Source organism: Pseudomonas sp. KH_050 (assembly GCF_057838875.1).
The window spans coordinates 3,590,186-3,647,856 of the sequence record NZ_CM174478.1; the positions used below are offsets into that span (position 1 = coordinate 3,590,186).

Here is a 57,671-nt window from a genome sequence, read left to right on the forward strand (position 1 = left end):
GAAGCAAGATCAAAAGATCGCAGCCTGCGATTTGTTGGCGGTTCCGAAGAGCGCCCGAAGCAAGATCAAAAGATCGCAGCCTGCGGCAGCTCCTACACGGGATTGCGGACACCCGCGATATTGCAGGGGCACACGGACGGCGTAGGAGCTGGCGCAGCCTGCGATCTTTTGGCGGTTCCGAAGAGTGCCCGAAGCAAGATCAAAAGATCGCAGCCTGCGCCAGCTCCTACGGGCCGTACCCGGTTACAATTCGTCCCCTCTTCGACTTCCCCCAAGGAACCCCTATGTCCGGGCTTGAACTGTTTGCCGCTACCCTCGGCGTCATCGCCGTCTGGCTGACAGTCAAACAGAACCCTTGGTGCTGGCCGATCGGCCTGGTCATGGTGTCGCTCTACAGCTGGATCTTCTATGAGGTGAAGCTGTATTCGGACATGCTCCTGCAAGTGATCTATGCCGTTTTGCAGCTTTATGGCTGGTGGCAGTGGACTCGTGCAGGCGAGGCGCATCATGGACGGCAAGTCAGTCAATTGGACACTCAATCGATACTGCTCGGCCTGGCCGTCGGCGCCGTTGGCAGCCTGCTGCTGGGGGCCGCCATGGCCCATTGGACCGATGCCGCACAACCCTGGCTGGACGCGGCACTGACCGGGTTCAGCCTGGTCGCGCAGCTATGGATGGCCCAGAAGCGCGTGCAATGCTGGCCGCTGTGGATTGCGCTCGATGTGATTTTCGTCGGGTTGTTCATCTATAAAGGCATGTACCTGACCGCCACGCTCTACGGCCTGTTTACCCTGTTGGCGATACAGGGCTGGCGAGAATGGCGCGCGGCCCCGGTGTTGCGCACATGAAAGTCCTGGTCTTGACCGGCCCGGAATCCAGCGGCAAAAGCTGGCTTTCGAGCGAGATTCACACCAATTTTGGCGGCCTATTGGTCGGTGAGTACGTTCGGCATTTCATCGAAAGTGAAGCCCGCGAAACCCGTTACGATGACATTACATCCATCGCACATGGCCAGCTGGTTTGGGAAGATGAAGCACGCGCCAAACAACCGTCACTGCTGATTCTCGATACGCACCTCTTAAGCAATATCCTTTGGAGTCGCACGTTGTTTGGCGCTTGCCCGACGTGGATCGAGCAAGCATTGCTGGCACGGCACTACGACCTGCATTTGCTGCTGAGCCCTGAAACCGTCGACTGGCATGACGACGGGCAGCGTTGCCAACCGCAACTGGCAGAACGCCAGGCATTTTTCCAGGCCAGCCGTCAATGGCTTGACCTGCACCGCCAGCCTTGCCAGGTACTGCAAGGTGATTGGAAACAACGCAAGGACGCGGCATTCGAGGCTGTGACGCGCTTGCTCAAGGCCTGACAGGGGTACCCTGCCCCGCCCTGCCGCTGTCCATTCCTGAAACACCCACCTCTGCGCAAACCCGCGAGCTAACGCGGCCCGAGCACTCCAGCAAGAAAATGTTAAGCCACTGATACAACCTGCCTTCAGCGCCCTTAGCGAGCAATGCCGCCAGCATTGGCGGCGCTTTTGCGTGGGTCTGTCTCAGTGGCGTTACACAATTTTTTTGACCCCCTCGAAATTTAAGCCAACCAACTGTTTTTAAAAGAAAAACAAAACCCGGCACAGCTTCTGCTCTCTTCCTCGCAACGCTGATAAGGGCCAGCGTTCCACTTACAGAAGGAATTGCCGCCGTGGGGAAATTTGATACAAGCATCTATATCCTCCTCCTGCTGATCGGATGCGCACTGGGCTCAAGTTTCAGCCTGCCTGTACAGGCTGACAACGGCGTCATTCTTATCAAACGTGATGTCCAACCGCGCAACGCAACGATTCCGCCGTTGATTCCCGACCCTGACCCCACGACCGTCAATGCCAACCCGTCCAAACATGTCCTCAGGCAAACGAACGAGTTGAGCGATGGCGACTTTGCCAGCGTCGCCAGTGGTGCAGGCATCTCCCGCCTGGTCACTCAAAACACCAACAACCTGGGCGGCAATATCACCAACCAGACCCAGCTTTCCAACCCCTCCGCTGGACGTTCGGGAAATTCGGGCAACGGTATTGCCAACATGGTCAATTCAAACATCCAGCAAGGCCTGGGTGCTTTGAAAATCATAACGGGAGACCGTTAAGATGAATCGTACGCTGCTGATTATCGCGATGTTTTGCAGTGCATCGACCTTTGCCCAATCTCCCGTCATCAATAACGCCGAAATCGACGGTTCGGGCATGCAGTACCAGGGCAACCTCGCGGTCAACCAGGCGGCGGGTGATCTGCAGCAACAGGCCAACGCCCGGGCCTTCGCCAATGGCAACAATGCCAGTGCGACCACCCAGATTCGCCAACGGCTGCATACGCTGGTCGACCCCAGGATCGATGCTCGATCCAGCATTCAAGGCGACTCCTTCAGCCATGGCAACGGCGCATTGGGCGTCAACCAGAGCTCGGGTGCCAGTAACCAGCAAGCCAATGCACTGCGTATCAGCATCAGTGCTCAGCCGCAAAGTATCGACGACAGCGTCCTCAGGCAACAGAACGTGGCGCTGATCAACAACTCCGATCCAACTGACTCTGCACCAGGCTATCGCCAGGTCGCTACCAGCGATCAGGCCTTCACCGGTAGCCGTGGGGTGATTCAGTTGAATCAGAGCGCCGGGGTGGGAAACCGAACGGCCAACACCCTGAGCGTACGGGTCACGGATTGACCCAAATAGGTAGGAACAACACTTAACCTAAAATAAGTACGGAGAATCACCATGAAACCCTCGATGGCAATCAAGCCTCTGGTTTTCGCAATTGCTGCGGTCATGGCTGTTGCTGTACAAGCTGGGCAGAACGATCGGCGTGACAATGGCCACCACAATGGCCATCATAACAACGGTCACCACAAACCTCCTCCTCCAAAAAAAATCAATGTCTACGCGACTGCCGAGGCATGGGATTATCAGAGCAGTACCGACAACTTCATCAAAAATGAAGGGACTGAGAACGAAGCCGAGATGAGCAGCTCTGCCGAAGGCACCAGCGGCAACGTCGGCGTCAACGTGGCTGCAGGCAACGGCAACCAACAAGACAACGCGGCCGCCATCGCAAACGCTGGCACCACCTCCGATCTTGATAACAGCTTCGTGTTCGGCCATTCCGATGCCAACGCTTACGTCAATCAATACAGCGACAATAACAAGGTCATCAACTACTCCACCCAAAACTCTGCCACGATGAGCGGATCGGCCAATAGCGGCAGCGGCAATATGGGTATCAACATTGCTGCAGGAGACCTTAACCAACAGAAAAACACCATGGCAATTGCCAACGCCAATGCCCCGCTCGGTAACGCAACAGCCACCGCCTCTGCCAATCAAGAGAGTCCTGGCCTGGTAGTGATTAACAACGCCGATCGGACGTACCGCGTGGATACGCTGACATTTACCAAAACGGCCAGCGGTAGTTTCTCTAAAGATAAGTCATCCGAGTTGCACATTGATAAGAGCAAATCTTCGAGCTTTGAGGTCAGCGGTTCCAAGAGCTTTGATGTGAGCGGCTCTAAGAGCTTTGATGTGAGCGGTTCTAATCACTTTGATGCGACCGCTACCAAGAGTGCTTCTTTGAGCATTGATGTGGAAGCTGATCTGGATGCTTCCAAGACCGTTACTTGGGATCATGGCCGTTACGAGCGCAGCCGCAGTGTGAGTGTCGACGCATCGCTTGACGCATCGCTCGACGCATCGATCGAAAAAACGCGCTCCAAATCGTACGACTCCTCGTTCGAAAAATCGTTCGATAAATCGTTCGAAAAATCGTTCGACAAATCGTTCGAAAAATCGGGCAGTAAATCGTCCGAATCTTCGTTCGACAAATCGAAAAGCTACAGTGAGAGCAGCTCTTTTGATTTGAGCAACACTTATTCCTATCAAGTGCTGACTCCAACTGGCTGGGCAAACCCTGTGACCAACACTGCGACCCTTAGCGGTTCGGTTAATGGTGGCAGTGGCAACCTGGGCGTCAACGTGGCTGCCGGTGTGGGTAACCAACAAAGCAACTCGCTGTCCATCGCCAACCAATCGTTCTAATTGCTGTCTCTGGAGGCCCCCTTATGGGGGCCTTTTTCAACACAACCAGAAGGCGTCCCACCATGCGCATTATCGCCTTGGCATTTTTGCTTTGCGTGGCCAGTGTGAGCGAGGCTGCGCAAATGCCGCTTTCCGTCCTGCCGGGCGGCGCGGTGGTGTATAAGCCGATCCAGAGCATACGCGAGCGAAAATTTGCCAACCTGGTGCAACAGAAAACCGACTTCAGTTGCGGCGCAGCTGCGCTGGCGACCATATTGCGCCAGGCCTATTGGCTGGACGTGAACGAAGAACAAATCATCGAAGGCATGCTGTCACACTCCGATCAGGATCTTGTCCGCGTCCAGGGCTTCTCCATGCTCGACATGAAGCGTTACGTGGAAAGTATCGGCATGCGCGCCCGTGGCTACCGGGTAGCGACGCAAACGTTGAGCGAAATCAGAATTCCGGTTGTGGTACTCCTGGATATCCGTGGCTACAAACATTTTGTGGTCATGCAAAGAGTCCATAACGGCTGGGTATATATCGGAGATCCGGTACTCGGTCATAAACGTTACACAGTCGACGACTTTGTCAAAGGCTGGAACGGCATCGTCTTTGCCGTCATCGGCCAGGGCTACGACAAAACCAATGCGTTGCTCGACCCACCCATGCCACTGACCGCCAAGAACCGCATCAACACCTTCACCCCGGTGCAAGACGCAGAGTTGATGGATTTCGGATTCATCCAAAGCGACTTCTTCTAATGACAAGGGGCACGACGCTCCGGGAGCATTCAATGAAGACTCCAATCTGGCTAGCCGTGATTTGCCTGGCCGCCAGCCTGCCGACCCAGGCACAGACGTTCAAACCCATTGAACTGAAGGATCAGGAATTGGCGACCCTGCGAGGCCGCTATGTCATGCCGGGACGGATCATCAGTTTCGGCATTGTCATGACCAGCGCTTGGCAAAATGCCAACGGTGAAGTGATCGGGGCAACTTCCTCGATGCAAATTCAACAATCGACCATCCAGCCACAGTTCTATGTGTCGATGATCGACGAAAAAGGTAATGGCACAGCGCCTTCGCAAGGCACCGGTACCGTCACTGGCGGCAGCGGCCTCAACAGCACCGAAGGCGTCACTCAAGTCGTGCGTGCCGCCGGCGACAATAACACTGCCTACAACAACGTTGATATCAACGTCACAAAGGCTAGCCAAGCGCCAGCAACGCAACAGCAGGGCCAGGTATTGACCCCAGGCTCGACGTTGGTCGGCGCCAATGGCGCGGGCTCGCTGAGCGTTTCCTCGACCGGTACGGGTGTGCAACTCAACATCGTGGCCAACAACAACCAGGGCAGTAGCGTACAACGCCTGGCCCAGGGTGGGCTGATGCAGAACACGACTTTGCTCGGCGGTGGCAACCAGGTCAGAAACCTCACGTCCTTCAATGTCGTGCTGCGTGACAACGTGCCGACAGCCGGGTCGCTGAACGGCAACCTGGACCAGCTCAAAGGTCTTCGCACTCTCGGATTCTGATCTACGCTCAGTCTCATCAGATGTGTCAGAAGGGACGGCTAACCCATGCACCGATCGTTAACGTTCAGCGCTATCGTTTGTTTGAGTAGCCTGGCCCCGGCCACACTGCTATACGCAGCTCCGGACCCCCAGGTCGAAGCATTAAAACAAGAACTCATGGAGTTGAAAAAGCGTTACGAAGCACAACAGAACGCGCTGATGGTACTCGAGCAACGCGTTCGCCAAGTCGAAGAAACACCTGCGACACCTGCGCCCAAACGCCTGACCAAATCCCCCGCCGAAACGGCCAAGGGTGGCCAGACGGTGACCGCAGGTGCGCCGGGAACCACAGGCAGTTCATACGGCCAATCGCTCAAGGACGATTCGGCGCCTGCGCAAAGCGTTTCCAACCTGTATGACGAAGCCAGCGGCTTCTTCGGTGGCGGCAAGTTCAGCGTCGAAACCGGCCTGACCTACACGCACTACGATACCCGTGCATTGGTACTCAACGGCTTCCTGGCACTGGACTCGATTTTCCTCGGCAACATCAACCTCGACCGTATCAAGGCGGATAACTGGACCCTGGACCTGACCGCCCGCTACAACACGGGACAACGCTGGCAGTTCGACATTAACGTCCCCGTGGTTTATCGCGAATCGACGTATTCCTCCGGTGGCGCCGGTGGCGCAGGCCCGGTGACGTCGGACGCAACCGTTACCCGCGACCCGACCATCGGCGATGTGAACTTTGGCGTTGCTTACAAGTTTCTGGATGAGTCGGCCAAACTGCCCGACGCGGTCTTTACACTGCGCGTCAAGGCACCGACCGGTGATGACCCTTACGGCATCAAGCTGGTCAATGACCCGAACAACGATAACCTCTCGGTACCCGAGGACTTGCCTACCGGCAATGGTGTCTGGTCGATCACCCCGGGTATCTCGCTGGTCAAGACCTTCGACCCGGCCGTGCTGTTCGGCAGCCTGGCCTACACCTACAACATGCAAGACTCTTTCAGCGACATCAGCCCTCAGATCAACTCCAAGGTGCCCGGGGACGTGAAACTGGGCGATTCCTGGCAGATCGGCGCCGGCATTGCATTCGCCTTGAACGAGAAGATGAGTATGTCGTTCTCGTTCACCGATCAGTTCGCCCGCAAGAGCAAGATCAAGCCAGATGGTGGCGATTGGCAATCGATTTCCAACAGCGATTACAACTCGGCCAACTTCAACATCGGCATGACCCTGGCAGCAACCGATAACCTGACGATCGTTCCCAACCTGGCCATCGGCCTGACCGACGACTCGCCAGACTTTTCCTTCAGCCTGAAATTCCCGTACTACTTCTAATCCACAAAGTTGTAGATCAAAAGATCGCAGCCTGCGGCAGCTCCTACATTGGAATGCGTTCCCCTGCAGGAACTGCCGCAGGCTGCGATCTTTTGATCTTGTGTTCAACGTATCTGATGCTTGTGCAACAAACGGTAGAAGGTAGGCCTGGATATCCCCAGCACCTTGGCGGCGATGCTCAAATTATCGCTGTGGCGGTTAAGTACATCGCACAAGGCCTGGCGCTCTGCCCGGTGCTTGTAGTCCTCCAGCGTGCCCATCGGCGCGGCAATGGCCTGCTGGCTGATCAGCCCCAGGTCCCGCGCCTCAATTTGCCGCCCTTCGGCCAGTACCAGCCCGCGGCGAACCCGATTGGCCAATTCGCGCACATTGCCCGGCCAATCATGTTTGCCCATGGCCACCAACGCGTCCTCACTGAAACTGCGCGGACGCCGCCCGGTTTCCTGGCTGTAGAAATGGGAAAAGTGGTTGGCCAGCGTCGACAGGTCACCATGACGCTCACGCAGCGGCGCAGTGACGACTTGTAAAACGTTCAACCGATAATACAAATCCTCGCGGAAGCGCTTTTTCTCGATGGCGGCTTCAAGATCGACGTGGGTCGCCGCCAACACCCGTACATCGACTGGAATCAGCTGGCTGCCGCCGACCCGTTCGATGTGCTTTTCCTGGAGAAACCGCAGCAGATTGGCTTGCAATTCCAACGGCAGGTCGCCGATTTCATCGAGGAACAGCGTGCCACCGTGTGCCGCTTCGATACGGCCGATCTTGCGTTGGTGAGCGCCAGTGAACGCGCCCTTTTCATGGCCGAAAAGTTCGGACTGAATCAGGTGTTCGGGGATTGCACCGCAGTTGATCGCCACGAACGGCCTGCTGTGGCGTTGCGATTGCCGGTGCAGGGTTCTTGCGACCAGCTCCTTGCCAGTGCCGCTCTCGCCGCGAATCAACACCGGCGACTCGGTAGGCGCCAGTTTGCTCAAGAGCTTGCGCAGCTCGCGAACCGGCCGACTGTCGCCGAGCAACTCATGCTCCGGCTGGTCGACGTGAATCGAGCCTTGCCCGCGCAACCGCGCCATGCCGAATGCCCGCCCCAGAGTCACCTGGACCCGGGAGACATCGAACGGCAAGGTATGAAAATCAAAAAACCATTCGCAAACAAAATCGCCCACATTCTGTAATCGCAGAACGTCCTGGCTGAGCACAGCGATCCACTCCGTGCCGCTATGACTGATCAACTCCTTGACCGCCTCCGGTCGCTCAAGGTGACATGTCTGCAGGCGCAGCAGGCCGACATCGCAAGGATGGTCGGCGGCGGCCTCCAGGGTACAGCTGTCGACGTCCCAACCGACCGTGCGTAAACCGGGCAGCAAGCGGTGACAATCGTCACAGGGATCGACCACTAGCAGTCTTCGTAAGGCAGGCGCTTCGATCATGACTGTTCCTTGGCGCCAAATTTAAGAAATGTTATTAGAAACAGTCATTTGGCAGACCTGGATGTAACATTAGCAAGAACTTGACGCTACCTTGTACCGTTTGATTATAGGACTAATGCCTAATGGTCCTGTATTTGTTATAAGAACTGGCTTGGTTAGTGGCCTAACGAATTAAAACCTTTCATTCTTCTTTCGAAATGCTTGTTTTAGAGCAGCAAACGAAAGAACATTAAAAAATTCTGTTTTTGTATGTGACCTGTGTGACCGGAGTGTCATCAATACAAGTAACCAGCCGGACGGTAGGAAGCCCACGGACGGCATATCATTTGTTTGGGCTTTTCGAGAGATAATGACCATGGACGCCCCGCTCCGTATCAACGAAGCTCTTTTGATTGCCGGCCACGCCTTTGAACCCTTTCAATGCGTCGCCTGGGCCCCACAAGACGGTAATGGTGAACTCAGCCTGACGGTCATCGACCGGACCTGCACGCCCATTATTGGTCACAAGCGGATTCCTAGCAGTGCCTATACCGATCCGGCGCAACTGAAACACGTGCTGGAACAAGCCCGCGCCGAACTGAGCGAGGAAGGCTACGAACTGCAATCCTGGGCAATGCCAAAATAGCTGAAGGTTGCGGATCGCATAGCGCGATCCGCAAATCGCCTTGATGAAGGGCAATGCAGGAGTGTCTTACGCCGATACTTGCGATAAGTACTCCAACCGCCTGAAATAAATAACCCAATCAGCCAATACGTGCGCCTCTATCTTGCGGAAGGTGCCGCCATCGGCTTTTCTGGGCTGCACCCCGGCAACCATTCTGATGATTTTATTATTACGGTAAGCCACCGCAAGATCCCCCACCAACGAATAGTCTTTTGCCGGATACATTCCAAGTAACCGCTCTATCCAGCCGTTCGACAAAACAAGATGATCTTTGCCATACAGCGTCATCGTCGTATACCGCGCTTGCCTTACCACTATGCAGAAAATAGTTTCACTGCCCGGGAGCCTGGCCAGCAGAGCATTGGTTGCCCCTGAACTGCTGGGACCTTCCAGGCTTTGATGAACGAATCCCAGCTCCGTCAGTTTCTCTTGAACAACTGTACTTGCCCGGGTGTTTTTACCGTGTGTGTTCAGCCCCTTCCACTCTGCCCCGGTAAACCTCGCCGCTCTCCCTGCATCCAGTTTGAAATCAACGCCCTCAAGTTCTCCGAAGGGAATTGGCTTGAGCTGTCTGATTGACATGTGTTCCGCCGTGACGGTAATGGCATCGAGGTTTTCCAGAAGGTTGAGCGGTGTTACCTCGATCGCCGAAACCCGGTTCCAGTTCCTTTGCGCCTGCCAGTAATTCGCCAGCTTGTTTCCGGTGATTGCGCCACTTGACGGGTCCTGACGGGCGATCAGCCAGGCCTCGATGGCTTTGCTGGTGCCTTCTGTCAGCGTCGGGACAGCTCTGTGGATCACGCTATGAAGATGCTTGCCCTGCTCCAGCAAAGGATCGAGCGGAAACCATTTTTTCCCCGGGCTGGAAAAATACGCCGGCAGTGGCTGCTCGGACACCGGGCCGTCGATCCAACGGTGTAAATCGAGAATATCCCATGCTGATAATGTTCCCGGGGATTTCACAAAAACCAGTGAAGGATCAGAGGTCAGAAGCACCTCATAATGAAACGGGCCTATTTTAATCGCCTGGAACTGACGATACCGGGCTACAACCGTGTAAGTCTCAATGAGGCCAGGGTTACGGGTGAGCTGCTCGAACTCCTTGAGTCTCCACTCTGCCGGAAGAGGCTCAACACGCAATTGCTGTTCAAAAATAGCATCGACCAAGGACTGATCAAGTGGTTTTGACACTGGACTCCCACCTTCGGTCGTCCTGACAAAAGCCCCCTGAGAGGCAGGCTTGTTTCCTCGACTCGGCCCTGGCTGCGGCGAACCCGGGCGTTTGCGCGGCTGGCCTCTGCCACCGCCTCCGGCCAGACCATGAGCGGCCTGAAACTGCCACTCTCCGAACTCATCCAGCCTTACCGCTCGCTCAACCTGACGCTTGGCGGTTTTCTTCAGAACCAGAACGCCCGCACCTCTGTAAACCTCGTGAGTACGGCCGTTCCTGGGAATCAGCTGCACGCCATTCTTCATATAGCTACCTTGGTCGACAGGACCGCTGAGAGCCACAGCGCCGTCCAGGGAAATCGCGGATTCATAGCCATCAAAGGAGGTCATGACATAGTTCTTCTTACCGCCGGCTGCCTGACGCAATGCGGCTCGACCATTGGCCTTGAGAAGTTGTTGTCGCTTGAGGCTGCTCAACGAGGTCTTTAATGCGCCGCCTTTGGCTACCCCCCATGAAACCGGTATGAGACTGATCAGGACCTCCAGAGATGACAGCACCACGACTTCGACATTTTCAAGGATTTGCTTTGGGCTGCCGCCTTGATATAGACGACCGATCGCTTGAAACAGCTCATAGAAACTCACGCCAATCTGCACTACCGGTACCAGTGAAAGCCCCATCCGGATGTAGCCCCAGTTCCGGGCGGAGTCTTCCTGCTTGCGGAGGGTGTCGAGATCAGCCTTGGAACGACCGAGCAAACTCGCTCTGTCCACCAGGCGATAAGCATAAAAATGGGCCAGTATCAGGGCCAGTTCATACAGTTCAAGCCTGACGGAGGTCAGCCACCCTCCTGGATGGTAATTTACTGTGACGTCGATGACCTTTTGCAGCGCATTGAAGTCGATGTCGGGATCAATTTTTTTCGCCCAGGGTTCGAATCTGACGGGATCCCTGATCAAGCTCATCAGATAGTCTTCGGCAGTTTGCAGACTGTCGTGTTCGATCAAGCATTGGCCGTTGTCGAACGTGCTGATATAGAGCAAGGTCTTGCCGGTTGCCTTGTCATGAATCAGCACAATAGCGTTCAAATAAGTTTGATGAATCCAGGCTCCGACGTGCGCCAGTACCGGGGCTCGAAACTCAATATCAACGTTGTTCTTTTGCAGGTCGCGGGCGTTTCGGGCAGCAAGGGCCGTCTCGAACAGACCAATCGCTGCAGGCGACAGCCCCTTCAAGCGCGCCAGCATCAGCTCCAGCTCGGCCCTCTGCCGGTAAGGTCGGGTCATGAGCTGCGCCGCGAGCGACTCTGTCTGAGTAATGGCTGGACCAGACTTGCCGTAGCAGGTCTGGAAAATCAATTGCTGGTACTGCCCGAGAATGTCCAGTGCACTGATGGTTGTCACCAGGTAAAGTCCGTTCAGCCGCGCTTCCCAACGCTTGTCGAGCACCTGCACCTGACCAATGCGCAACGAGTTGAGCGACTGGCGATCGATGTTCTCCAGGGCCAGTTGCAGCAGGCTGTAGTCCTGCCGTGTTTTGCTGACGAGGATGTCTTCGCGCAGCCCGAGGTATAACAGGATCTTGTCGGTGAACCTGCCGGAGATCAGCGTGGCTGCGGCGTGGTCGGGGATATCGAGCAGCGGCGCCTCAATGTCCAGATCCGCAAGGCCATCTTTTTCCAGCTGCTCCTTGAGCCTGTCTCGGGCGAAATCCAGCAATGCCGGCAAGGTATGCAGTTTCGCCGCGAGGATGTTGCTGCTCCGAGCGTAGTGCGCCAACAAGGCGACATAGTCCTCGCGCTCCCTGGGCGTCACTTTCAACAGCCACTCATGCTCCTTTTCAATCACCGACAGGCTCAGGCGCGCCATGGCGATATTGTCGAACGCCTGATCCCTGGCAGCATGCTCAGGCACCCGCAGACTGAGTTCCAACGCTTGACCGAGTTCTGCAAGAGCGAATGGATCACCTGCCACCTCGAGCAGACTCCGCCGGTAACTGGCCAACTGGCGGCGAACGCTGTGCTCCATTGCCGGCCCCTTGATTGCCGTTAACGACAAGGGGGCCGGCGTGGAAACCGGCAGGACTTTCAGCAGATCGTTGACGGCCTGCTGATCGCCAACACTGATATAACTCCAGAGGTACGCGCCGTACCGACTCCGCAGAGCACGCCCCAGGCGAAGCTTCAACGCCGCCAATGAGTGGAATTTCTCCAGGCCTCCATTCGCTCCCGGCAGGTAGAGCAAGGACGAATGGGCCGCATCGGGATTGCGCATGGCGCTCCATGTGGTCACCACCAGCGCTCCGGCCAACTCGTACCCAGGATCATCCGGGCCGATCGAGATACTCAGCACCTGGGTTTCACTCTCCTGCGGATCAAGCTCGACACTGGCTTGCAGCACCGTATCCAGCCGCGCCACATCGACTTCGTCCAGTTGGCCTTCCAATAGCTGGAAATCCGCCTCCTCATATAATGCGTCTGTTCGCCACCAAGCTATTTCCTCCTGGCGCTCGCGACCTGTCTGCTCCAGCCGCTGCGTCCAGAATGCCGGGCTGCTCAGGTTTTCCCCGAGCCCCTGCAGAACCTGCTGCGCATTCAGGCGGTCGGCTTGCAACGCTGCCTGGCGTTTGAGGCATTGGCTGAATGGCGAAGTGTCCTTTTCCGAGTCGTGCTCTTCAAGCAGGACCAGTACGTTACGTTCGTGTCGCTCGATTTTTTTCCTGCGCAGGGCCACGGCCAGTTCGGGCGCCAGGCTACCGAAAGACAGATCGTCGTCAGCTCGTTCGACACCGAGGGCGATCTGTTGGCCAATGGCAAAGGAGATGCTCCGCGATACGGATGCAGTCGCAATACCCGAACGGAAGCTCTCCAGGCGCTCAGTAATCTGCAGGACACCCTGTTTATCGAGTGCCGGCTCGGAGTCCATGAACAACAGGGGTAGATTGCCCTCCCGCGCGCTCTTGAACTCATTACGAGCTTGCGTACGGATACTTTGGGTTGCGCTGTGATTGAGGGAATGGCTGGTCACTGGCCGGTAATCCAGCACAAACGGCAGTAGCCGTTGTTCTCCGGAAAAGCCGGAAAGCAACTGCTGTCGCGGTTCCAGGGGCAACATCTGCCAGATCAGATGGCGTTGCGAGGAGCTCAACAAGGCCCTGACCCTGTCCTCAAGTGCGCTGCGGTTCAAAGTATCGACAAAGGGTTGTTCCAGACCCGGCATGAACAGCACTTGTCGCGCCGGTTGACTGATCAACAAACATCCGCTGAACGGCACAGGTAATTGATCCTGCCCCTTGAGACACAGTTCGAACACTTCAAGGCGCGCCAGTTCCGCACCGGCATCGCTGCGCATGGCGGGTGTCGGCGCATCGATTACCGCCTGCACCATGCTCAGCCCTTCAGCCGACAACTCGCCAATGCCATGTGCAAGATCTGCCTGAGCCCTGAACAGTCCAGCACGCAATTGGCCTGCCTGCGCCTCACGGGATAACGCTGAACCGTCTGCCAGCCCTTTCCAATAAACGCTCAAGGCCTTTTTCAGGGCCTCGGAAACGTCGAGTGCGGCCACCTCAGCCAACAGTGCCTGTGCCGTGAGTCTGAATGCCTGGTTGATCTCGGGTCCCGTCACCCGTGTTTCAAACCCGCTGGTGACCAGCCCCGCGCGCAGGGAGTTCGCCGTTACTTGGGTCAACGTATAGACCACAGGTCTGGCGTCTGGAGGCTCTCTGAAGGTCAGCAATAGCTGATCCGGATCAACCCCAAAGGCCTCGGCCAGTTGCCCATGGATGACCGAGCGCAGCCCAGGCATTCGGGTAAAGAGTGCGCGCAAGGTGTTACTGGTCAGTCTTGCACTATTGATCGCCGCTTCCAGGCGGTTCAACGCTAGATCGGGCTGACTGCTGGCTTCAAGAAAAACCGCCAGCCCGGCTGCTGTCCGGGAAGCCTGTGTCGGCTCCATGACAGAGGCCGGTTGGCTGGTGGAGAGATCGAGTTGACCTGCCACAGGCGGGTCACTGGGGAGTAAAACGTTATTGTCCATCACATACTGCCTTTCATCCCTGGAAAGAACACAGCTAACGGCAGTTGGTGTTCAAGCGGGCACTACATAGTTACTTCCAGAGCCAATGCCGGATCAAAAGATCGCAGCCTGCGGCAGCTCCTACGGGGGTTTGTGTGCACCCGGCCCATTGCGGGTGTACCCGATCGGCGCGTAGGAGCTGCCGCCAGGCTGCGATTTTTTCGGCGGCACCGCAAAGGCCGGATCAAAAGATCGCAGCCTGCGGCAGCTCCTACGGGGGTTTGTGTACACCCGGCCCATTGCGGGTGTACCCGATCGGCGCGTAGGAGCTGCCGGCAGGCTGCGATCTTTTCGGCGGCACCGCAAAGGCCGGATCAAAAGATCGCAGCCTGCGGCAGCTCCTACGGAGGTTTGGTTGCACTCACATAAAAACCGAGACTGCAGCAACGCACCTTGATATTCCCTTTCGCTTCCGGCAACTTGCGCGCCTCTCAACACAAGGAGTTGCCGATGTCCGGTTCAATGGCCCAGGCTTTCGCGCACAATTTTCTCGGGCATTCACCACGCTGGTACAAGGCAAGCATTGTCGCGTTCCTGATTCTCAACCCGCTGGTGCTCTGGACAGTCGGTCCGGTGGCGGCCGGTTGGCTGCTGGTGGTGGAGTTCATTTTCACTCTGGCCATGGCGCTCAAGTGCTACCCGCTGCTGCCCGGCGGGCTGCTGCTGGTCGAAGCCCTGCTGCTGCGCATGACCACGCCCCAGGCGCTGTATGAAGAACTGCTGCACAACTTCCCGGTGATCCTGTTGCTGATGTTTATGGTCGCGGGCATCTACTTCATGAAGGACCTGCTGCTGTTCCTGTTCTCGCGGCTGTTGCTGGGGGTGCGCTCCAAGGCACTGCTGGCGTTGATGTTCTGTTTCCTTTCGGCGTTTCTCTCGGCGTTTCTCGATGCCTTGACGGTAACGGCGGTGATCATCAGCGCCGCGGTGGGCTTTTACTCGGTCTATCACCGTGTGGCCTCGGGCAATGATCCGCGTCAGGACAGCGAGTTCAGCGATGACCAACTCCTGCCGAAGCTGCATCACCAGGACCTCGAACAATTTCGCGCCTTTCTGCGCAGCCTGTTGATGCACGGCGCGGTGGGTACGGCGCTGGGCGGTGTCTGCACCTTGGTGGGTGAACCGCAGAACCTGTTGATCGGCCATGAGATGGGCTGGCACTTCGCCGAATTCTTCCTGAAGATCGCCCCGGTCTCGTTGCCGGTGCTGGTGGCGGGCCTGGTGACTTGCGTGCTGTTGGAGAAGTTGCGCTGGTTCGGTTACGGCACCGTGCTTCCGGATAACGTGCGTGCGGTACTGGCCAACTATGCCGCTGAAGACAACGCCGAACGCACCCAACGCCAACGAGCTGCACTGCTGATCCAGGGCCTGGCGGCATTGATCCTGATTGGCGGGCTGGCGTTTCACATTGCCGAGGTCGGGCTGATCGGCTTGATGGTGATCGTGTTGATCACTTCGTTCACCGGCATCACCGAGGAGCACCGCATCGGCAACGCCTTCAGGGATGCAATGCCGTTCACCGCGTTGCTGGTGGTGTTTTTCGCGGTGGTGGCGGTGATCCACGATCAACAGCTGTTCACCCCTTTGATTCAGTGGGTGCTGGCCCTGCCGCCGGAACAGCAGCCAGGCATGCTGTTTATCGCCAACGGCCTGTTATCGGCCATCAGCGATAACGTGTTCGTCGCGACGATTTACATCACTGAGGTCAAGCAGGCGTTCCTTTCCGGCCATATGAGCCGCGAACACTTCGAGACCCTGGCTATCGCCATCAACACCGGTACCAACCTGCCAAGCGTGGCGACCCCGAATGGGCAAGCGGCGTTCCTGTTTCTGCTGACTTCGGCGATTGCGCCGCTGGTTCGCCTGTCGTACGGACGGATGGTCTGGATGGCGCTGCCATACACCGTGGTGATGGGGGTGTTGGGGTGGTATGCGGTGAGCTATTGGTTGTAAGCCCGTAGCGATACTCAGCGCGGCAGGATAAACCGCTCGATGGCCTCTGCCGCGCCATCTTCGACATTGCTGCCGGTGACCACATCGGCCTGCCGTTTCACCTCCTCTGGCGCCTGCCCCATGGCAATCGAAAGCCCCGCGCGATCAAACATCGGCGGGTCGTTGCCGCCATCACCAATGGCCGCGGTCTGCTCCAGCGTCACGCCGAGGAATTCGGCCAGGGTGGCCAATGCATGCCCCTTGGTCGCCTGCATCGCGGTCACGTCCAGATAGATCGGTTGCGAACGCGAAACCTGGGCCTGCCCCTCGACTTCGGGTTGCAGCCGCGCTTCCAGCTCAATCAACAATGGCCCATTGGCACTGGCGGCGACGATTTTATCGATGCGTTCCAGATAGGGTTCGAAATCCTCGACCGTCACGGGCGGATACCCCAGGCTGTGCTGTTCCCGGGCAACCATCGGGCCGTTCTCACGCAGCAGCCAGGCGCCGTCGGCGAAAACCCAGACCTCCACCTCCGGCTGTGTGGAAAACAGCGCCAGGCTGGTGATTGCCGCGTCACGCGGCAGGTAATGGGCAACCAGAAAGCTGCCATCCGGGTGAACGATGGTACCGCCATTGAACGCAGCCGTTGGCAGATCGACGCCCAGGGCTTCGATCTGCTGCAGCATGGCCCTGGGCGGTCGGCCGGTCGCCAGGCTGAAGAACACCCCGGCCTCACGCAGCGCCCGAACCGCCGAGAGGGTGCGCTGACTGAGGCTGTGGTCAGGGAGCAGCAAGGTGCCGTCCATGTCGCTGAGCAAAAAGCGGATGGGCTGTGGGATGGCCTCACTCATCCGAGGCTATGCCAGACGCGACCGTCACGAATCAGCAACTCCTCTGCCGCGGTCGGACCGTCTTCACCTGCCGGGTAGGTCTGAACATTGGAGTCTTCTTTCCAGGCGTCGAGGAACGGTTGCACGGCGCGCCAGCCATTCTCGATGTTGTCGGCACGCTGGAACAGCGTCTGGTCACCTGTCAGGCAGTCATAGATCAGCGTCTCGTAACCGGTGGATGGCTGCATCTCGAAGAAGTCCTTGTAGGCGAATCCCAGCTCGATATTGGCCATGTCCAGCGCCGGCCCCGGACGTTTTGCGAGCAGGTCGAACCACATGCCTTCGTTGGGCTGGATCTGGATCCTCAGATAGGTCGGCTGCAACTCATCGACTTCGGTATCGCGGAACGGTGCATAGGGCGCAGGCTTGAAGCAGATGCAGATTTCCGTGTCGCGCACACTCATGCGCTTGCCGGTGCGCAGGTAGAACGGCACCCCGACCCAACGCCAATTGTCGATCATCACCTTGAGTGCAACATAGGTTTCGACACTGCTGTCGGGCGCCACTTTCGGCTCTTCGCGGTAACCAGCCACTGGCTCGCCGCCGAGTTCGCCCGCCGCGTACTGGCCGCGCACCGAATTGGCTCGCGCATCGAGGGTGGACCAGGGGCGGATAGCGCCAACAACCTTGGCCTTTTCCCCACGCAGCGCATCGGCGCCAAAAGCCGCCGGCGGTTCCATCGCGACCATCGCCAGCAACTGGAACAGGTGATTGGGCACCATGTCCCGCAACGCGCCGGTGGTTTCGTAGAAACTGCCGCGGGTCTCGACCCCGACGGTTTCTGCCGCGGTAATCTGCACGTGGTCGATGTAATGGTTATTCCAGAAGGCCTCGAACAGGCTGTTGGAGAACCGGCTGACGAGAATGTTCTGGACGGTTTCCTTACCCAGGTAATGATCGATCCGGAAGATCTGTTTCTCGGTCATGACCTTGAGCAGGCAGGCGTTCAGTGCTTCTGCAGTTTGCAGATCGGAGCCGAAGGGTTTTTCCACGACCACCCGGCGAAAGGCTTCCGGGGTTTCTTCAAGCAGGCCGCAAGCCCCCAGGCGACGCACCACTTCGCTGAAAAAGCGTGGCGCGGTCGCCAGGTAGAACACCGCGTTGCCGGTGCCACTGGCGGCAATTTTCGCCGCCAGTGCCTGATAGGTGCTGTCATCGAGGAAGTCGCCCTGCACATAGCTGATGTTCTGCGCCAGCTTGGCCCACAACGCGGGGTCCAGAGTCTCCTCGCCTTTGCCGACCTTGTTGGCCACCTCGGTGCGGATAAAGTCTTCGAGCTTCTTGGCGAAGTCCGCATCGCTGATAGCGTTGTGGTCGACGCCAACGATGCGCAGTCCATCGCTGAGCAAACCGTCACGACTGAGGTTGTACAGCGCCGGCATCAACAGGCGCTTGACCAGGTCACCGTGGGCGCCGAACAGGAACAGCGTGGTCGGCGGTGCGGGCTGGGCCTTGTTCTTTTTTCGCCGCGCGGTCATTTTTTCGGGGTCTCGACATGGCCGCCAAAGCCGAAGCGCATAGCCGACAGCAGTTTGTCACCGTAGGTGCTTTGTTGCCGCGAACGGAAGCGCGCGAACAGCGAGTTGGACAGTACCGGGACCGGCACCGATTGCTCCATGGCGGCCTCGATGGTCCAGCGGCCCTCGCCACTGTCGGCTACCGCACCGGAGTAACCGTCGAGTTTCGGATCGCTGGCCAGGGCGTCAGCGGTCAGGTCCAGCAGCCAGGACGAAACCACGCTGCCGCGACGCCAGACTTCGGCGATGTCCGCGACATTCAGGTCGAAACGTTGATCTTCCGGCAGGTTTTCCGAAGACTTGGTCTTGAGGATGTCGAAACCTTCGGCGAAGGCCTGCATCATGCCGTACTCGATGCCGTTGTGGATCATCTTCACGAAGTGCCCGGAACCCGCTGGCCCGGCGTGGATGTAACCGCGTTCGGCGCGATCATCCTCGGCGACCCGGTCCCTGGTTCGCGGAATGTCGCCCAGGCCCGGCGCCAGGCTGTCGAACAGGGGGTCAAGGCGTTTGACCACGTCGCTATCACCGCCGATCATCATGCAGTAACCGCGTTCCAGGCCCCAGACGCCTCCGGAGGTGCCGACGTCGATGTAACGAATGCCTTTCGCCGATAACGCCTTGGCGCGACGGATGTCATCCTTATAGAAGGTGTTGCCACCGTCGATGATCACATCGTCGGCGTCGAGCAATTGGCTCAGGGTATCGATGGTCTCTTCGGTCGGTGCGCCGGCCGGCAGCATTACCCAGACCGCGCGCGGTTTTTCCAGGCCGGCGACCAGTGCCGGCAAGTCGACAACGCCGGTGGCGCCCTCTTCGCTCAAGGCGCTGACGAACGCCGGATTACGGTCATAGACCACGGTGGTGTGCCCATTGAGCATCAAGCGTCGCGCAATATTGCCACCCATGCGGCCTAGTCCAATGATCCCCAGTTGCATGTGTCGATGCTCCTAACTACAAATAAATACGTGAAAAAGGTTATAGCTCAAGGAGGCTAATGAGGGTTAGTCCAGAGCGTCTGGACATAGTTTCCCATCAAATGGACTCAGTGCGCCGGATAACGTCGAAAATCACGCCGAAGACACAGCGACAATAAAAAATAAAAAAGTTCCATTTATATGAAAAAGAAATCAGAATCAGCGCCGATGGTGGTCCGACCCTCAGACTCGAGCGGCGGAACCACAGTTGTGACACACCATTTGCGAGGTGAGCAATGGGTACCGTACTTTCCGCACGTCCTGCACAAACCCTTTACGTCACCATTCGCCGTGACGAACTGCGCCAGATCAAAGAAGAGCGCGAGCAATTGATCTATCAGGTCGCGCAACTGCGCCAGCAATTGCAGGCACTGGGTTTCGAAAATCTGACGCCGCGCACGCTCGTCCGCTCACAGGATTGATCTGCGGCTACTGGCCCCTTCGAGCCAGTCCCGCAGCGACCATTAATTGCCGGTCTTGAAAAAGTACTGATCGGCGAATTTCTGGCTGATGTCCCCGGACTTGACAGCCCGGACCTGCTCACCGTTGCGCGCCTCGCTCAACTGGTCCTGGTAGGTCTTGAACCTCAAGGCCTTTAGCTTCAAGTGCCCTTTGTTGATGAAACGGGTACTTTTGGCCGGGCAGTGAAAATGCGCATACCACAACAGCTCTTTGTGCCCATTTGCGCTGATGTTTTTCTCGTCGAGTATCGCGTATTCCAGCAGAAAATCCGCATCCCTGGCGGTGCTTTTGTCTGTCCACATCGGCTCCGCAACGCTGATTTCACCCTGCTCCAATAGATACTGGAAACGCCCGGCACTGGGAGGCAGGTCCCTGGAAGTCTTGATACGCAGTAACCTGGCCTCCTCTATCAATCTTGCGCTTTGCTGGCCTAACCGGGTCTGCACCTCGACAGTCGCCGGTTTGCGTTCCTGCTCGCCGAGTGCCGCCAGGCCTTGACTGATCTCACTGGCGGTTTTCTCCAGCTCTTTGGCTCGGTTCTCCAGCATTTCTTGCAGACTGACAGGCTCGGGTGCGCTGCGGGTCGGCTTTTTCACCCACTCGATAAAGGCATCCACTCCCTCCAGCAGTCGTTTTCCCTTTGCCGTCAAACTGTTCAACCACCCAAGGTCCTGTTTCACGGACGGGGCCGGCGGTTTGATTCGCACTTGCCAATCCTCCTGACCTTCAGCCTTGTAATAGCTGATCGGCTGGCCACCCAGCGGGTCGCTCATGCTCACTTCTTGTGGCTCACCTGCTTGCTGCACAGAAAAATCGCCGACCAGCATTTCCTGGTTATTGCTTTTGAATACCTTTTTGGTCGGTTTTTTTGCCGGCCTGACCGCTGGCTTCCTGTGCGGCGCTGGCAACATTTCAGGTAATGCCTGCGCCTGGGGCAGATCCTCATCAAGAATCTGCCTACTCAACGCCTCTTGAGCGCTCGTCTTTAACGCGGCCAGCCGGTTCTGAAAACGTTGCAGGAAATCCTGAGGAACCGGAGGGTTCTGCGCACTTTCAAGAAGCCTGCCCATCGATGCGGCGAGGTCATATTGGTTCAACGCACTTTCCAGCACCATGATTCGCTCGAAGGCCCCATAGCCGTCGTGTTGCAGCACTTCCCATTGCGCATTGGCCGCGCCGCTGACGTTCGTTTGTTGCAACACGTCCCTGGCGATACTTTGAACGGCTGTATCGCCGGGTGCCGAACGCCCGCTGAGTGCCCGCTTCAGGCATTCCAGCTCTCTGAGCCTCCACCCTTTGGATGTCGTATTCTCGGTCGTGAATTGTTGACGCACCCGTTTACCGTTTGAAGCCGAAAATTCTTCCAGCTCATCGAATGTCGACTCCACTTCCTCGAAGGCCTCAATAAGGCGAACCAGAGAATCCAGTGCTCGTCGCTGCACCGTCACAAAGGCGTCGTAGGGCATTTCGATGGGGCCTGGCTCCAGACCGGGCGAGGGAAATAGCACCTCGGTTGAAAGGCCCGGATCAGGATGTTCCACATGCAAGGCCCGAAACTTCTGGCCAACCTCTTCATATTGGACCCGCGCGATCTCCGACAAGTTGACCACGATATCCTTGCTGTAAAGCGCAGCGTCTTGTTTGTTGAGCTCCACGACTTCGCGCATGACCGCAACCTTCTCTCGCTGAAGCCTCACAACGTTCAATGCGGCCTGCTCAACAGCCATATCCGCAGCGAACAGACGAGGTTGCTGAACTGTTTTCAACAGTTTGATCAACTGTGGCCGCTGCTCAGCAGTGGCATTCTCGATTTGGATATTGAGTTGCTTAATTGCGTCAGAAACCTTTTTGCGACTCTCGGCGACTGCGTTCAGAGAGGACTGCGCCGCTGGCAATTTGCTCTTCGCCGCCTTCAGTCTGGCGTCACACTCAAGCATTTGCCCATCCCTTGCTTTTGCACGGGCTTCTTTATCTTTCAGCTTTTCTGCCAGACTCACCCTGGACCTGGAGTCCTTTTTCGGCCCACCACCACGCACCCGGAACTCCGGGGCGACTTCCCAGAGACCGCCGCCATTGTGTTTTAGCTGTAGCCAGGGAACCGGTTTGCCCTGGCTGTCCAGAAGAAACACATACTCGCCCCCTGCTGGAACAACCTCAGCCCACCCCTGCCCACGAAGACGAGCAGGAACACGCGCAAACCAACGCCCGTCCACCACTTGAATGCCTTTCAACGGCGCCGCTTGAACAGGCTCCTGGTCTTGCAGGGTATTTTTCACAAGACGCTCCAGCAACGCCTGCGCATCACCGGATATCGAGGTGGAGAAGTCCACGACCGTTTCGGTTTTTTCCAGGAGTTGAGTGCCATCCACTGCATCCGCGAGCCGAATACTCGCTTCACCGGCTCCACGAGCACCGGGGCGAGCTCTGGGCACGTTTTCAGGGATCCCGGGCAACTCATTGGTCCGACTGATCAGCCTCGAGCCCAATGAGTTCAGCCCATGGGTCAGCAATACCGCCCCCAGGTTGATCAATAGCTGAACCAACAGCGACTGTGCCGGGGCATGGTCGCCGCGCTTTTCGGCTTCGAGGATGTCTCTCACGCTTTGCGCCAGAATGATCAACCCGCCGACCACCGCAAAAGGCCCCTGCACCAGTGGTAAAACAGCATTGGCAATTGCGAAGCGTGTCACGTTGAACCGCTCCCAGCGAAATTCGTCCCCCGAGACGGTTTTTTCATCCGCCGTGCGCAGTACGATTTTCGCATCGGCTTCATAGAGATGAACGAGCGGATCACCATCAAACTCGCTCTCCGAGAGTAATGGATGGCCAGTCTTGCGATGCCACAGAGCCGTTCCTTTCAAAAAGAACAGGAAGTCGATCTCGTAGCGAGCGGCCGGATTATTGAAACCATTACTGACGTAGGTCGCTCGCGCATCGGGCTCCAGCCAGTCCAGGACACTTTCACGCAAGGATAATTGTTTCTGGCTGCCGTCGGGCTGTGTGACCGGCTTGCCTCGCGGAGTGTTACTGCGCAGCTCGTCCATAAAGGCTTCCCGGGAGGGGAACTCGATCAGGGACTCTTCATAGAAGGGACGGTAGAGCACAATCGGCGCGCTCTGGATTCCCGGCCTTGGACCGATCAAAAACATATTGCGCACTTCACCCGAGGGTTTCCAGAAAGCGTGTTCGACCTCCGAGTGCGCCTGCTCAGCCTCAGGTTCGAAAGAAAGTGGGCCTAGCACGATTTCTTGTCCATCGACATGTCGCCCCGCTGGCTCGGGATGCATAAGGGCCGCGACATAACGATAGCCTTGTTGTGAAAATCCAGACTCCCCCTTGATCTTCAGTTTTAGCGCCTGCGTCGGCAATGTAACCCTCAGCAGCTGTGCATAGCGTCTCTCACGCATGGCGCGTTGCGACGGGTCATCGAGCAGGTCGCGCTTGACCCGCTCAGGGTAGACCTTGCCAATATCCACCTCACCGATCAACCTTCCCAGGTATTCAGGCGTCATCCAGGACGGCACCGCAGCATCGTCCTGGTACTTGACTGTGGTCAGGATGAAGGGCAGTCCAAGGATATTTTTCAGGGCTCGCTGCGTGAGGCTCGATGTCTCGATAGTGTAATCCCGGGTATGAATATCCCCATCGATCACATCGAAGGGGGTCCTGTTGCTTCGGTACTGCGAGACGATGATCTTGTCGGGATCAAGGCTCCCCGCCTCATCCGGTTTCCCCTGCCTGGCAGCCTCTGCGATCAACGCTTGATGCAGAACCTGGCCGGCGAAAGATTCCACCGAGGGAATATCGTGGTTGTAGGCTTTGCCGCCGTTCTGCAGCTGGTACATGGCCAGGTCGAATACATAACGGCTGTACTGCTCGACATCTTCACCGCTCGCACTCTTCAACCAACTCTCGAGGGTGTCCCGAACCTCCAGGAACCGGGTTTGTCGATCTCCCCCAGGGGTTCGATCGATGATCAATGCGGCCAGGTCAGTCACCTGTTCATAGCATTTGCCCAATGCCACCAGATCCCAATCTGCCAAAGGTTCCAGGGCTTTCAGGCTCTCAAGCTGGTTATTCAGGATCGCCTGAGCCTGGCTGACGAAGACATTGCCCTTTATTGCATAAGGCTGCATATCGACCGCATCGATCAGCAATCGGTTGCCCAGCCTGGAACCTTCCTGATCCGCAAAATCCTTCAGCGACGCAAACGTCTTGAAGGTCCCCGACGGGCCGAACAGCAGAACGATTTCACGGTCATTGACCTCGCGCGTCACCAGCATTTGCGCGGACAAAGATGCAACGTGGGTATCGGCGATTTGAAGTTTGTAGTCCACGAGAAACGCCTGTGCGCATTGCTGGCCATACATCGCGCTGCGTTCATCTTTGATGGGGCAGTTGATTATCTGCATCAACGTATCGGTTTGATCGACGTCCAGGCCGGCCGACATCCCACTCTCGGTGACCCGGGTCAACAAGGCGTACTTGATCACATTGCCGAGCCAGCGTCCGCGAGTATCGCCATACGGGAGCGCCTCGCTCCAGTACTTCGCCAGCGCCTGTTGCAGTGCCGGGATAATGGTTTCCGGCAATACTTGGAGTAATTCCTCAATCCGGCGTAGATCGACGGGTAACCGGTGATTGATACGGATACTCAGGTAATACTCTTCGGGACTCTCCCAGCGAGGCATGCCAGTGATACTTTGGGTCACGACATCCAGCAGGGGTTTACGATGGTAGCCATCAATACGCCGACCTTCATGGTCGGTTATCCAGTTCGGGGTGTTCAGGCTAACGTGGGAAAGATCGACATCCAGCGCTGGATACTCGCTCTTCAGCGCCTCGCTGAACAGATCCCGGGCCACCGAAACCAGGGTCGGCCGACTCTGAAACCTGACGAGTACCGCTTGCGCCAGCGCATCGAAGGACATGGGGTTATCGGGTAGTGCTTGATCGTTGGGCATTTTCAACTTCCTGTTGATTGAGTCTTCCATCGCAACTAAAGTTGCTGGTGTTTGCAGGTCAACCCTCATGCATGAGGGTTGCCAGCCATTCGTTACGCTCTGGGGGGGTGAGGATCGAAGAAGTATCTCTTCGAAAACTCCGTTTTCATCGTGCCCGGATAAATAACTTTTCCCGGACCAATAGCGGGGTTAGTCAACTGATCCTTGACGGTCATGAATCTCAAGCTTTTCAGTTTCAGGTGGGCCTCCATCATGCTACCGATCGTTTTGGTCGAGCAATGAAAGTGTGCATACCACAAAACACTTTCAACGTTTCCAGACCTGCTGTCGAGCACCTCGTATTCAAGCAGGAAATCCGTTTTGTTCGGTGTAGATTTATCGACCCAGGACGATTTTCCAACACGCACTTCACCTTGGCTTAGCAGATATTCGAAGCTTCCTGCATTAGGTGGCAATGTCCTGGTTACATCAATACGCAGCCGTTTCCCTTCTTTGACCAGATTTTCACTTGCACTCTTCAGACCTTGATACACTTTGACCGCAGCCCCTCGATCAGGACCTGTAACATCTTTCATCTTTTGCTGGATATCCGCAGCCATTTCATCCAGTTTTTTTGCCTGAGCCAGGAACCTGTCTTCCAGACTGGCTGGCTCACGGTACAAATACGCGTCTTGTCTATAAGTGCCTATAAGTTTAACGACGCCATTGACCAGTTTCTCGCCCTTTTCTATCAGCGTGCGCAATCCCGGAACGGTTCTCGGCAATTGCGGCGTTGCGGGTTGCTCGACTATTCGCTGCTGGTAAAAGTCTTCAGCCTCATGCTTGTAGTAAATAATGTCTTCTCCGGTTTCGACATTCTTTACCGCAACCGCTTCGTCAGGCTCACTCGCCGTTATTTCCCGAGCGTCGCCCATTCGGTAACCTTCCGACGTTTTGATCAGGCGCTCATTGGGGCGCTTGATCCTCTTTCTGGTTTTTTTCGACGGTTCCCTTGCACTGGGTCCGGGCTCTACCGGGGCAGATTCATCCTGCACATCCTCACTGATAGACTCGGATAACTCTTTTTCCGCTATAGCCCGCAAGTGCTTCAAGGCGTCAAGAAATTTCTGGAGAAAGACCTGCGGCACATAACTTTGTCGGTCGTCGACTTTTTTAAGGTTGCCTGCCATCAATTCCGCGTCATTGTAAACATTGACAGCCTCCTGAAGCAGGCCGATACGTTGGCTTGGTTCAAAGCCCTGCGTCGAGTCCAACTTCAATACATTAGTTGTCACTTCTGCCAACTTCGCTTTACCCAGCCCTTCCAGACCCGCCACTTCGACGAGGCTGGGTTCAAGCGCTGGATCTCCCGCCAGCACACCGCGTAAACCAACCAATTCATTAACCGTTAACCACTCGGTTGTCTTGATGCGTTTCTCAAGCGCGTTTTTTAGCAACTGAGTGAGTTCGGACAAATAGCCGGTTCTTTGTAAAAGGCCCTTTTTCGTACTCTCATCCAGGGCCTCAAGCTCTGTCATTGTCTGCTCGAGTCTGGCACTGACTCTGATCCGTTCGGGATATCCGTTGAGTACTCGCTTCCTGATTTCCAGTAATGCGCTGTAAGGCACATCAGTGGTGGCTGTCCTGAGTTTAAAGGCCAGCGGAAACACCTCTTTTTCAGAAACCCCTAACTCCGGCCATATCCCCGACAACCTGATCAGTTCCTCATCGACAACACCATAACTGGTGACAATCTTCTGCAGATTTTCAAGTATCTCATCACAATTATAATGTTTATCCTTTCCAAGTAGCGTTGCAACCTCCTCAAGTAGACCGATCCGATTCAAATGACCATCAAGGAATAACCTGGCTTTTTTCTTGTAATCTATATCCGCATTGCGCAGCGCCCTCTTGAGCGCTTCCAGTTTCGTCTCGAGCCGACTACGCTCAGGGCCGACAGGCATCTCAGTTGGTACAGCGTTGCGCTTGACATCCGTTGCTACAAGGCCCGCATTCTCAAAGGCGTCCTGCGTATTTTTTTTTGCTTGTTCTATGCCAGCGCGCAACTCGGATATACGTTCATTCAGCTTCCTGACTTTTATCGCACATTCGCCACGTCGAGCTCGCAGGTCCGGATCAGCGAATACATCAGCCAAATACCGGCTCATTCCCGGCCCGCCCCCACGCACGCGAAACTCCGGTGCTATATCCCAAAGATCCTGACCATTGTTTTTCAACTCCAGCCAATTTATCGGCGCCCCAAGGTTATCGAGAACCCGCACATTCTCACCCTGAGCAGGAGAAACACGTGCCCAACCGTGACCACCGATACGACCCGGAACTTTTGCATACCAACGTCCATCGACCGCCTCTATCCCTTTTGGCACCGGCGCGGTAATGACTGGCCCGACGGCCTCCTGGCGGGTACTGATAAATCGCTCAAGCAATAGACGTGAGTTCCCGGAAATCGGCATGGAGAAATCCAGCACGGTGTCGGTAAGGGCACTGGCCGCACCTGGCCCGATAGGCGGTTTCAGCTGCGCCGTGACCACAACAGCACCCGGCCTGGATATGACAGGATTAGGCTCGAAGGGTTTGACCGGCGCGCCGAAACCGGGAGCAAGACGATGGACCAACAAGGCCATCGCCAGATTGATCAACACGTTGAAGGACAAATCCTGTAGCGGTTCGCTGTCGCCATCAGCCAGTGACTGCAACGTCTGTAAAACAGTAGTCTCCAGGACAAACAACCAGCCAACGGTTGCTGCGGGCCCGCTGACAAATGGCAATACCAGGTTAAGCACAAAATTGAAGCTGAGCAGTCCCATTTCTTTAAGCGTATTCCAACGGTACTCGGCATTTGACAGCGTTTGTTCATCGGCCAGGTCAGCCAGCACTTTGGCGTTTGCTTCGTACAAATGAGTCAGCACATCGCCACTCAGTACTTGTTTGTCGAGCTCGGCGGGTGTCGACGGGAGAAGATCCACATCGAGTATGACGCCGACCGGATGAGGCTCGCGAAATCCTCCGTTGTCGTAGATTTTCCGGTCATCGGGCGCTAACCAGTCCAGGACAGTTTTTTGCAGGGACGGATCAGGCCGTCTACCCTTGGGAACCTCAGCCATTGGCCGAGGGTTATTGCTCACGATCTCCTCCATCAAGGCATCGAGCGAAGCAAACTCAATCAGTTGTTCAATATAAAGAGGCCTGTACAGAATGTGCGGGCCGACTGTTACGTCTGCGGGCCCGAATACAAACATATTGGAAACCACCTGTACCTGATTCGACGCATTGGTTTTAAACGCCAAGGGCCTGATCACGATTTCTTTCCCGGTGACGCGTCTGGCTTGCGGCTCGCGCTCCATGATTGCCGTCACACAACGATAGCCGGCGTCGGTAAACCCCGAGCGTTCGCTGATCGTGTTCTCGAGTGCCAACATCGGCAGTTGAATGCGCAAATCATCGGCGAAGAGTTTTTCGCGCCTGGCCTTCTGTACCGGATCATCGAGCAGCAGTCTTTTGATTTGTGCCGGATAGTTTTTACCGATGTCCGCGTTGCTGATCAGATCCCTGAGCGTATCCAGAGTCATCCAGGACGGCACAGGCAAGCCGTCTTTATGCTTGAATTCAGATGCCAGGAAGGGCAATCCGGCGAGGTTATTCAATGCTCGATGAGTCAGGCTTTGGGTGTCAGCGGTCAACCGCCCGAGTCCGGGGCCCAGGATCACCAGCACGCCTTCTTCGTTACGGTATTGGGTGACCTCGATCAGGTCCGGATTTACCACTTCACCATAGGCAGACATCCCATCTTCCAGGGCTTTTCTGGCGAACTCTTCGGGAGTGCTTAACCCATCCTTATAGGCCTGGCCTTTGGTCGCTTTCTGAAGAGCCGCCAGCCGAAACATGTAACGACTGTATTCCTGGGTTTGGGCAGCGTTCGCAAGCGTCGTCCACTCGGGCAACCGGGTGCTGACTTCGCCGTAAATCCTTTGTTCATAAGGACCGGGGTTGAGCTTTAGCAGATAGGGAGCCAGGTCCGTCAAGCGAGCATAGCGGTCTTCCAGCTCTTTCAGATCCTGTCCTGCCAATGGTCCGATAAGCCTTAGAAACTCAAGCTGATTATTGAGTAGTGCCTGGGCCTGAGTCACAAAGACATCGCCGATAGACTCATAGGGCTGCAGCTCCAATGCAGTGAACTCCAGAGTGCGCGACCATTTGTCCGCCTTTGCGTCCACGAAGGCTTGCACCGAGTCATAGGCCTGGATAGCACCGCCAGGTTCAAAGCTGACAACGAGGTCCCGACCATTGACCTGACGCGTTACCAATACCTCATAGAACAGGACCGAACGGGAGTCGCGCCCACTTCGGGCCTGGTAATCAATGAGAAAGGCTTGGGCGCAGTCTTGCCCATAATCTGTGATGCGCTCCGGTTTGGCAGGGCAATAGATGACTTGCAAGAGTGTGTCGATCTGCTCTTGATCCAGAAAGGAGCCGCTGCCCGCGGGCCCTATGCTGACCAGCAGTGCAGTTCTGAGTACATCGCTGAGCCATTGCCAGCGGCTGGTGCCTTCGACTGCCGGCTCATTCCAGTAATCGGTCAAGGCTTGCTGCAGTGCCGCAACCATGACCATGGGCAATCGGCGCAAAAGATCTTCGACTTCGCGCATCTCTACCTCTATGCGCTGGTTCTGTGCATCGCTCAGGAAGTGCTCGGGGGTGAAATACAACTGTGCCTTGGCGGTAATGCTGTGGATCATCACCTCCAGCAGCGGGGTTGTTGTGTAGCGGGCGATTCGGGTGCCCTGCTCGTCACTGACCCAATCGGGGGCATTGACGGTGGTCGTGAGAACGTTGATTTGCAGTGTCGGATATCTATTGTTCAGCGCCGCGCTGAATTGTTTCAACGCCGCCGATATCACTATCGGTCGGTCCTTGAACTCCTGAGAGACCGCCTGTGCCAACGTGTCGGAGGCTGTTTGCGTTGTGTCCGTTGTGTCTGTCATTTAAACATCCTGTTGTTATGTATTGAGCCGCAGGCCCCCCTGGCCTGCTTGAACAGGATGTAATGCGATTCCGTTGGTCACCGTGCTGTAACTAAATACCCCGCCAGCTGTCACATTCGGTCGACTCACGCTTTTTTCACATTTATTTGTCGATACTCCTGAACACTATGGCTGCCCGATTTTCGGGCGTTTTTTTGTCGCTGGCGCGTAGAAATCTCCAGCGGTTGAAGTAATTAATCGGCTGGAGCCCTGAATGGCGATGTTTAAACGCAGCAGTACGTCTGCGAAAGGTTTTGATTGGGCGGGCTTGGGCTGGCTGTTCCTGTTCTTCTGGTATTTTTCCGGCATTACCCAACTGCTGATCCTGCTGACCGGCACCTCCGGCTTCTCCGGATTTCGTCAGGCCTTCCTGATGAGTGCCGTGTGGCTGGCGCCGATGCTGCTGTTTCCAGCCCGCACTCGTTTGCTGGCGGCGCTGATTGGCGTGGTCTTGTGGGCCTGCTCGATGGCGAGCCTGGGTTACTTCTTCGTCTATCAGCAAGAGTTCTCGCAAAGCGTCATCTTCATCATGTTCGAGTCGAACATCTCTGAAGCCGGCGAGTACATGACTCAATACTTTGCCTGGTGGATCGTCCTGGGATTCATCGCCCACAGCGCTTTGGTGGTGTTTCTCTGGACCCGCTTGCGCCCGGTGTATCTGCCCCGTGGCCAGGCCTTCGTCACGGCCATGGCGATTCTGATTGCAGTGGTCGGCTACCCGCTGGTCAGGCAGGTGATGAAGAACGACACCCTGGACGGCGCCATCGAAAAATTCGAAACCCGGGTTGAACCCGCTGTGCCATGGCAGATGGTTGTCGCCTATCGCCGCTACACCCAGCAACTGGAAAACATGCAAGGCATGCTCGACAACGTCAGCAAGATCCCGCCGCTGCATAATCTCAAGGACGCCATGGCCAACCAGCCGGCGACCCTGGTGCTGGTAATCGGCGAGTCGACCAACCGCCAGCGCATGAGCCTGTATGGCTACCCTCGGGAAACCACCCCGGAACTGGACAAGCTCAAGGACCAATTGGCGGTTTTCGATAACGTCATCACCCCGCGCCCTTACACCATCGAGGCGCTGCAACAGGTATTGACCTTCGCCGACGAAGAAAACCCCGACCTGTACCTCAAGACCCCGTCGCTGGTCAGCGTGATGAAACAGGCAGGCTACAAGACCTGGTGGATCACCAACCAGCAGACCATGACCAAGCGCAACACCATGCTCACAACCTTCTCCGAGCAGGCCGACGAGCAGGTGTACCTCAATAACAACCGCAACCAGAACGCCCGCCAGTACGACGGCGATGTGCTGGAGCCGTTCTCCAGGGCATTGGCCGACAGCGCACCGCGCAAGTTGATCATCGTGCATCTGCTCGGCACGCACATGAGTTACCAGTACCGTTACCCGCCGACCTTCGACACGTTCACCGACCGCAAGGGCGTCCCGGACGGCGTGCGCGACGACCAGCTGCCGACCTACAACAGCTATGACAATGCCGTGCGGTACAACGACTTCGTGGTCTCGAGCCTGATCAAGGACTACGCCAGGACCGATCCGAACGGCTTCTTGCTGTACCTCTCCGACCACGGAGAAGACGTATTCGACTCCCCTGGCCATAGCACCTTGGGGCGCAACGAGGGCAAGCCGACGGCGCCCATGTACACCATTCCGTTCATGGCCTGGGCTTCGCCGAAATGGCGTGAAAGCCACGACTGGGATTTCACCGGTGACCTGTCCCGCCCTTACAGCAGCTCGCACTTCATCCATACCTGGGCGGACCTGGCCGGTTTGAGCTTTGACGAACTGGACCACAGCAAAAGCCTGATCCACGACGACTTCAAAGTGCGCCCTTTGCTGATCGGCAACCCGTATGAACGCAAACAGAAGGCCTTGATCGACTTCAGCCTGATGAAACCCAAGCACACGCCCGTCGATCCGGCAGTCGTCCTGAAGTAATCCTTTCGGGGGCTGGTTCCAGCCCCTCATTTTCTCTGGTAATCCCGCTACGACACCCTGCTTTGAGCCTCCTTCAGGAGGTTCAAAAAGCACCTTTTTGAATGCAAATACCAAAAAGTAATAATTATTATTCCTGTTTGCACTAAATCCCCTCCGCCCTTTTCGTCTTTGAGCAAACGGAATTTTTCAACGACGATAAGGAGACGGCTGCGATGTTCGCGCCTATCACCCGTTCCATGACCTTGACCCTGGGTCTTTGCAGTGCCGCCCTGAGCGCAGATGTGCTCGCTGAAACCGACGCCACCCGCGAGCCGGATGCAGCACCTGCAGCCCTGGAACTGGGAGCCACCAGCATCACCGCCCAAGGGCTGGGCACTACCACCGAAAACACCGGGTCCTACACCACGGGCGCGATGAGTACCGCGACCCGCCTGAACCTGTCGATCAAGGAAACCCCGCAATCGGTCTCGGTGATTACCCGGCAGCAGATGGACGATTTCAAACTCAATACCTTGTCCGAAGTCATGAGCCAGACCACCGGTATAGTGGTCAAGCACCTGGACTCCGACCGTGTGGACTACTCGTCCCGTGGCTACTCGATCGATAACTTCCAGATCGATGGCATGCTCAACACCTTCAGCCGCATGAAGTCCGACGCCGACACCATCATCTACGATCGCATCGAAGTGGTACGCGGGGCGACTGGCCTGACCACCGGCGCTGGCGATCCTTCGGCCACCGTCAACATGGTGCGCAAGCGTCCAACGCAAGAATGGGCGGCGCAAAGCGGTGTCAGTGGCGGCAGCTATGACGACTATTACAGCTACGTCGATGTCGGCGGTCCGCTGGCCTTCGATGGGAGGTTGCGTGGACGCAGCGTACTGGCCTATCGAGACAGCAAGTCGTTTCGCGACAACTACCAATTGCAGCGTGAAGTCGGCTACGGGATCCTCGAAGCCGATCTCACTGACAGCACGATTCTGGCCGTAGGCTATGACTATCAGGACAAACAGGTCGACGGCACGTCCTGGGGCTCCGTGCCGATCTGGAACTCCTCAGGCGCCAAGGCCAACCTGCCGCGCTCGACCAACATGGCGGCGCACTGGAGTTCCTGGCCGCTCAAGGACAAAACCGCTTTCGCCACCCTGGACCAACGCCTGGCGCATGACTGGCATTTGAAGGCGGCCTATACCCACCGCGAAAGTGACACTGACGGCAAGGTTTACTACGGCGGCGCGGGCTTTCCTAACCCTGATCGCAGCCTGCGGCAGCTCCTACAGGGGCTTGCAGACACCCCCACCCTTGCAGGTGCACACGGTCGGCGTAGGAGCTGGCGCAGCCTGCGATCTTTTCTGCGGACAGCACCATCGCAAAGATCAAAAGATCGCAGCCTGCGGCAGCTCCTACGGGGGCTTGCAGACACCCACCCTTGCAGGTGCACACGGTCGGCGTAGGAGCTGGCGCAGCCTGCGATCTTTTCTGCGGACAGCACCATCGCAAAGATCAAAAGATCGCAGCCTGCGGCAGCTCCTACAGCGCCAGGTTTCCCTACAATGCTTTGGTCCAGAACAGCATGCGGCCGTGGGCCGGGTCGAGCATCCCGGGGGCAAAACCGAATTTGGCGTAGGAGCCCTGAGCCACCTCATTGCCTTCGAGGACTTCCAGAGTGATTTTGCAGCAACCACGCTGACGAGCAATATCCTCGACCTTTCGCAGCATTTTCTGGCTCAAGCCAAGGCCGCGGTACTTCTTCATCACCGCCACGTCATGCACATTGACCAACGGACGGCAGGCAAAAGTCGAGAACCCTTCGAAACAGTTGACCAGCCCGGCCGGCTCGCCACCGACGAAGGCCAGCACACTAAAGGCATGAGGACGCTTGGCCAGTTCGCTGGGGAGGTTCTGCAATACATCGGCCGATAAGGGTTCACCACCGCCCATGGGGTCTTCTGCGTAGTGGTTCAGGAGCAAACCGATCGCCTCGGCATGCACCGGGTTGGTATAGCTGGCTTGTAGCACCAGAATTTCAGCGGATTCCATTTCCATCCTCGATCGCATAGTGATTTCCCTTTCCCAGTGCGTCTCCAGACGGCTGAAAAGGTCAATGACCTTATCGCGGCCGGACCCGTTCCGACAATACCCGTATGAAGTCAGCGTAGTCTTCGGGGTTATTCCCTCAGCGTAGTGGGCGGTGTCCTACGCCCCCCAAATCTGCTCCTCGGTCCAGCCCAGCTCGGCAAAGTCTTCGGCGCGCAACGCCGCTTCACCTGCACAGAAGAACTCGTCCAGTTGCGGCGGACTGACCGACGTCCCGCTGAGCATGGCATGGACTTGACCACGGTGGTGCAACTGGTGTTCGAACAAATGCGAGAGCATTCGCAGCCGGCTGTCGCGCTGCGGATGATCGCGGGCAATGGTCACCAGACGGCCCAGGTCCGCGTCCTGCAGTTGCTCGCAGTAGGCGATTAAACGTCGATCCACCAGGGCCTGTTCGCGCTTGAGGTCGGCGCTGGTATCGAAAGGTTCGTCTTGCGTGAAGAACACATAACAATCGGGATGCGGCGATAGACCACGCAGCTCCCGCTCCAGGGCATCCACATAAAACCAGTCGCAGGTCAGGATGTGATTGAGGGTGGCCTTGATGCTCGGAAAGAAGCTGACACGCTGCGCCACGAACTCAGCCTGGCTCAACTGCCCGCAGGCCTTGGCCAAGCGGTGATTGGCCCAGGCATTCTGGTAGGCCATGGTCAGCAAATGATGGGACAGCGGCTGGTCCACGGTGATACCTCCTTTGGTTTCAAAACCCTGAGCCGAAACGCTGCAATTGCATTTCTCGTAAACGACTGAGGGTACGACGAAACGCAAATTCCAGGTAACCCTCGGTGTACAACGACTCCATGGGCACCTGCGCCTCGATGTACAGCGGCACCTTACGGTCGTAACACTCATCGACCAACGCGATGAAGCGCCGCACGCTATCGTCATGTACCGACAACTCTGGCAACTCCCGGTCGCCGGCGTCGACTCGCTCGACCCCGTCTTCCGTACCGCGGGCAATCCGTCCGGGGCGTTTTTGTGCGCTGAGATTGGGTACTTCACTTAAAAGAATAGCGCTGAACCTGTCGCACAAGGCCATGAAGTCCATCGCCGCAAAGGGTTGTTCACACAGGTCGGCATAACGGCACCAAAGTACTGTGACGCTGGACCGCATGGCTGTAACAGAGCGATATCCGATGCTGACTGCTTCACTGGAAACCGCTTGCCCGACAGTCAGCCCCTTGAACACCTCGCTTGTGGGGCCTGGCTGGCCCGAGGCATTGACCCGATAACGCTGAATCCCGACCCCCGGATGCAAACGATGGTCCTCGGCGCCATTCACCGCCAGCACCTGCATATGATTGTTGATCGCGGCTATCGCCGGCAGAAATCGATCACGGTTGAAGCCATCGGCATAGAGCTGTTCTGGCGGCTGATTGGAAGTGGACACGATGACCACCCCCTCCTCGAACATCACCTGGAACAGGCGCCCGAGAATGATCGCGTCGCCGATGTCATTGACGAACAGCTCATCGAAACACAGCACCCGCACGTCCCCGCTGAGCTCTCGGGCCAGCGCTTGCAAGGGGTCTGCAGTGCCGGTCAGCTGGAATGAGCGCTGATGCACCCAGCCCATGAAATGGTGAAAATGCTGACGGCGGGCCGGGATGCGCAGGCTTTGGTAGAACTGGTCCATCAACCAGGTCTTGCCACGCCCGACCGGGCCCCACAGGTAAACCCCGGTGGCTTTCGTCTGATGCTGATGCAAGGCTTTATGGCACTGCTCAAGCGCCTGCACGACTTGCCATTGCGCATCATCCCTGACGAAGCCTTTTTGCTCGATGGCATGTTGGTAGGCGCTGAGGGGGGAATCGAAGGTCATACCGGCAGATGGGTCCAGGGCTGAAGCAGCGCAGTATGCCATGTCCCACGTAGCAGCTGCCGAAGGCAGCGGTCGGCCCCGCTGACCGGGCACTTTATTTACGTCTGCGCGCTGATCGACATACGAATATCCGCCAGGAGGTGTTACATGGTGTATCGGCCTCATTGAACGTCAACAACCTGTTCAATAAGCAGTACTGCGACAACGTCGACTTCTATAACAGCCCGCCCTGTAATTACTTGTCAGAATGTAATCTTTTCGCCACGCTGGCGTTAACTCCCACTTAATAGAAAGACCACACACTGCACCGGTGACTTCATATCACGTCCGAAATGGACACCACGCACGCTTGAGGGGAAACCCAGCATGAAACTTTCAACTCTGACCCTCGCTGGCCTTATGACCGTCAGTTCTGCCGCAGCCTTCGCCGAAGGGGGTGCTGAACGAATCAGGCAACATTGGGACAACTTTAATTTGAGTCAGCAACAAGTCCACGGTAAATCTGATAACACGGCGTCCGTCGACACGGTTAAAACCGCACCCGCCAATGACTATCAAATAGTAAAAGAACAAAAGCCCAGCACCTGACCCCACGCTGCAATCTATTAAACTCTGGCAATACCGCTCCTTTGGCAGAGATTAGCTTTGGCGTCCTTTTGGACGCCTTTTTTATGTCTTGCCAATCGGCTTCGCGGGCAAGTCGGATCGCCATTGTTCACCGAGCCGGACAAGGCCAAGCCGTGTTGACGGAAAGGCTCGGCGGCCCGAAAGCCGGCCTGTCTCTCGCGGATGTACACCGATCCACTGTGTGCGAGCCTGCTCGCGATATAGGTCTGAAGGTCACCGCACAATTGCGGCAAGCCCGGCCCTACCGATCCACCTTATGCCGCGCCGCATACAAACACAGCATCTCCATCGCCAGGGTTGCTGCCGCCAGTGAGGTGATGTCCGCACTGTCATAGGCGGGCGCGACTTCCACCACATCCATGCCCACCAGATTGATCCCGCGCAAACCGCCGAGAATCTCCAGCGCCTGCACCGTACTCAGCCCGCCACACACCGGCGTGCCAGTGCCGGGAGCGAACGCCGGGTCGAGGCAGTCGATGTCGAATGTCAGGTACACCGGGTTATCGCCGACCCGCTCGCGGATCGATTCGATGATTGCTTCGCAGCCGCGTCGATGCACCTGCCGCGCATCCAGCACCTCGAAGCCCTGATGGTCATCATTGGTGGTGCGCAAGCCGATCTGCACTGAACGCGAGGGGTCCACCAGCCCCTCCTTTGCCGCGTGCCAGAACATGGTGCCATGGTCGATGCGTTTGCCCTCTTCATCGGGCCAGGTGTCGCTGTGGGCGTCGAAATGGATCAGCGACAACGCGCCGTGCCGCCGGGCATGGGCCTTGAGCAGCGGATAGCTGATGAAGTGATCGCCACCAAAGGTCAGCATCGCACAACCGGCCGCGAGGATCTTCTCGGCATGCGCCTCGATGCTGTCCGGTACCGACTGCGGCGTGCCGGAGTCGAAACTGCAGTCGCCGTAATCGATCACCGCCAGATGATCGAACGGGTCAAAGGTCCACGGCCAATGCCGCTCCCAGGCGATTGCGCTGGAAGCACTGCGAATCCCCCGCGGCCCGAAACGCGCACCCGGGCGATTGCTGGTGGCGGTGTCGAACGGTACGCCGCTGACCACTACATCGACTCCGCGCAAGTCGCGGCTGTAACGACGGCGCATGAAACTGGTAATGCCGGCGTAGGTGCTTTCAGCGGCAGTCCCGTAGAGGCTGTCGCGGGTCATGGCCTGGTCGTTCAAATCGGCGATTTCCATGGAGAGATCCTTATTGTTGGCGGCTACGGAAAGTGGTCCACAGGCGGGTGCGCTGACGCATGTCCTTGAGGCTCATGCTGCGGTCGGCATACAGGCGCTCACGCACCTCGACGGGTGGATAGATGTCGACGTCCTCGCGTACAGCGGCATCCACCAAGGACGTTGCGGCCTGGTTGGCGCTGGCGAAGAACAGCGTATTGGTCAGCGCTGCCACCGATTCCGGACGCAGCATGAACTCGATAAAGGCCCGGGCGGCTTCCGGGTGTGGCGCGTCCTTGGGGATCGCCAGATTGTCCTGCCAGACCAGCGTGCCTTCCCGGGGAATCCGGTAGGCCACCTCGAACGGCTTGTCGGCCTTGCGTGCCTGATCGGCGGCCATGCTTGCGTCACCGTTGTAGGTCAGCGCCAGGCAGACACTGCCATTGGCCAGGTCACTGATTTGCCGCCCGCTGGCGACGTACAGCACCGAGGGCTGCAACTGATGCAGCAAGGCTTCGGCGGCAGCCAGATCCTTCTTGTCGGTGCTGTAGGGATCTTTGCCGAGGTAATGCAGCGCCAGCCCGATCACTTCCTGGGGTGAGTCCAGAATGGCGACTCCGCAGTCTTTCAACTTGCTGGCGTATTCGGGTTTGAACAGCAGGTCCAGGCTATTCAGGGCCACACCCGGCAGCCGCTGCTGCACCGCATCAACGTTCATGCCCAGGCCCAGCGTGCCCCAGGTGTAAGGCACGCCATAACGGTTGCCGGGATCGACCGCGGAAAGTTTTTCCAGCATGTCTGGATCGAGGTTGGCATAGCCTTTGAGACGGTCGCGGGGGATTTCCTGCAGAGCTCCGGCGGCCAGACCACGGGCCAGTACGCTGGACGACGGAACCACCACGTCATAGCCGCTGCCGCCGGTAAGCAGTTTGGTTTCCAGGACCTCCGGGGTATCGAAGGTGTCATAACGCACGTGGATGCCGGTTTCCTGTTCGAAACGCTGCAGCGCCTCGGGCGCTACATAATCGGCCCAACTGTAGAGATTGAGCACTTTGTCTTCGGCCACGACCGGAAGGGCCATGAACAACACCAGCGCGGGACAGCAAAACTTGAGGAGAGAACCCATGACGAGCACCTGCCGGGAGTGAGTGCCTGCAGCATGCGTCAGGTGATACATTGTAAAAATATTAAGTTTATTATCCTGACTTTATCCATGAGTAATGTTTGATGCTCGGTCAATTTCACGATCTGGACCTGCAGCTGCTGCGTTTATTTGTGAGCGTCGTCGAGTGCGGTGGCTTCAGCGCCGCCCAAGGCGAACTGGGCCTGAGTCAGTCGAGCATCAGCCAGCAGATGGCCAAGCTCGAAACCCGACTCGGATACCGACTGTGCAGTCGCGGCAAGGGCGGTTTCAAACTCACCCCCAAAGGCGAACAGCTACTCAGCGCGACTCGCGGGCTGTTTGACTCCATTGAAACGTTCCGCCATCAGTCCAACGGTATGGCCGGTCGATTGCTCGGTGACGTGCGCCTGGGCTTGTCCGAAGCCCTCGACCAGTCGGTCCTGAAACGGGTCGCCGAAGCGATTCGGCGCTTTCGCCAGCGGGATGAATCGGTGCGCATAGAGCTGATCAGCGCCATGCCTGGCGAGATGGAACGGCTGTTGCTGCAACAACGGCTGGACTTGGCGATCGGCTATTTCTCACAGGCCCAAAGCGCCTTCGACTACCGCCAGCTGTTCACGGAAACCCAGCACCTGTATTGCGCAAAAGATCATCCGCTGTTCACCAATGACGCGCCTGACGATGACGCGCTGCACAGCACCGACCGGGTCGATCACCCGTATCGCTTCCTGCGCAGCGACGAACCCTTCCAGGGCAAACTCTGCTCGGCGCGCTCGGAACAGGTCGAAGGCACACTCGCCTTCATCCTCTCCGGCAAACATGTCGGCTATCTGCCCAGCCACTTCGCCCGTTCCTGGGAGGACAAAGGCTTGCTCAGGGCCGTGCCTCGACCAGACCTGAGCTTTGAGGTGGCCTTTCACCTGGCCCGACATCGGGCCCAGGTGCCGGGGGATGCGCAGCGAGCATTCGAGGAGGATTTGCTGGCAGCGTTTTCCCTGAACTAGCTTGTGCAAGCGGCTACAGTGACCGAATCAACCAGAGCACATGTCCATGCGCAGAGTCCTTGAAGTCAACAAGCAGCCGCTGGCCGCTGGCGTAAGCGATCAACAGGGCACCATCGCGCGCTTCTCCGAAACAATCCTGACGGTGCCGGTAAGCGTCTCGACGTTTTCCGTGCTGCGCCAGACCCTCGGCCTGAGCCAGACGCAAAGCCTCGATAACTTGCCCTACGTGCTGCCCGGCAAACTCGCGGGCGGGCTGTTTGGCACCCTGCGTTTCGTCGATCATGGCAAACTCAGTCTGCCGCGTTCGACCGTCGCCTGGTAATCGGTACATTCATCGAACATGGAATCCACACCCACTTTGTACACCGAACGCCTGATCCTGCGCCCGCTGGAGTTGGCCGACGACGCGCTGACTTACCTGCGCGACAGCGCGCCGGCATGCGCCTGATCCGCACCGAAGTGCGCGGCTTTGTCAGCGGACGCTTGCCTTGTGAGGGTTAAGACGGTATCTACGCAGACCGTGTACACCCGCTAATGAGCGGGCGTATGCAATTCTTGTAGGAGCTGCCGATAGGCTGCGATCTTTTGATCTTGGCTGCGCAGCATTTCTATCGACGCAAACACTGGTCTCAATCCTTCACAAACCGCACCCCCGGCCTGGCCCGTTCATCCACGCTCAACTCGAACACATCCGGGCGCGCGTAGTGTCCGGTCACGTCGAAGTCGTAGCGGGCGCGGACCCGTTCATCCGTATCGATCTCGGCAGTCAACAGACCGGCTCCGCCCACCAGTGGCCCGGCAAGAATGTTGCCCATGGGGCCGACGATCACGCTGCCACCGGCAATCAGCGGGCGTTCGGCCGGCCAGTTGGCGATGTCCAGGCCCAGGGCTTGCGGTGAGTCCTGGACCTGACAGGCGCTGACCACGAAACAACGCCCTTCGTGAGCAATATGGCGCATGCTGACCTGCCACATTTCCCGCTCATCCACCGTCGGCGCGCACCAGATTTCCACGCCCTTGGCGTACATCGCAGTGCGCAGCAGCGGCATCATGTTTTCCCAACACACCGCGCCACCGATTCGTCCGACTTTGCTATCGATCACCGGCAAGGTCGAGCCGTCACCCTTACCCCAGATCAGTCGCTCGGTGCCGGTGGGCATCAGTTTGCGGTGTTTGGCCACCAGTCCGCCCTGTGGTTCGAAATACAGCACCGTGCAATACAGCGTGCTGCCGGAGCGCTCGATCACTCCCAGCACCAGACTGGCGCCGGCACGTGCCGACAATCCAGCCAAGGCTTCGGTTTCAACGCCGGGGACATCGATGGCGTTGGCGAAATAGCGGGCAAAGGCTTCTCGACCTTCCGGCAAGCGATACCCCAGTTGCGTGCCGAATCCTTCGCCTTTGGGGTAGCCACCCAGCAAAGCTTCCGGCATCACCACCAGGCTCGCGCCAGATTCGAGGATGGCGCCTTCATAGGAAAGGATCTGTTCCAGGGTCTCGCCTTTGCCGCCGGGCAGAGAACCGATTTGCAGTGCAGCAACAATGGACTTGGGCATCGCGGTAACTCCATGAGCAATGAGGTGTTGCTCATTCTCCGGCCGCGACCGATCATGAATAAAGACCCGTTCACTGCTGAATGATATGAACCAGATGAATATCGCTAACGTCGACCTCAACTTGCTCAAGGCCTTCGAGGCGCTGCATGACGAGTCCAGCGCCAGCCGCGCGGCGCTGCGTCTGGGGGTGACGCAATCGGCCATGAGCGCGGCGTTGCGGCGGCTTCGGGACTTGTACGGCGATCAACTGTTCGTGCGTACGGGTCGCGGTCTGGCGCCGACGTTGCGGGCCAACCAGTTGAAACCGGTGGTCAGCGAAGCACTGAACAAGTGTCGGCAAAGCCTGGCGATGGTCGATCCGACTGCCAGTCACTACGAGGGCCGTTCGGTCACCGTCGGTCTATCCGATGACTTCGAGATCGCCTACGGTCGCCGGTTGATCGAGGAGGTTGCGCAACGTGCACCGAAACTGCGATTGATCTTTCGGCAAACCCACAGCCAGATCGTTGCCCAGGCCTTGATGGAGCGCAGTATCGACCTGGCAATCACCGCGGGTGGTTTTGCCGAGCGCATGCTCAGCCGCCAGGTGCTTGGCGAAGGCGGTTATCTGTGCCTGGTGGACCCGGCAAGCCTGGCTGACGGGCAGCATGAGATCGACCTCGACGAGTTCGTCAGGCGTGAGCACATCCTGGTTTCGTCGCAAGGGTTTATCGGGATTACCGACGAAGGATTGGCCGGGCTGGGACTGAGCCGACAGGTCTGCGCCTCGACCACCCACTTCGCCGCGCTGCCTTTTTTGCTCAAGGGCAGCCAGGCCGTGGCGACTATCCCGGGGCACGCTGCGCTGAGCATTGGCGCGCTAACCGGGCTGACGCTGCTGCCCTGCCCCGTAGAGTTGCCGCGCTATCCGATCGAACTGGGCTGGCGCACCAGCACACAGCTCGATCCGGTGGTGCTGAAGGTCCGCGAAGCCATATTGGCGTGTTTTGCGTAGGAGCTGCCGCAGGCTGCGATCTTTTGATCTTAGCCCCGTTTATTTCGCTGCCATCAACCGATTGACCTCGCTGCGCACCATGTTGGCGAATTCCGGTGGAGACATCGTATCGAGCTCCGAGCGCACCCATTCCGCCCATTTGCCCTTGCGCTTGGCGCGCTCGCCGAACAAGCGGGCGCCCTCGCCCTTGGCTTTGCCCAGATTGCTCTGCCAAAGGTCGAACAGACGGGACTTTTCATCTTCGAGCGCCGCGCGCTCGGCAAGGGGCTGGTTAGCCAGATTGAAGCTCATGGGAGTTACCTGCTGCGTAAAATTGGCGATATCTTACACCGTCGAGGGAAAACTCTGATTCCGGATTTTTCTTCGGCGTTGGCTCAGGCTCAAAATAGCTGCAACTTTTTGCCTTCAAGCCGACTCCATTGTTCACTGCCCATTCAACTGCAAGGAGTCCTCCCATGGCCCGGAAAACCGCCGCGCAAATGGCCGAAGAACAGATCAAGGATCAAACCTTCAGCGAGCTGCAAACCCTGATCGAAGAGTCGGAAAAATTACTCAAAAGCAGTGCTTCGCTGGTGGGCGAGGAAGCTGAAGGTCTGCGTCAACAAGTTGCTCTGAAACTCAAGCAGGCACTGGACGCCGTATCAAACGTACGTTCGCGCAGTAAACCGGTGGTCGATGCCACGCAAATCTACATAGGCGGACACCCTTGGCAGACCGTGGCGATCTCTGCCGGTTTTGGTCTGGTGGTCGGCCTTTTGCTAGGACGTCGCAACTAAGTCGTAATCGCCAAGGGGGGACTTGCGCCCCCCCTAACTATTTACCGCAGTACCCTTCCCCTTTCGCTCTAACGTCCTGCCATGAAGATCCGTCTGCATTCGGACAGATCAGGACGAGCGCACTCCCCATGGCAAACATCCCGCTTTCCCCGTACTACGACATCGCTAAACTAAAAACGCGCTATCAAGAGGCGCTGACAAAAGCCGCACTCGATCGGGACATTACCGATATAGAACAGCAATGGCTGGAAACCGCCCTTTTACCGGACGATAAGGTGCGCGCCGCCCAGGCCGTGCCGATGCGCATCGACAAGATCCTGTTCGTGTTGCCGGACAAGCCACCTTGCGAGCTGCTCGGTTCGTTCAAACTGAGCGCCCCCAAGGCGAAAGACGCTCCGGTATTTCTCTATTCCCTGGCCTGTGGTCTGGAAAAATACGACGATGAAAACGCTTTACTCAGTGACCTTTCCGAACGACTCAAGGATCCCCATAAAACCAACGAACTGCTGCGCTACGTTGCGGTCGATCAGCGTTATGCCATCTGCGCCACGCTCCCGGTAAAACTCGAACCCTATCTTATTGTCGTTGATGCTTTCATTGATCTGCGCCAAGCGCTGCTGGACAACTCCGCACTCGATCTGATGGGTATTGCGGACGAGTTTCTCCGTCTGCCTTCAATTAACGAAGTGCTGAACGATTACCTGCAAACCCGGCTGGATGAAATTTACCCTGAGGGAGAGCTCGGCCCGAACGATATTAGCGTCAATAGTTTCATCACCGTGACTGAAGAAGACGACCACGGAGTAAACCATTCCATTCAGAGCCTGGTTTCCTCGCACACGCTGACAGAAACTATTTTGACCTATTACCGCAACAGTTCATGGCCAACCGCGCAAACAAGGGAATTCCGCAGTTGGGTTGGTCTTGAGGGGGCGTTCGTGCGTAGAGGCTTTGCGCTTATCAATAACGTCACCTGGTTTGAAACCCTGATAGTTCAAACCAGTACCGAGCTCCAGTCTCTTTTCGAAAAAAAACTCGCAGCGTTCTGGTCGAATAGATTCATCGGCGACCACACTCGCCGCGACTATTTCGCGGATGTCCTGGCGCAGCGGTTCGCCAAGGAAGTGAGGTCACATGACTATTCGGGAGACATTTCCCCTACAGAGAGAACCTGGCTCGCCAGGGTCAGCCAATTACCCTCGAACACGCCCTCCCCATCGGCGGAGTCGCTTCGGATCGATCATCTTTCTTATACCGCACCTGGAAAAAATGAAATCTTCTTTGCCGGGGCTTTTCTGGTCAGTCATACCCTCCCGAGCTCCTCCAGAGTATTTCTCTATGTGCCGAATGAGGGGCTTGAATCATTCGACAACCGCCATGACCTGAAACAACAACTGAGTGCACGCCAAGAACGCCCAAGCTCCCTCAACAACCTGTTGTTCTGCCTCTCCTTGAATGAGTACCTCGCCCCCGAGGGCCCCGCCGGCTTCGGCTTCCAGGCTCAGAAACTGGACAAGGCGGTTTTCCCGGAGCGCATGGACTCGATCATCGGCAAACAGCTGGCCAATGTCCGCTACCTGTTGAACCTGCTGAAAAAGAACCATCCAAAGCTCGATATCAATGATGCTATCGACTACGCGCTGGACATCCGGGTGATGCTTGACAGCCGATTACCGACGCTTGGACAACAGCGCCGCTGGGACAAGCTCAACGTATCCAGCGAGGCAAACGTATTCAATCCAGTCGAAGCACCACCCGCCTTTCAACCACCGGCCCCATCATCGTCCGGTGACCCCATTCAAACAGCTCTTCGAAGTCTCACGGCCCTCAATACCTGGACCAATGAACTCTGGGAACGGCGTCCGACCATCCGTTCGTTTTCACAAGCACGGATGCAGAACTACCTGACCTACATCAACAGTGATCTTTTACCGGCTGAAATCCACATAGAGGCTGAATCCAACGCTATCAGTGCGACCGAGCCCTTCCTGGTCAGTTACTCCAGCAATCTGACCGACCTACTGATAGAACAACTGACCGGTTACGCACAAGCCAAGGGCTACACCGGTACGGGTCAAGCCTTCAGAGTAGTTAATGGAGTACAGCATAGGCTGGAGGAAAACCAGCCTGACCTGCCCGCCCTGGAGAGAATGCTCGGCCTGGCGAAGACTGACTTCCTCAAGCGCTACCTCGAAGAACTGAAACGTTTCTATGCAACCGCTGATACCCAAGGGCATTCCATCAAGGACACGCTGATTAAAATCAGGTATGCAGCGCTACAGTACGAACTCAAGCTGAGGTCGGCGGATCGAAGCCTGGATGAGAATGATCGCAAACTGCTCACCTGCGTGCTCGACAGCCCTGTCAGGAGCATGCGTGAAACCCTGAATGGCTTCCGTCCCGATGTCTACAGCATTGCCCTGATTGCGGACAAACAGCCGGCCAGTGTAAAGCTTGCCAATTGTTTTGTGATCGCTGAACGCGGCGGTCCTGGCCCGGAACATGCCCCCGAAGACAGCGGACGAGTCATTCTGTGGACCCCGCAGCGGGGCCTGGAACCGTTTAACGCTCTGCCGACATTGCTCAACCAACTGAATACACGACTGCTTGATATCCCCGGGCGCTCCAGCCTGCTCGATAATGTTTCATGGAGCGACCGATCTAGCACCGTTGAACACACTTCAATCAAACTGGAACTGAAGGTTATCGATGGCGACTTTCAGGAAGTCCTTCAGCAATGGCAAATAGACGCTGAACTGGCGACAGGTGAAAGCCTGTTCCATCTTGCTCAGACATGCCAACTCAGCGCGCAAAACACCCTTGACTTGATGTTGGGCCAGTCGCAGGACATTAAAGCGGCAATCAATCTGGACAGACTCATTGCCTGGGCCCAAAACATCCTGTTCCAACACAAACTGCCGGTCTGGTTACAGACGAAATCGCTAAACGAGCAGCAGGAATATCTTGAGGCACTGAGAGCCTATCGAAGGTCGATTGACGCGGGGAAAAATTATCTGCATGACATTCCTGATTTGCACGACTTTGCGCACTCAAAACTCAAAACCCTGCTTGATGCCAAGGACCCGGATCATCCTCTGAACCCGGACCTGATCGACGTCACAATTACTCATTATCAGTCACCCGTAGCCCCCGCTGGCGAGCCGCCGTTTTTCTTCGCCGCAAACGCCAAGGGCACCGTGCCCCACACCACTGAGAGCTTGACGCAATTTGCCTTGAAGACTTATGCGCAGGTCAATGGCGCCACGATTTTCATAAGTTTCCATAACAGCAGCCTGCCTGTTCCCGCGTGGTTGGACTCCCCCTACCTGCAAGAGGTGTTTCGCACCCTGGATATAGGTCACGACTATGTAAAAACACTCCATGACAAACTCGATAACGGTAAACCGGGAGTCGATGAGCGCAAGCGCTTGTTTGCCACGCAACTACCCGCGCAAGTCATCGAGCAGGCGTTGGCCATGAGGCTCCAGAACCAACTCACAGCAAAGGCCTACCTGTTTATCAAACAGGTCATGACGATGCCGGACACCCTCGCCAGAGAGGCCTTGGGTGACGTGAATATTATCGTTCGCCCGCTGGAGCTCATCCCGGACAAGGGCCTGAAAGCCGACGCCACGCTCGGTATGTACTTGATTGGCCCAAGGCAGCCCGACGCTGGCCCCCTCATCCTGCATACGCCCTACAGCAAGGATTTTGGGTTCAAGGAGTATCGGGATGAAGCCCATTTGATCAGTGATCTGCAAACATCCACGCCCCTGCAGGCCCTGGTCCTGGAGCGGATGTCGATACAAGCCGCAAGGGTCTACGCCAACGGAGGGTTCATCGAACCGCACATTCCTTTTTCCGATCTGCCAACCCGCACGCCTGGTCCCATCAGTCTTTCGTTTACCCCCTTGACGGGCAATCTGCTGAACACCTTGTTTACCGACAACACAGCCTTGCTGATCAGCATGGCCGAATCGCAAAGCGTCACAGCGGCGCAGGCCAAATGGGAAAGATTGAAGTTCTTGCTGACGCCCGTTATCGATGCGGGATTGATGTTCGCGCCCGGAATAATCTCGCTGCCTTTCGTCATATGGAGCAGTCTCCAATTAGTCACTGAAGTGGCAGAAGCGGTAAAAAAAGCCAAGTGGGGCGAAGCTTGCGACCTGGTCATCATGAACCTGCTGCAAATGGTGGCAATGCACCAGTTGCGTTTGCGCCCTGTACGCGCCGATTCCAAAGTTCTCGATATCGAGAAGATGGTACGGCCTACTAGCCTCGCCTGGGCAGACCATCCAATGACCGCCGAACAAATCACCCGACTGCGTGAATTCGAATTACCCGGGATCGAGCTGAACAGCCTGCAAAGCGATGAGGCTCCTGGAGTCTACATAAATCCGATAAATCAACAACGATGCGCCATTGTCCAAGGCCGGGTTTATCGAATCGATAAACAAGCGGGTGAATGGAGAATGGCCAATGACGTTGGAGTTGGGCCTACCCTGAAAAGAAATCAGATTGGCGCCTGGGAAATAACCACCCCCCCCCTCTCCCGTTCAATTGCAAGCATGCTCGAGGGAAAAGACGCGAAGGCTCGAGCAAAACTGGAAATGGACTTCGATGCGCAAGGCATGACGCAAATCACGACTCGCTACCCGGAAAAAGCCCAGGCCCTGAAGGATGCACATACAGCCGCCTTCATGAAGTTGCTGGGATGCAGGTTTGCTTTACGCAAGCCCGTGCCAGGGACACCTCGAGATCCAAGAGTCATCTCGATCATAAAAGAGGTTCTGTCTATCTCTGATGTAACACCCGCGCTCTATGACCAGATAGACGCAATGACTTCCTCGTTACTTGACGCACTCTGGGACCGCTCCATGAACACCTTTGATTCGAAACGCTATGTCATTGGAACAACCGTCACTCCAGACAATGTCGTAGCATTCTCGGTGCCTGGTGATCCCGAGCACAGAATTTTCTTCACTGAGCATTTTTTCGATCCGAGTCTTCGTGGCGATGACTATCCGGTTACTGGCTCCTTCGATCAGGGTTCCCACTCCCGCGCCAATACCTTGATTCATGAACTGAGCCACCTGGTATTGGGTAGCAAGGACCTGGCCGACGCCTGGTCCGAATACCCCCCGATAGCCAAACTCGATACAGCCCGCCTGGGGCCTTTCCAGACACCAGACTGGATAGTCAGCAGTCGAAGAAAAGCCTTCTCCAGGAGTACGCCTGCCGAGACACTGTTCACAGAACCGCTCAACCACACCGCCCTGGAAACCATTCTCAAAGTAAGCGGGACGACGAACCTTGATGCCGCACGACTGTCTTTTCTCTTTGACTCGACAGTACGTGCCCGGATGATCCTGTCCAATGCAGACTCGATAGCCCTGCTTATTTCAGAATTAGCCGCTTTGGACCCTGCATGGAACGCCGGAACCTTGCCGCATTTGTTGACGAATACCATCGCGCAAAACACGCTGACTCATTAACCGATAACTCTCCCATCCCTCGGGTTTCAGGCCAGAGGGATGGTTGAACAGGCGCAAGCCCTGGGCCTCAATCTCCAGCCAACACACGCAAATTCGCCAGCTCATCCACTGCAATGGCAATTCCTTGTTCATGGGACCTGGCCCGCTCACGATGCCGACGATCCCCCGGCAACCGCTTGAGCCCTACCCCATGCATCTGCCGCACCAATTCCTGGCTGCGCTCGGCAAAGCTCTGCCCGGCGGCCTTGCTCGGATCGATCAGGATGATCAACTGGCCGGTCCAGGGGGTTTTCGCTCCAGGGTGATTTGACCAGTCGAACTCGAACGAGAAGTTGCCGCCAGTCAAGGCCGCCGCCAGCAGTTCGACCATCATCGACAACGCCGACCCTTTGTGCCCGCCAAACGGCAACAGTGCACCGCCTTCGAGAATCGCTTTCGGGTCCTGGGTCGGCTGGCCCAGGCTGTCCACGCCCATACCCGCCGGAAGACGCTCACCCTTGCGCGCAGCGATCTGCACATCGCCGTGGGCAATGGCACTGGTGGCCAGATCGAAGACGATCGGCTCACCGTCCGCCCTGGGCGCGGCAAAGGCAATGGGGTTGGTGCCAAACAGCGGTCGATCGGCGCCGTGGGGCACCACGCAAGTCATGCTGTTGACCATGCTCAACGCCACCAGCCCTTCATAGGCGAAGGGTTCGACATCCGGCCAGAGCGCGCCGAAGTGATGGGAGTTGCGTATCGCCAATACCGCGATCCCGGCACTGCGGGCCTTTTCCACCAGCAACTCCCGGGCAGCCGCCAGTGCCGGTTGTGCAAAACCGTTGGCCGCATCGACCCGCACAAACCCTGACGCCACATCTTCAACGATCGGCAGCGCCTTGCCATCGACCCAGCCGCTGGCCAGCGTCGATACATAACCGGGGATACGGAACACACCGTGACTATGGGCACCATCGCGCTGGGCACTGGCGCAGTTATCAGCCAGGACATAGGCCACTTCGGCCGAGGTGCCATGGCGCAGGAAAATTTGCTCGAGCAACGCCACCAGCTGCGCGTAGGTGAGGTGTTCTGAAGGGGTTTCGACAACCAAAGGTGATGCAGACATCTGAAGCTCCAGTTTTATTATTTGGAGGGGGCAACAGGGTATGGAGGTCCGGCATCCGATTAAACAACGTTTGGCGAGCGTCCTGTCAACTCTTGTTGATGGCTCCAGCAAGAAAGGTGCTGCGAGGTGCATATTCACCCTAATTATCTACCTCTCTCGAAGAGCGCTTAAGACCTTCGGCAACACAAATGGGGATCCGCGCTCAAGGCGTTCATCTACGGGGTCGGTCAGCTTGCGACGATCAAGATGGCCATGGAGGCGTCTGCATCGAAGCCGGTACCGACGGCTGCAAAAGATGTTGTTGCCACCGAGCCGCCCCTGGAACCACCCGCAGTTATCACCACCTTGGCCAACATGGACCTGACGGCCCCTCAGCGAACTCGACTGCAGCCTTATGAGGTCATGGACGTCGCGCTCAAGGATCTGAAAAAGAGCACGGTGCACGGGATTTACCTGGATGCAGCGACTGACCGCGAACTCATTCCCCTTGCCGGAAAAGTCTATCGTGTAGAGAGGCACGGACATCTCTGGCAGATCATCAGTGATCAATACAAAGGCCCTTTCGTACGTAAAACCGACGCACAACACTGGGTATTCGACGCTCGCCAGCACCTCCCCCGTTTCGGCGGAGCGCTGACCAGGCTAGACAATCGATACCTGACCTGGTCGAGCGTTCGCAACGGAATGAACATAGAAGCCGTTGGCCTGAAGAACATTCGACGGCTGTATCCTGAAAAAGCACGGATGATCAGAGAAGGACTGGATCTTGCCTTGCATTACACCCGTTACTGCAAGCACAACTTGCGCCTGCTGGATCCCGCAGTTCAACCGGTCACGCGAGTGCATCGATTCCTCAAGAGTTTTTTTGCGGTGTCCACGATAGAACCGAGCCTTGTGCAGAAACTGACAGCCGTTGTCGACAAGATCCTCCTGGAGCTGGTGGACCCGTCTCTTGCATCTTTCAACTCAGAGCTTCAACCATCATTCATGAACTGACTCATATAGTCTGTGCTACCGAAGATATTGCTTATCTTGAGTCCGCAAGGCTGTTCCCGGATCTATTGGCTGAAGCAACGGGGAAAAGATTGAAGGATGCCCTGCACGACGTTCAGGCCGCATCACTGTCCATGCTTACCCCGGTTTCCGAACTGTTCCAGATCCTGGATGAGGATACCGGCACCTGGATGGATCCGGGTACCGCCATTGATACGGAACACATTGAAGATCATATTCTGAAAACTACCGGGGGTAAGGACCTGGAAGATGCACGTCGAATCTTTCGCAACAACCCGGACCGACGAATCGACACTGTATTAGGCAATGCCGACTCCGTTGCCTGCCTCATCACTCAACTCGGCCGCCAACTGGATCCAATTCCGTCCAGCCGGCCTGTATCGCCAATACCCTGAACGCTTGGGTGAAGTGCGCAGACGGCGTCTATGGTGTTTAAAGGGTAAGGAAGACAAAATAAGCTTCACGTTGATGTTCTTTTGCCATATCGACTGTTCTCGTCAGCCACCTGCGAAGGTTAGAATGCAGGAAATCAGGAAGAGTCAATGAGCGAAAAGTCCCTCTCGGAAGCCGAATACGACGCCGTCACCGATGCTGCCGCACATTGGTGCATGCGGCTGCACGCGTTTGACTGCACGGCAGCTGAACGCCAGGCTTTCGAACAATGGCGCGATGCACATCCGCTGCACGCCATCGAATACGAGGCGATGCTCGAGATCTGGGATGTCTCCGAGCATCTGCCTCGCGCAGCAGCCCCGTCCATAGAGCCTGTGCCTGCCCCCCTCAATCGGTGGCGAACTTACGGCCTGGCCGCGGCGATCAGCCTGCTGGCGCTACCACTGGCGGCGTACACCGGCTGGAGTCTGGGTTGGCTGCCAAACTCCTACGAACACTTCCAGGCCAAAAACGGCGTGGAGCACATCACCTTGGCCGATGGCAGCCAGGTCGAATTGAACCTGGGCAGTGAACTGACCTACAGCAACTACAAGGATCAGCGTCGGGTCACCTTGAACAAAGGTGAGGCCTTCTTCAGTGTCAGCCATGACAGCGCACACCCCTTCGTGGTCAAGGCCGCGGACGGGCGCATTCGTGTCACCGGCACCCGGTTCAATGTGTGGATGTACGAAGATCAGGTTCGAGTGACGCTCGTGGAAGGCTCAGTGCTGGTCAGCAGTCAATCCGCTCAACCCGGCGACGGCCTGCGCCTGGACCCGGGCATGCAGGCTCGCTACAAGGCCGGTGACTATTCGCCGCAACTCAGCCAGACCTATGCCGGCGATACCTCGCTGGCCTGGCGCGGCGGCAAGCTGATTCTCGATAACCTGGCACTGGCCGACGCCCTGCCTCTGATCAACCGCTACCTGAACAAGCCGCTCATGCTGGCGGACAACGCCACCGGGGCGATTCGCATCGGCGGCATCTACAACACCAGCGAGGTCAAGGGCCTCGTGACCTCGCTGCCCAGAGTGCTGCCGGTGTACCTGACCCAGAACAAGGATGGCAACCCGGTGCTCAACTCGATCCCGCGCCAGGTACCGAAAAGCTGAAAGGCCGCCCCCAGCGGGTGCAGTCTTGATTTTGCCGGCGCAAACCTACTGCGCAGCCACCGTCCCTGAGCGATCGTCCTGTTCGCTGATGACGTGCAACTGATACTGCGGATCGTCCTTGATCTGCTGTTCAGTGAACGGCAACGCACTCCACTGCTTCTTCGAGAACGCTTCGGTCTGGTCCCGCGAGTGCCTGGAGGCCGGGTCGCTCGACAGCGAAAAGGCCAGCAGGCCCTGGGCTTGCGGCCCCTATCCGTCGAACGTCACCACCTGCAGATAACTGGTGCCACTGACCACTTCGCGCTTGCCACCTTCAGCCGGTACGCTCTGGATGGCGTTGTACACCCCCAGGCTCGCCGGACCGCCATGGATCGGCGTCTGCCGCCCACCACTGCTGACCACCTGAATGTCCCCCCAACGGCTATCCGCCGTCAGCCCGGCCTTGGCCACCCTCCTGACCGATGCCAGCATCGCCTCACGCAATGCACTGGCAATCTCTGGCCGATCAAGATCCAGGCCGCGCGGCGTGTGCACTGGGTCTGCCGGGTCAAAGGCGACACGCCAAAGGTCCGGGGTTTGTTGCAAATGCTCCATGACATTCTGAAAGTGCACAAAGCCCAGGCCAGTTTGCAGGTTGGCGCTGCGGTCCCAGGCCTTGAGACCGGTACACAGCGGAGTCAGGGTGGCCGCGTCAGGCCCCAGGCTGGTGACGCAGAACTGCAACAGGTCCGGCATGACCTGACTCGCCAGGTAAACCTGATCCTCCATCACCATCCGCTGCAGGTCCGCCACGGCCAGAGTCCCGGCCTTGCTCAGCGTACTCAAGCGATCCAGGGCAAAACGGGCACGCTGGCCCAGTGGCAGGCTGTCCTGACTGATCAGTGGCGAAAAGCCCTCGAGCGGTGCGGCGGGGTTGGCCATCCAGGCCGAATCATTGGAGTTCTGCACATAGTCGGTACGCAGCAGTTGCGGCAACTGGCTGGCCGGGTAAATGCCCTTTTGGGCCGCACTGTCGTCAATGTCCCAGGCACAGGCGCTGCGGGAGCCGTCGAGCACAATCATTTGCGATCCGGCCCGAGGGTCGCTGCACTTGGCCAGCTTGGCCGCATTGACATTCGGTACCACCGACAGATTCATATAGAGCGTCTGCCCCTGGTCATCCACTGCCAGGGTATTGACCCAGGGAATGCCTTGAATCTTGTGTACCGACGCCTGCAAGTCCTTGAGGCTGACTGCACTATTCATCGCATACCACTGCTGCAGCACCCGGTCGTTCTCCAGGTTGGCATCGCGCAGGCTGTAGGCGAACTCCATGTTCCAGTCCAGTTTGCCCGGCCATTGCACCACCGGGCCGAAGACCGAGCTGTACACCACCCGAGAGACCGGCCGGGTGCTGCCATCCGCGGCTTTTACATTGACCGTCAGCGTTTGCTGGCCCATCGGCAAGGACTTGCCATCGAGCAGGTAACGGGTTGCATCCTTGGGATCCAGTTGCAGGCGATACAGGGTGAAGCGCTGCACTCGAGTGGCGGCCAACCGGAACGCCTGTGACGGGTCTGAGACTTGAGTGACGGCCTTGGGCGGCGCGGCACCGACCAGGGCCTCGGCGAATTGCCCGACACCCCCTTCGACCAGCAAGCGCCGGGTCAGCTTGACCAGGTCCAATGGGGTAACAGGTCGCACCCAGGCCGCTTGGCACTGCTCAGGCAATCCGCGGGCTTGTCGTTCGGCCAGCGAACGGTTGTAACCGGCGACATAACCTTCGATCAACTGCTGCACTGGCGGGGTTTGCGCCTGCCAAAAAGCGGATACTGCCTGTGGCGTATTCAACCAATTGAAAAACAGGTCGCTGGCGAGGTTTTCGCGCTCTTCGAGGGTGGACTGTTCAGGGCCGAAATACTTCGAGCGCTCACCATTGACCGTGACCACCTCATTGGCCAGCAGGCACAGATTGTCCTGGGCATAGGCATAGCCGATGCCATACCCCAGCCCCCGTTCGTCATGGGCGCGGATGTGCGGTATGCCAAAAGTGGTGCGCCGAATATCGGCACTGGCCTCCCCCGTCGCCACCTCTGCCTGGGCTGCAAGACTCAGCCCCAGAAACACACCCGCAAGGCAAATCCTGGGTAACGGCCTGGAAATAATCACGCTGACTCCTGATCGATAGGAACGAAAAACCAGGGCCGGCATGCAGTGTGATGGCGATGCATAAACAGTGCAGACAACCTGGAAAAGACCGCGCTTCCAGGCTTGAGCCGGAACGTGTCTCCACCTGAAGACGAAACACACGCAAAAAAATTTAGCGCCTGACGCCCTGTCTATCCGGGCATTTGACAGGTCATCGACTCGATACCGACAAATTTTCTACATCTGGCGCTTCATTATTCGGCTTGCTCGTACGTCTTATTAACTGAGAGCACCCGTCATTTTCCTGATCAGGCTCGGAAAAGGAGTTTTTGCATGTACAACCAGCAACTGCCAATGGATGGTAACCAGACCCTGCACGGCCCTTCGCCGAGCAACGGCACCGGCGCCTTCGAGAAAAGTATCGAGCGTCACGCCAATGACCGGATCCGGCTGGCGCTCAAAAGCTTCGGCCTGCGCACCAGCCTGATTCGCCTGAAGGTCATCGACGCGCTGCTGAAAGCCGCCGAAAGCAACCGTTCGCTGGGCGTGCGCGGTGTACACAGTCATTTGCTGGAACTGGACATTCCGCTGTCCTTTCTCAGCGTGCGCGAGGTGCTCAAGCGTCTGAACAGCGAGGGCGTGATCACGCTCAATCCAGACAAGAGCTACAGCCTGCATCAACAGGCTGTCGCTTTACTTCACAGCAACACCTGAAGCCCTGGCGCGCGCGATCAGGGCTTGACCTTGCGGCGCATGACGCCATTGATTACGACCACTATCACCGCCACCGCAATGGCGATGTACTGGAACACTTTCTCGGTGATCATCCCGACGTTTTGCAGGTAGGAGAGGCCAAACATGATCCCCAGCACCACCAGGGAAATCAGAATCGAGTATTTCAAACGTTGCGACTGGGTCATTGCGGGTTCCTGAACCTGAAAAATTGTCTCCAGATGCGTACCCAGGCCCCGACTTTGTGCGGGGCCGGGTGACTGCAAACGGCGGCACATGTTACCGCCGATGAGGCGTTTTGGCTTCATTCTCCAGGCATCGCAAGTATCTGGAAGAGAACGTCTGCATCAGCGGCTCTTTGCCGTCCCAACGGCTGGTCGAGTTGTCGAACACCGCCATGGTCAACCTCAAGCAAAGGCTGGAAAGCCGCGCTACCTGACAAAACTGTAATGCCCGCCTCAGTGAGCTGACAGCTTGAACGGACTAGAGTCCCGACGAGCCCGAGGCGTCAGACTCGATGTCATCTCCGTATAATTTTGAAACACAAGCGACCTTTATTGACGGTGAAAATGGTCAGAATGCCCTTCGGCTGGAAGGCACATAAGGTTCCAAGCCACTTGAATACACTGATCGACAAGAGAAAACCGATGAAAAACACACTGCGCCTGGCAGCCCTTTCCATCCTGTTCATCAGCTCGCTGGCTCAGGCCGCCGAGTTGATTGCGATCGATGTGCACCGTGATGCCAATTGCGGCTGCTGCAAAAAGTGGATCACTCATCTGCAAGACAACGGCTTCAAGGTCAACGACCATGTCGAAACCAACATGAGTGAAGTCAAGCAGCGCCTCGGCGTCCCGCCGCGCCTGGCTTCGTGCCATACCGGCGTGATCAACGGCAAATTCGTCGAAGGTCATGTGCCCGCCGAACTGGTACTGGCCTTGAGCAAGCGCTCGGACCTGCTCGGCGTGGCCGCTCCAGGCATGCCCATGGGCTCGCCGGGAATGGAAATGGATGGCATGGCTGATGCGTATCAGGTCATCGGCTTGAGTAAAAACGGCACCGAGGAAGTGGTCGCCGACTACCCGGCACATTAATGCTCGCAGGTTACCTCGGGCTGTTCCTCGCGGCGTTCGGCGCCGCCACGTTGTTGCCGTTGCAATCAGAGGCGGTGCTGGTCGGCCTGCTGCTCAGCGGCAAATACCTGGTCTGGTTGCTGTTGAGCGTTGCGATTGCGGGCAATGTCATAGGCTCACTGGTGAATTGGTATCTGGGACGCGGCATCGAGCGATTTCGCGACAAGCGCTGGTTCCCGGTCAGCCCGCAATCACTGGAGAAGGCTCAACGGCATTATCAGCGTTATGGCCACTGGTCATTGCTGCTCAGCTGGGTCCCGATCATCGGCGATCCCCTGACGTTAATCGCCGGTGTGCTGGGCGAGCCCTTCTGGCGTTTCCTGCTGATCGTGACCCTGGCCAAGGGCGCCCGCTATCTGGTGTTGGCGTGGGCGACACTGGGCTGGATGCAGTGAACATTTTGAACCAAAGGAACGTCTTCGGTTAATCCCGGCTTAATCGCGCCTTTGCAGCCTCGACGGTTTCCCAACGGAGCTCGCCCATGATCCGCTCATCTACCCTGTCGCTGTCCGGCCTGCTGCTGACCGCCGTCCTACCCGCCTTCGCCACTGAGGGCCCGGCCTATGGGGCAGAGCTGCAAGGCTTCGAATACCCCTACCCGGTCCAGCACTTCGCTTTCGAGTCCCAGGGCAAGTCCCTGCAAATGGGCTACATGGACGTACCGGCCAGCGGCAAGGCTAACGGTCGCAACGTGGTGCTGATGCACGGCAAGAACTTCTGCGGCGCCACCTGGGACACCTCGATCAAAGCCTTGAGCGAGGCCGGCTACCGGGTCATCGCCCCGGACCAGATCGGCTTCTGCACCTCCAGCAAACCGGACCACTACCAGTACAGCTTCCAGCAACTGGCGAGCAACACCCATGAGCTTCTGGCCAGACTGGGTATCCAGCAAACCAGCGTGCTCGGCCACTCCACCGGCGGCATGCTCGCGACCCGCTACGCCTTGCTCTATCCCGAACAGGTCGAACGCCTGGCGCTGGTCAACCCCATCGGCCTGGAAGACTGGAAAGCTCTCGGCGTACCCCATCGCAGCGTTGATCAGTGGTATGCGCGGGAATTGAAGGCAAACGCCGATGACATCCGTAACTACGAGCGAAGCACTTATTACGCCGGGCGCTGGAAACCCGAGTTCGATCGTTGGGTCGATATGCTCGCCGGTCTGAACAAGGGTCCGGGACATACCCGGGTGGCTTGGAACTCCGCGCTGATTTACGACATGATCTTCACCCAGCCGGTGTTCTACGAGTTCAAGAATCTGCAAATGCCTACCCTGCTGCTGATCGGCACCGACGACACCACCGCCATCAACAAGGACCTCGCCCCGGCAGCGGTCAAGGCGAAGATTGGCAACT

General features: G+C 57.2%; 41 protein-coding genes and 3 pseudogenes (1 of these 44 cut by a window edge). 27 read left to right on the top strand and 17 right to left on the bottom strand.

Going from position 1 to position 57,671, the window contains the following annotated elements; translation table 11 throughout:
• Positions 1-284 precede the first annotated feature (284 nt).
• The 8 genes from pnuC to fapF all read left to right on the top strand — a co-directional run bounded on the left by pnuC (position 285) and on the right by fapF (position 6,923).
• Entirely contained in the window at positions 285-848 is a 564-nt protein-coding gene (gene pnuC, locus AC3IUA_RS16410) for a nicotinamide riboside transporter PnuC (protein WP_489355390.1), read from the top strand.
• Positions 845-1,369, top strand: a complete 525-nt coding sequence (locus tag AC3IUA_RS16415) for an AAA family ATPase (RefSeq protein ID WP_489355392.1) — start codon at positions 845-847, stop codon at positions 1,367-1,369. The genes pnuC and AC3IUA_RS16415 overlap by 4 nt, the downstream gene beginning before the upstream one ends.
• Before the next feature lie 332 nt (positions 1,370-1,701).
• A complete protein-coding gene (gene fapA / locus AC3IUA_RS16420; protein ID WP_489355393.1) occupies positions 1,702-2,142 on the top strand; it encodes a fibril amyloid chaperone protein FapA in 441 nt (146 codons plus the stop codon).
• Between the two features lies 1 nt (position 2,143).
• Complete coding sequence (gene fapB, locus AC3IUA_RS16425) at positions 2,144-2,716, top strand: fibril amyloid subunit FapB (RefSeq protein ID WP_489355395.1); 573 nt, start codon at positions 2,144-2,146, stop codon at positions 2,714-2,716.
• Between the two features lie 51 nt (positions 2,717-2,767).
• Positions 2,768-4,081: a heme utilization protein gene (locus AC3IUA_RS16430; RefSeq protein WP_489355397.1), complete on the top strand. Its 1,314-nt coding sequence runs from the start codon at positions 2,768-2,770 to the stop codon at positions 4,079-4,081.
• Positions 4,082-4,143: 62 nt separating this feature from the next.
• A complete protein-coding gene (locus tag AC3IUA_RS16435) occupies positions 4,144-4,824 on the top strand; it encodes a C39 family peptidase (RefSeq protein ID WP_489355399.1) in 681 nt (226 codons plus the stop codon).
• 32 nt (positions 4,825-4,856) lie between these two features.
• Positions 4,857-5,597: a fibril amyloid subunit FapE gene (fapE, locus tag AC3IUA_RS16440; RefSeq protein WP_489355401.1), complete on the top strand. Its 741-nt coding sequence runs from the start codon at positions 4,857-4,859 to the stop codon at positions 5,595-5,597.
• Positions 5,598-5,642: 45 nt separating this feature from the next.
• Positions 5,643-6,923: a fibril amyloid transporter FapF gene (fapF, locus tag AC3IUA_RS16445; RefSeq protein ID WP_489355402.1), complete on the top strand. Its 1,281-nt coding sequence runs from the start codon at positions 5,643-5,645 to the stop codon at positions 6,921-6,923.
• Positions 6,924-7,027: 104 nt separating this feature from the next.
• On the opposite strand, the gene AC3IUA_RS16450 is transcribed toward fapF, so the two are convergent.
• Positions 7,028-8,353 carry a sigma-54 dependent transcriptional regulator gene (locus tag AC3IUA_RS16450; RefSeq protein WP_489355404.1) on the bottom strand — a complete coding sequence of 442 codons (1,326 nt, stop codon included), beginning with the start codon at positions 8,351-8,353 and terminating at the stop codon, positions 7,028-7,030.
• Positions 8,354-8,708: 355 nt separating this feature from the next.
• On the opposite strand from AC3IUA_RS16450, the gene AC3IUA_RS16455 reads away from it, so the two are divergent.
• Positions 8,709-8,978: a hypothetical protein gene (locus AC3IUA_RS16455; protein ID WP_489355406.1), complete on the top strand. Its 270-nt coding sequence runs from the start codon at positions 8,709-8,711 to the stop codon at positions 8,976-8,978.
• Between the two features lie 66 nt (positions 8,979-9,044).
• Here the strand turns inward: AC3IUA_RS16455 and AC3IUA_RS16460 are convergent, their stop codons facing one another.
• A complete protein-coding gene (locus AC3IUA_RS16460; RefSeq protein WP_489355407.1) occupies positions 9,045-14,225 on the bottom strand; it encodes a dermonecrotic toxin domain-containing protein in 5,181 nt (1,726 codons plus the stop codon).
• A gap of 489 nt (positions 14,226-14,714) precedes the next feature.
• On the opposite strand from AC3IUA_RS16460, the gene nhaB reads away from it, so the two are divergent.
• Entirely contained in the window at positions 14,715-16,217 is a 1,503-nt protein-coding gene (gene nhaB / locus AC3IUA_RS16465) for a sodium/proton antiporter NhaB (RefSeq protein ID WP_489355409.1), read from the top strand.
• A gap of 14 nt (positions 16,218-16,231) precedes the next feature.
• Here the strand turns inward: nhaB and AC3IUA_RS16470 are convergent, their stop codons facing one another.
• The 3 genes from AC3IUA_RS16470 to gnd are packed head-to-tail and all read right to left on the bottom strand — an operon-like array spanning position 16,232 to position 19,544.
• A complete protein-coding gene (locus tag AC3IUA_RS16470; protein WP_489355411.1) occupies positions 16,232-17,050 on the bottom strand; it encodes an HAD family hydrolase in 819 nt (272 codons plus the stop codon).
• A complete protein-coding gene (gene zwf, locus AC3IUA_RS16475; protein WP_489355413.1) occupies positions 17,047-18,567 on the bottom strand; it encodes a glucose-6-phosphate dehydrogenase in 1,521 nt (506 codons plus the stop codon). The genes AC3IUA_RS16470 and zwf overlap by 4 nt, the downstream gene beginning before the upstream one ends.
• Complete coding sequence (gene gnd, locus AC3IUA_RS16480) at positions 18,564-19,544, bottom strand: phosphogluconate dehydrogenase (NAD(+)-dependent, decarboxylating) (protein WP_489355415.1); 981 nt, start codon at positions 19,542-19,544, stop codon at positions 18,564-18,566. The genes zwf and gnd overlap by 4 nt, the downstream gene beginning before the upstream one ends.
• A 275-nt stretch (positions 19,545-19,819) precedes the next feature.
• Here gnd and AC3IUA_RS16485 point away from each other — a divergent pair, with 275 nt between their 5' ends.
• Positions 19,820-20,005, top strand: coding sequence for a DUF6026 family protein (locus AC3IUA_RS16485; RefSeq protein ID WP_489355417.1), 186 nt, complete (start codon positions 19,820-19,822; stop codon positions 20,003-20,005).
• Between the two features lie 42 nt (positions 20,006-20,047).
• Here the strand turns inward: AC3IUA_RS16485 and AC3IUA_RS16490 are convergent, their stop codons facing one another.
• Together AC3IUA_RS16490 and AC3IUA_RS16495 are read right to left on the bottom strand one after the other, a co-directional pair.
• On the bottom strand, positions 20,048-25,009 hold the full coding sequence (locus AC3IUA_RS16490; RefSeq protein ID WP_489355419.1) for a dermonecrotic toxin domain-containing protein: 4,962 nt from the start codon (positions 25,007-25,009) through the stop codon (positions 20,048-20,050).
• A gap of 92 nt (positions 25,010-25,101) precedes the next feature.
• Complete coding sequence (locus tag AC3IUA_RS16495; protein ID WP_489355421.1) at positions 25,102-29,991, bottom strand: dermonecrotic toxin domain-containing protein; 4,890 nt, start codon at positions 29,989-29,991, stop codon at positions 25,102-25,104.
• Positions 29,992-30,244: 253 nt separating this feature from the next.
• Here AC3IUA_RS16495 and AC3IUA_RS16500 point away from each other — a divergent pair, with 253 nt between their 5' ends.
• A complete protein-coding gene (locus AC3IUA_RS16500) occupies positions 30,245-31,990 on the top strand; it encodes a phosphoethanolamine transferase CptA (RefSeq protein WP_489355422.1) in 1,746 nt (581 codons plus the stop codon).
• A gap of 212 nt (positions 31,991-32,202) precedes the next feature.
• Positions 32,203-33,252: pseudogene (locus AC3IUA_RS16505) on the top strand (TonB-dependent siderophore receptor); the annotation flags it as partial.
• Positions 33,253-33,538: 286 nt separating this feature from the next.
• On the opposite strand, the gene AC3IUA_RS16510 reads toward AC3IUA_RS16505, so the two are convergent.
• From AC3IUA_RS16510 to zapE, 3 genes are all read right to left on the bottom strand, one after another.
• Complete coding sequence (locus AC3IUA_RS16510) at positions 33,539-34,030, bottom strand: GNAT family N-acetyltransferase (RefSeq protein ID WP_489355424.1); 492 nt, start codon at positions 34,028-34,030, stop codon at positions 33,539-33,541.
• 156 nt (positions 34,031-34,186) lie between these two features.
• Positions 34,187-34,768 (bottom strand): DinB family protein, encoded by a 582-nt coding sequence (locus AC3IUA_RS16515; RefSeq protein ID WP_489355426.1) that lies wholly within the window; start codon positions 34,766-34,768, stop codon positions 34,187-34,189.
• Positions 34,769-34,787: 19 nt separating this feature from the next.
• The gene (zapE, locus tag AC3IUA_RS16520) at positions 34,788-35,909 is read right to left on the bottom strand and encodes a cell division protein ZapE (protein WP_489355428.1); all 1,122 of its coding nucleotides are present in this window, start codon (positions 35,907-35,909) and stop codon (positions 34,788-34,790) included.
• 366 nt (positions 35,910-36,275) lie between these two features.
• On the opposite strand from zapE, the gene AC3IUA_RS16525 reads away from it, so the two are divergent.
• Positions 36,276-36,497 (top strand): hypothetical protein, encoded by a 222-nt coding sequence (locus AC3IUA_RS16525; protein WP_489355430.1) that lies wholly within the window; start codon positions 36,276-36,278, stop codon positions 36,495-36,497.
• 280 nt (positions 36,498-36,777) lie between these two features.
• On the opposite strand, the gene speB is transcribed toward AC3IUA_RS16525, so the two are convergent.
• Complete coding sequence (gene speB, locus AC3IUA_RS16530; protein ID WP_489355432.1) at positions 36,778-37,737, bottom strand: agmatinase; 960 nt, start codon at positions 37,735-37,737, stop codon at positions 36,778-36,780.
• A 10-nt stretch (positions 37,738-37,747) separates the two neighbouring features.
• Complete coding sequence (locus AC3IUA_RS16535; RefSeq protein WP_489355434.1) at positions 37,748-38,842, bottom strand: polyamine ABC transporter substrate-binding protein; 1,095 nt, start codon at positions 38,840-38,842, stop codon at positions 37,748-37,750.
• A 101-nt stretch (positions 38,843-38,943) separates the two neighbouring features.
• Here AC3IUA_RS16535 and AC3IUA_RS16540 point away from each other — a divergent pair, with 101 nt between their 5' ends.
• Entirely contained in the window at positions 38,944-39,843 is a 900-nt protein-coding gene (locus AC3IUA_RS16540; protein ID WP_489355435.1) for a LysR family transcriptional regulator, read from the top strand.
• 58 nt (positions 39,844-39,901) lie between these two features.
• Positions 39,902-40,165: pseudogene (locus tag AC3IUA_RS16545) on the top strand (LEA type 2 family protein); the annotation flags it as partial.
• Between the two features lie 307 nt (positions 40,166-40,472).
• Here AC3IUA_RS16545 and AC3IUA_RS16550 read toward each other — a convergent pair.
• The gene (locus AC3IUA_RS16550) at positions 40,473-41,399 is read right to left on the bottom strand and encodes a carbon-nitrogen hydrolase family protein (protein WP_489355437.1); all 927 of its coding nucleotides are present in this window, start codon (positions 41,397-41,399) and stop codon (positions 40,473-40,475) included.
• Positions 41,400-41,484: 85 nt separating this feature from the next.
• On the opposite strand from AC3IUA_RS16550, the gene AC3IUA_RS16555 reads away from it, so the two are divergent.
• A complete protein-coding gene (locus tag AC3IUA_RS16555) occupies positions 41,485-42,393 on the top strand; it encodes a LysR family transcriptional regulator (RefSeq protein WP_489355439.1) in 909 nt (302 codons plus the stop codon).
• 39 nt (positions 42,394-42,432) lie between these two features.
• Here the strand turns inward: AC3IUA_RS16555 and AC3IUA_RS16560 are convergent, their stop codons facing one another.
• On the bottom strand, positions 42,433-42,684 hold the full coding sequence (locus AC3IUA_RS16560) for a hypothetical protein (RefSeq protein ID WP_489355440.1): 252 nt from the start codon (positions 42,682-42,684) through the stop codon (positions 42,433-42,435).
• A gap of 164 nt (positions 42,685-42,848) precedes the next feature.
• On the opposite strand from AC3IUA_RS16560, the gene AC3IUA_RS16565 reads away from it, so the two are divergent.
• Both AC3IUA_RS16565 and AC3IUA_RS16570 read left to right on the top strand, forming a co-directional pair.
• Positions 42,849-43,169: an ElaB/YgaM/YqjD family protein gene (locus AC3IUA_RS16565; protein ID WP_489355442.1), complete on the top strand. Its 321-nt coding sequence runs from the start codon at positions 42,849-42,851 to the stop codon at positions 43,167-43,169.
• Positions 43,170-43,297: 128 nt separating this feature from the next.
• Complete coding sequence (locus AC3IUA_RS16570) at positions 43,298-48,664, top strand: dermonecrotic toxin domain-containing protein (protein WP_489355444.1); 5,367 nt, start codon at positions 43,298-43,300, stop codon at positions 48,662-48,664.
• A gap of 67 nt (positions 48,665-48,731) precedes the next feature.
• On the opposite strand, the gene AC3IUA_RS16575 is transcribed toward AC3IUA_RS16570, so the two are convergent.
• Positions 48,732-49,769 (bottom strand): Ldh family oxidoreductase, encoded by a 1,038-nt coding sequence (locus tag AC3IUA_RS16575; protein WP_489355446.1) that lies wholly within the window; start codon positions 49,767-49,769, stop codon positions 48,732-48,734.
• Between the two features lie 252 nt (positions 49,770-50,021).
• On the opposite strand from AC3IUA_RS16575, the gene AC3IUA_RS16580 reads away from it, so the two are divergent.
• From AC3IUA_RS16580 to AC3IUA_RS16590, 3 genes are all read left to right on the top strand, one after another.
• Positions 50,022-50,765, top strand: a complete 744-nt coding sequence (locus AC3IUA_RS16580; RefSeq protein WP_489355448.1) for a hypothetical protein — start codon at positions 50,022-50,024, stop codon at positions 50,763-50,765.
• An 89-nt stretch (positions 50,766-50,854) separates the two neighbouring features.
• Positions 50,855-51,178 (top strand): hypothetical protein, encoded by a 324-nt coding sequence (locus AC3IUA_RS16585; RefSeq protein WP_489355450.1) that lies wholly within the window; start codon positions 50,855-50,857, stop codon positions 51,176-51,178.
• Positions 51,179-51,325: 147 nt separating this feature from the next.
• Positions 51,326-52,327, top strand: coding sequence for a FecR family protein (locus tag AC3IUA_RS16590; RefSeq protein WP_489355452.1), 1,002 nt, complete (start codon positions 51,326-51,328; stop codon positions 52,325-52,327).
• Positions 52,328-52,372: 45 nt separating this feature from the next.
• Here AC3IUA_RS16590 and AC3IUA_RS16595 read toward each other — a convergent pair.
• Positions 52,373-54,475 (bottom strand): annotated as a pseudogene (locus tag AC3IUA_RS16595) (penicillin acylase family protein).
• Positions 54,476-54,787: 312 nt separating this feature from the next.
• Between AC3IUA_RS16595 and AC3IUA_RS16600 the strand changes: the two are divergent.
• Positions 54,788-55,168 carry a fe2+ zn2+ uptake regulation protein gene (locus AC3IUA_RS16600; RefSeq protein ID WP_489355454.1) on the top strand — a complete coding sequence of 127 codons (381 nt, stop codon included), beginning with the start codon at positions 54,788-54,790 and terminating at the stop codon, positions 55,166-55,168.
• 17 nt (positions 55,169-55,185) lie between these two features.
• Here AC3IUA_RS16600 and AC3IUA_RS16605 read toward each other — a convergent pair whose 3' ends face one another.
• On the bottom strand, positions 55,186-55,374 hold the full coding sequence (locus AC3IUA_RS16605) for a hypothetical protein (protein ID WP_489355456.1): 189 nt from the start codon (positions 55,372-55,374) through the stop codon (positions 55,186-55,188).
• Between the two features lie 110 nt (positions 55,375-55,484).
• Between AC3IUA_RS16605 and AC3IUA_RS16610 the strand changes: the two genes are divergently transcribed.
• From AC3IUA_RS16610 to AC3IUA_RS16625, 4 genes are all read left to right on the top strand, one after another.
• Entirely contained in the window at positions 55,485-55,625 is a 141-nt protein-coding gene (locus AC3IUA_RS16610) for a hypothetical protein (protein WP_489355457.1), read from the top strand.
• Positions 55,626-55,833: 208 nt separating this feature from the next.
• Positions 55,834-56,280, top strand: coding sequence for a DUF411 domain-containing protein (locus AC3IUA_RS16615; protein ID WP_489355459.1), 447 nt, complete (start codon positions 55,834-55,836; stop codon positions 56,278-56,280).
• Positions 56,280-56,714 carry a YqaA family protein gene (locus AC3IUA_RS16620; protein ID WP_489355461.1) on the top strand — a complete coding sequence of 145 codons (435 nt, stop codon included), beginning with the start codon at positions 56,280-56,282 and terminating at the stop codon, positions 56,712-56,714. Before AC3IUA_RS16615 ends, AC3IUA_RS16620 begins: the two co-directional genes overlap by 1 nt.
• A gap of 86 nt (positions 56,715-56,800) precedes the next feature.
• Positions 56,801-57,671, top strand: partial view of an alpha/beta fold hydrolase gene (locus tag AC3IUA_RS16625; protein WP_489355463.1) — the 5' portion only. Its footprint extends 149 nt past the window's final position; the window shows 871 of its 1,020 coding nt (coding positions 1-871); the start codon lies at positions 56,801-56,803; its stop codon lies off the right edge, out of view.

Coding starts and splice junctions, on each gene's coding strand:
- fapF (WP_489355402.1), top strand. CDS start 5,643: ATGCACCGATCGTTAACGTTCAGCGCTATCGTTTGTTTGAGTAGCCTG.
- AC3IUA_RS16580 (WP_489355448.1), top strand. CDS start 50,022: ATGGAGGCGTCTGCATCGAAGCCGGTACCGACGGCTGCAAAAGATGTT.
- AC3IUA_RS16615 (WP_489355459.1), top strand. CDS start 55,834: ATGAAAAACACACTGCGCCTGGCAGCCCTTTCCATCCTGTTCATCAGC.
- AC3IUA_RS16430 (WP_489355397.1), top strand. CDS start 2,768: ATGAAACCCTCGATGGCAATCAAGCCTCTGGTTTTCGCAATTGCTGCG.
- AC3IUA_RS16490 (WP_489355419.1), bottom strand. CDS start 25,009: ATGCCCAACGATCAAGCACTACCCGATAACCCCATGTCCTTCGATGCG.
- AC3IUA_RS16570 (WP_489355444.1), top strand. CDS start 43,298: ATGGCAAACATCCCGCTTTCCCCGTACTACGACATCGCTAAACTAAAA.
- AC3IUA_RS16540 (WP_489355435.1), top strand. CDS start 38,944: ATGCTCGGTCAATTTCACGATCTGGACCTGCAGCTGCTGCGTTTATTT.
- zwf (WP_489355413.1), bottom strand. CDS start 18,567: ATGACCGCGCGGCGAAAAAAGAACAAGGCCCAGCCCGCACCGCCGACC.
- fapE (WP_489355401.1), top strand. CDS start 4,857: ATGAAGACTCCAATCTGGCTAGCCGTGATTTGCCTGGCCGCCAGCCTG.
- AC3IUA_RS16455 (WP_489355406.1), top strand. CDS start 8,709: ATGGACGCCCCGCTCCGTATCAACGAAGCTCTTTTGATTGCCGGCCAC.
- AC3IUA_RS16565 (WP_489355442.1), top strand. CDS start 42,849: ATGGCCCGGAAAACCGCCGCGCAAATGGCCGAAGAACAGATCAAGGAT.
- AC3IUA_RS16470 (WP_489355411.1), bottom strand. CDS start 17,050: ATGAGTGAGGCCATCCCACAGCCCATCCGCTTTTTGCTCAGCGACATG.
- AC3IUA_RS16605 (WP_489355456.1), bottom strand. CDS start 55,374: ATGACCCAGTCGCAACGTTTGAAATACTCGATTCTGATTTCCCTGGTG.
- AC3IUA_RS16485 (WP_489355417.1), top strand. CDS start 19,820: ATGGGTACCGTACTTTCCGCACGTCCTGCACAAACCCTTTACGTCACC.
- AC3IUA_RS16450 (WP_489355404.1), bottom strand. CDS start 8,353: ATGATCGAAGCGCCTGCCTTACGAAGACTGCTAGTGGTCGATCCCTGT.
- speB (WP_489355432.1), bottom strand. CDS start 37,737: ATGGAAATCGCCGATTTGAACGACCAGGCCATGACCCGCGACAGCCTC.
- AC3IUA_RS16460 (WP_489355407.1), bottom strand. CDS start 14,225: ATGGACAATAACGTTTTACTCCCCAGTGACCCGCCTGTGGCAGGTCAA.
- fapB (WP_489355395.1), top strand. CDS start 2,144: ATGAATCGTACGCTGCTGATTATCGCGATGTTTTGCAGTGCATCGACC.
- AC3IUA_RS16525 (WP_489355430.1), top strand. CDS start 36,276: ATGAAACTTTCAACTCTGACCCTCGCTGGCCTTATGACCGTCAGTTCT.
- AC3IUA_RS16435 (WP_489355399.1), top strand. CDS start 4,144: ATGCGCATTATCGCCTTGGCATTTTTGCTTTGCGTGGCCAGTGTGAGC.
- AC3IUA_RS16575 (WP_489355446.1), bottom strand. CDS start 49,769: ATGTCTGCATCACCTTTGGTTGTCGAAACCCCTTCAGAACACCTCACC.
- AC3IUA_RS16560 (WP_489355440.1), bottom strand. CDS start 42,684: ATGAGCTTCAATCTGGCTAACCAGCCCCTTGCCGAGCGCGCGGCGCTC.
- AC3IUA_RS16500 (WP_489355422.1), top strand. CDS start 30,245: ATGGCGATGTTTAAACGCAGCAGTACGTCTGCGAAAGGTTTTGATTGG.
- AC3IUA_RS16590 (WP_489355452.1), top strand. CDS start 51,326: ATGAGCGAAAAGTCCCTCTCGGAAGCCGAATACGACGCCGTCACCGAT.
- pnuC (WP_489355390.1), top strand. CDS start 285: ATGTCCGGGCTTGAACTGTTTGCCGCTACCCTCGGCGTCATCGCCGTC.
- AC3IUA_RS16550 (WP_489355437.1), bottom strand. CDS start 41,399: ATGCCCAAGTCCATTGTTGCTGCACTGCAAATCGGTTCTCTGCCCGGC.
- AC3IUA_RS16415 (WP_489355392.1), top strand. CDS start 845: ATGAAAGTCCTGGTCTTGACCGGCCCGGAATCCAGCGGCAAAAGCTGG.
- AC3IUA_RS16600 (WP_489355454.1), top strand. CDS start 54,788: ATGTACAACCAGCAACTGCCAATGGATGGTAACCAGACCCTGCACGGC.
- zapE (WP_489355428.1), bottom strand. CDS start 35,909: ATGACCTTCGATTCCCCCCTCAGCGCCTACCAACATGCCATCGAGCAA.
- nhaB (WP_489355409.1), top strand. CDS start 14,715: ATGTCCGGTTCAATGGCCCAGGCTTTCGCGCACAATTTTCTCGGGCAT.
- gnd (WP_489355415.1), bottom strand. CDS start 19,544: ATGCAACTGGGGATCATTGGACTAGGCCGCATGGGTGGCAATATTGCG.
- AC3IUA_RS16555 (WP_489355439.1), top strand. CDS start 41,485: ATGAACCAGATGAATATCGCTAACGTCGACCTCAACTTGCTCAAGGCC.
- AC3IUA_RS16620 (WP_489355461.1), top strand. CDS start 56,280: ATGCTCGCAGGTTACCTCGGGCTGTTCCTCGCGGCGTTCGGCGCCGCC.
- AC3IUA_RS16535 (WP_489355434.1), bottom strand. CDS start 38,842: ATGGGTTCTCTCCTCAAGTTTTGCTGTCCCGCGCTGGTGTTGTTCATG.
- AC3IUA_RS16495 (WP_489355421.1), bottom strand. CDS start 29,991: ATGACAGACACAACGGACACAACGCAAACAGCCTCCGACACGTTGGCA.
- AC3IUA_RS16510 (WP_489355424.1), bottom strand. CDS start 34,030: ATGGAATCCGCTGAAATTCTGGTGCTACAAGCCAGCTATACCAACCCG.